This window comes from Arenibacter sp. P308M17 (assembly GCF_003426735.1).
In the GTDB taxonomy this organism is placed as follows: domain Bacteria; phylum Bacteroidota; class Bacteroidia; order Flavobacteriales; family Flavobacteriaceae; genus Arenibacter.
On sequence record NZ_QVON01000012.1, the window covers coordinates 1 to 56689 of the forward strand.

35 protein-coding genes and 1 tRNA gene are annotated in these 56689 nt (G+C 39.4%); 18 read left to right on the forward strand and 18 right to left on the reverse strand.

From position 1 onward, the window contains the following. The first annotated feature begins 128 nt into the window (after window positions 1-128). The 3 genes from rnr (at window position 129) to D0S24_RS20075 (ending at window position 3816) form a co-directional block, all read left to right on the forward strand. On the forward strand, window positions 129-2318 hold the full coding sequence (rnr, locus tag D0S24_RS20065) for a ribonuclease R (protein ID WP_117021656.1): 2190 nt from the start codon (window positions 129-131) through the stop codon (window positions 2316-2318). Window positions 2319-2456: 138 nt separating this feature from the next. Further along, window positions 2457-3140, forward strand: a complete 684-nt coding sequence (locus D0S24_RS20070) for a head GIN domain-containing protein (RefSeq protein WP_117021624.1) — start codon at window positions 2457-2459, stop codon at window positions 3138-3140. Between the two features lie 13 nt (window positions 3141-3153). After that, entirely contained in the window at window positions 3154-3816 is a 663-nt protein-coding gene (locus tag D0S24_RS20075; RefSeq protein WP_117021625.1) for a LysE family translocator, read from the forward strand. Between the two features lie 163 nt (window positions 3817-3979). Here the strand turns inward: D0S24_RS20075 and D0S24_RS20080 are convergent. The 6 genes from D0S24_RS20080 to D0S24_RS20105 all read right to left on the reverse strand — a co-directional run bounded on the left by D0S24_RS20080 (window position 3980) and on the right by D0S24_RS20105 (window position 24694). Then, window positions 3980-4053: transfer RNA gene (locus tag D0S24_RS20080), tRNA-Cys, on the reverse strand. 52 nt (window positions 4054-4105) lie between these two features. Continuing rightward, a complete protein-coding gene (gene folB / locus D0S24_RS20085; protein ID WP_117021626.1) occupies window positions 4106-4462 on the reverse strand; it encodes a dihydroneopterin aldolase in 357 nt (118 codons plus the stop codon). A gap of 181 nt (window positions 4463-4643) precedes the next feature. Beyond that, window positions 4644-5594 carry a type IX secretion system membrane protein PorP/SprF gene (locus D0S24_RS20090; protein ID WP_117021627.1) on the reverse strand — a complete coding sequence of 317 codons (951 nt, stop codon included), beginning with the start codon at window positions 5592-5594 and terminating at the stop codon, window positions 4644-4646. Window positions 5595-5614: 20 nt separating this feature from the next. After that, window positions 5615-19954, reverse strand: coding sequence for a T9SS type B sorting domain-containing protein (locus tag D0S24_RS20095; RefSeq protein ID WP_117021628.1), 14340 nt, complete (start codon window positions 19952-19954; stop codon window positions 5615-5617). Between the two features lie 378 nt (window positions 19955-20332). Then, window positions 20333-22420, reverse strand: a complete 2088-nt coding sequence (locus D0S24_RS20100; protein ID WP_117021629.1) for a type IX secretion system membrane protein PorP/SprF — start codon at window positions 22418-22420, stop codon at window positions 20333-20335. Window positions 22421-22426: 6 nt separating this feature from the next. Then, window positions 22427-24694 carry a gliding motility-associated C-terminal domain-containing protein gene (locus tag D0S24_RS20105; RefSeq protein ID WP_251795848.1) on the reverse strand — a complete coding sequence of 756 codons (2268 nt, stop codon included), beginning with the start codon at window positions 24692-24694 and terminating at the stop codon, window positions 22427-22429. A 250-nt stretch (window positions 24695-24944) separates the two neighbouring features. Here D0S24_RS20105 and D0S24_RS20110 point away from each other — a divergent pair, with 250 nt between their 5' ends. The 4 genes from D0S24_RS20110 to D0S24_RS20125 all read left to right on the forward strand — a co-directional run bounded on the left by D0S24_RS20110 (window position 24945) and on the right by D0S24_RS20125 (window position 27860). Beyond that, window positions 24945-26630, forward strand: a complete 1686-nt coding sequence (locus D0S24_RS20110) for a glutamine--tRNA ligase/YqeY domain fusion protein (RefSeq protein ID WP_117021631.1) — start codon at window positions 24945-24947, stop codon at window positions 26628-26630. 323 nt (window positions 26631-26953) lie between these two features. Next, window positions 26954-27283, forward strand: coding sequence for a YtxH domain-containing protein (locus tag D0S24_RS20115; RefSeq protein WP_117021632.1), 330 nt, complete (start codon window positions 26954-26956; stop codon window positions 27281-27283). A gap of 10 nt (window positions 27284-27293) precedes the next feature. Next, a complete protein-coding gene (locus D0S24_RS20120; RefSeq protein WP_117021633.1) occupies window positions 27294-27638 on the forward strand; it encodes a phage holin family protein in 345 nt (114 codons plus the stop codon). A gap of 6 nt (window positions 27639-27644) precedes the next feature. After that, window positions 27645-27860 carry a DUF6327 family protein gene (locus D0S24_RS20125; RefSeq protein WP_117021634.1) on the forward strand — a complete coding sequence of 72 codons (216 nt, stop codon included), beginning with the start codon at window positions 27645-27647 and terminating at the stop codon, window positions 27858-27860. An 89-nt stretch (window positions 27861-27949) separates the two neighbouring features. Here D0S24_RS20125 and D0S24_RS20130 read toward each other — a convergent pair whose 3' ends face one another. Then, on the reverse strand, window positions 27950-28879 hold the full coding sequence (locus D0S24_RS20130; RefSeq protein WP_117021635.1) for an SPFH domain-containing protein: 930 nt from the start codon (window positions 28877-28879) through the stop codon (window positions 27950-27952). A gap of 154 nt (window positions 28880-29033) precedes the next feature. After that, complete coding sequence (gene gltX, locus D0S24_RS20135; RefSeq protein ID WP_117021636.1) at window positions 29034-30545, reverse strand: glutamate--tRNA ligase; 1512 nt, start codon at window positions 30543-30545, stop codon at window positions 29034-29036. Window positions 30546-30814: 269 nt separating this feature from the next. Between gltX and D0S24_RS20140 the strand changes: the two genes are divergently transcribed. The 10 genes from D0S24_RS20140 (at window position 30815) to D0S24_RS20195 (ending at window position 45356) form a co-directional block, all read left to right on the forward strand. Beyond that, window positions 30815-34267: a hypothetical protein gene (locus D0S24_RS20140; RefSeq protein WP_117021657.1), complete on the forward strand. Its 3453-nt coding sequence runs from the start codon at window positions 30815-30817 to the stop codon at window positions 34265-34267. Continuing rightward, on the forward strand, window positions 34260-34679 hold the full coding sequence (gene ybeY / locus D0S24_RS20145; RefSeq protein ID WP_117021637.1) for an rRNA maturation RNase YbeY: 420 nt from the start codon (window positions 34260-34262) through the stop codon (window positions 34677-34679). Before D0S24_RS20140 ends, ybeY begins: the two co-directional genes overlap by 8 nt. Before the next feature lie 5 nt (window positions 34680-34684). Further along, on the forward strand, window positions 34685-36553 hold the full coding sequence (mnmG, locus tag D0S24_RS20150) for a tRNA uridine-5-carboxymethylaminomethyl(34) synthesis enzyme MnmG (protein ID WP_117021638.1): 1869 nt from the start codon (window positions 34685-34687) through the stop codon (window positions 36551-36553). Between the two features lie 592 nt (window positions 36554-37145). Beyond that, complete coding sequence (locus tag D0S24_RS20155) at window positions 37146-37976, forward strand: bifunctional 2-polyprenyl-6-hydroxyphenol methylase/3-demethylubiquinol 3-O-methyltransferase UbiG (RefSeq protein ID WP_117021639.1); 831 nt, start codon at window positions 37146-37148, stop codon at window positions 37974-37976. A 296-nt stretch (window positions 37977-38272) separates the two neighbouring features. Continuing rightward, window positions 38273-38779 (forward strand): OmpH family outer membrane protein, encoded by a 507-nt coding sequence (locus D0S24_RS20160; protein WP_117021640.1) that lies wholly within the window; start codon window positions 38273-38275, stop codon window positions 38777-38779. Between the two features lie 765 nt (window positions 38780-39544). Then, window positions 39545-41809, forward strand: a complete 2265-nt coding sequence (locus tag D0S24_RS20170) for an Ig-like domain-containing protein (protein ID WP_117021642.1) — start codon at window positions 39545-39547, stop codon at window positions 41807-41809. Between the two features lie 300 nt (window positions 41810-42109). Next, window positions 42110-42808, forward strand: a complete 699-nt coding sequence (locus D0S24_RS20175) for a DUF2064 domain-containing protein (RefSeq protein ID WP_117021643.1) — start codon at window positions 42110-42112, stop codon at window positions 42806-42808. 193 nt (window positions 42809-43001) lie between these two features. Next, window positions 43002-43337, forward strand: a complete 336-nt coding sequence (locus tag D0S24_RS20180) for an arsenosugar biosynthesis-associated peroxidase-like protein (RefSeq protein WP_117021658.1) — start codon at window positions 43002-43004, stop codon at window positions 43335-43337. A gap of 133 nt (window positions 43338-43470) precedes the next feature. Beyond that, window positions 43471-44526: an arsenosugar biosynthesis radical SAM (seleno)protein ArsS gene (arsS, locus tag D0S24_RS20185; protein WP_117021644.1), complete on the forward strand. Its 1056-nt coding sequence runs from the start codon at window positions 43471-43473 to the stop codon at window positions 44524-44526. A 215-nt stretch (window positions 44527-44741) separates the two neighbouring features. Further along, window positions 44742-45356 carry a TetR/AcrR family transcriptional regulator gene (locus D0S24_RS20195; RefSeq protein WP_117021646.1) on the forward strand — a complete coding sequence of 205 codons (615 nt, stop codon included), beginning with the start codon at window positions 44742-44744 and terminating at the stop codon, window positions 45354-45356. Between the two features lie 188 nt (window positions 45357-45544). Here the strand turns inward: D0S24_RS20195 and D0S24_RS20200 are convergent, their stop codons facing one another. From D0S24_RS20200 to D0S24_RS20210, 3 genes are read right to left on the reverse strand one after another with little or no spacing between them, the layout of a single operon-like run. After that, the gene (locus tag D0S24_RS20200; RefSeq protein WP_309545109.1) at window positions 45545-46666 is read right to left on the reverse strand and encodes a glycosyltransferase family 9 protein; all 1122 of its coding nucleotides are present in this window, start codon (window positions 46664-46666) and stop codon (window positions 45545-45547) included. 58 nt (window positions 46667-46724) lie between these two features. After that, entirely contained in the window at window positions 46725-47327 is a 603-nt protein-coding gene (locus tag D0S24_RS20205; protein WP_117021647.1) for a DUF4254 domain-containing protein, read from the reverse strand. 56 nt (window positions 47328-47383) lie between these two features. Beyond that, entirely contained in the window at window positions 47384-48322 is a 939-nt protein-coding gene (locus tag D0S24_RS20210; RefSeq protein WP_117021648.1) for a hypothetical protein, read from the reverse strand. A 38-nt stretch (window positions 48323-48360) separates the two neighbouring features. On the opposite strand from D0S24_RS20210, the gene D0S24_RS20215 reads away from it, so the two are divergent. Continuing rightward, window positions 48361-48582, forward strand: coding sequence for a DUF6341 family protein (locus tag D0S24_RS20215; RefSeq protein ID WP_117021649.1), 222 nt, complete (start codon window positions 48361-48363; stop codon window positions 48580-48582). A 637-nt stretch (window positions 48583-49219) separates the two neighbouring features. Here D0S24_RS20215 and purD read toward each other — a convergent pair. From purD to D0S24_RS20250, 7 genes are all read right to left on the reverse strand, one after another. Then, complete coding sequence (purD, locus tag D0S24_RS20220; RefSeq protein ID WP_117021650.1) at window positions 49220-50491, reverse strand: phosphoribosylamine--glycine ligase; 1272 nt, start codon at window positions 50489-50491, stop codon at window positions 49220-49222. A 120-nt stretch (window positions 50492-50611) separates the two neighbouring features. Continuing rightward, window positions 50612-51598 carry a UDP-glucuronic acid decarboxylase family protein gene (locus D0S24_RS20225; protein ID WP_117021651.1) on the reverse strand — a complete coding sequence of 329 codons (987 nt, stop codon included), beginning with the start codon at window positions 51596-51598 and terminating at the stop codon, window positions 50612-50614. 181 nt (window positions 51599-51779) lie between these two features. Then, complete coding sequence (locus D0S24_RS20230) at window positions 51780-53132, reverse strand: exopolysaccharide biosynthesis polyprenyl glycosylphosphotransferase (protein WP_117021652.1); 1353 nt, start codon at window positions 53130-53132, stop codon at window positions 51780-51782. Window positions 53133-53298: 166 nt separating this feature from the next. Further along, complete coding sequence (locus D0S24_RS20235; protein ID WP_117021653.1) at window positions 53299-54285, reverse strand: NAD(P)-dependent oxidoreductase; 987 nt, start codon at window positions 54283-54285, stop codon at window positions 53299-53301. A 9-nt stretch (window positions 54286-54294) separates the two neighbouring features. After that, window positions 54295-55113 carry a glycosyltransferase gene (locus D0S24_RS20240; RefSeq protein ID WP_117021654.1) on the reverse strand — a complete coding sequence of 273 codons (819 nt, stop codon included), beginning with the start codon at window positions 55111-55113 and terminating at the stop codon, window positions 54295-54297. Continuing rightward, on the reverse strand, window positions 55100-56398 hold the full coding sequence (locus D0S24_RS20245) for an O-antigen ligase (RefSeq protein ID WP_117021655.1): 1299 nt from the start codon (window positions 56396-56398) through the stop codon (window positions 55100-55102). The genes D0S24_RS20240 and D0S24_RS20245 overlap by 14 nt, the downstream gene beginning before the upstream one ends. Continuing rightward, a partial coding sequence (locus D0S24_RS20250; RefSeq protein WP_117021660.1) for a glycosyltransferase occupies window positions 56391-56689 on the reverse strand: 299 nt, incomplete at its 5' end. The genes D0S24_RS20245 and D0S24_RS20250, both read right to left, overlap by 8 nt.

Consider the following 56689-nt stretch of genomic DNA (forward strand, 5'->3'; position numbering starts at 1 on the left):
ATTATTTCTTTTTTCTAAAATTTAAAATAAATGTTGATAACCATAATTATTTAAGAAGAAGGAAACTTAAAATTGTAATCGAGGGACAATGGATTATAATTCGTAATTTTCCAAAAACTAAAGTGTTAATGTCAAAGAATAATAAGAGAAACAAAAATCAAAGAAAAAACGAAATAACCAGAGGTATTTTTACGGTTTTGGAAAAAGAGCCTGAAAAATCTTTTAATTATAAGCAAATTGCTGCTAAAATTGGAGTTGTAGAGGCAAATGATAGAAATACATTAATTAAAAGATTGGTAGAGCTAAAAGAAAAGAAACGTATCTTGGAAGAAGGAAGGGGTTCTTACAAAGCCATGGCTTCCTCCAAGACTTACCATACGGGAACCGTTGATATTACAGGAAGGGGAAATGCCTATATAATAGTTGAAGGTATTGATGACGATGTTTTTGTTCCTTTCAATAAATTAAAAAAGGCCTTTCATAGAGATGTTGTAGAGGTATATATTTTTCCTAGAAGAAAAGGAAAAAAATTGGAGGGGGAAATTACAAAAATCATTTCCAGGGATAAGACTTCTTTTGTGGGGATAGTAGATATGCAAAAGGATTTTGCTTTTGTACGCCCTACGGATTACAGAATGTATACGGATATTTTTGTGGCAAAGAATAAATATTCCACTGCAGAGGACGGCGATAAGGTAATTGTGGAAATAAATGAATGGCCGGATAATGCGGATTCCCCTTTTGGAACCATTACCCAAGTATTGGGGAAACCTGGGGAACATAATACCGAAATACATTCCATTTTGGCCCAATATGGCTTACCATATGAATTTCCAGTGGAAGTGGATATGTTTGCCAATACCTTGGATACCAGTATAAAAGAGGAAGAAATTGCCAAAAGAAGGGATCTTAGGGATACATTGACCTTTACTATAGATCCAAAGGATGCCAAGGATTTTGATGATGCCCTTTCCTTTAAGTTATTGGATAATGGCAATTATGAGATTGGAATCCATATTGCAGATGTGTCCCATTATCTGATACCTGACACCATTTTGGATGATGAGGCTTATGAAAGGGCTACTTCTGTTTATTTGGTGGACAGGGTGGTACCTATGTTGCCGGAGGTATTATCCAACAATGCTTGTTCCCTTCGTCCCAATGAAGAGAAATATACGTTTTCTGCTATTTTTGAAATAGATGGCAATGCTGTCATAAAGAATGAATGGTTTGGCCGTACCGTAATTAATTCCGATCAGAGATTTTCCTATGAGGAATCGCAGCATATTATAGAGACCGGAAAGGGATCAATTCCTATGGAAATATCCATAAGGGATGGTGCCTATACCGTGAATGATGAGGTTGTTGATGCTACCTTGACAATGGACCGGCTTGCGAAGATCATGAGGGATAAACGTATGCAACAGGGAGCTATCTCTTTCGATAAAATTGAGGTACGTTTTAATCTCAACGAAAAAATGGAGCCTGAAGGGGTTTATTTTAAAGAGTCCAAGGATGCCAATAAACTTATTGAGGAGTTTATGTTGTTGGCCAATAGAAGGGTTGCACAATTTATTGGAAAGCAGAAACCGGTTAAAACTTTTGTTTATAGGGTTCATGATGATCCGGATGAGGATAAATTAATGGCCCTTAATGGTATAATATCACGTTTTGGACATAAACTGGATTTTAAGGATAAAAAGTCTATTAGTAATTCCTTGAACCAGTTATTGGAAGATGTAAAAGGGAAAAAAGAACAGAACTTAGTGGATACCCTTGCAATTAGGAGTATGAGCAAGGCTATTTACACCGTAGACAATATTGGTCACTACGGTTTGGCCTTTGATTATTATACCCATTTTACCTCACCCATTAGAAGGTATCCGGATGTAATGGTACATAGGTTGTTACAGCATTATTTGGATGAGGGGGAAACTCCAAAGGCAGAGCCCTATGAAATAAAATGTAAACATTCTTCCGATATGGAAAGTTTGGCGGCAAATGCAGAGCGCGATTCCATAAAATATATGCAGATAAAGTTTATGGAGAATCACCAAGATCAAGAGTTTATAGGTGTAATTTCCGGAGTAACGGAATGGGGACTATATGTAGAGATTATAGAGAACAAGTGTGAAGGTATGGTTAGGATTAGGGATATAAAGGATGATTATTATACCTTTGATGAAAAAGAGTATGCCATAGTTGGTGAAAAAAGTAAGAAAACCTATCAATTGGGGGATGAAGTTGTTGTAATGGTTAAGAGTACAGATTTAATAAAGCGCCATTTGGATTTTTCCTTAATAGGAAAAAACGACTAAATTTTTGTTTTGGAACGGAATTTGTTTAACTGAATAAGTTAAAAATGTTGCCAATGCATAAATATGTGTTACGGAATTATTCCGGAAAATATGTTTATTGGTCAATAATATTTGGTCAATAAAGTATACTCTAAGATAATGGATCAAAAATTAATTGTAATATTTTTGTTACTGTTTAGTAACCAATTACTTAGATCGCAAAACGATAAGGTAACCCATAATTTACAGCCGTTCAAGGAAGTTAAGGTTTTTGATGGGCTGTCCGTGAACCTTATAAAGTCCGATCTTAACAAGGCTGTGGTTACTGGTTCCAATACAGAAAATGTTGCTATTGTAAATACTGATGGTGTTTTGAAGATTAGAATGGAAGTAACTAAATTATTCAGTGGTTATAGAACATTTGTGGATCTTCATTATACGGAAAAACTTTTTGTAATCGATACTAATGAGGATGCCAGGATCTCGTCCAAAGAAACATTAAGACAGGACATTTTGGAGTTGAAAGCTCAGGAAGGAGGGGAGTTGATTATTAGTGCCCAAGTAGATCAAATGCTTATAAAAAGTGTTACCGGGGGTATTATTTCCGCTTCCGGTACTTCAAATATTCAAGATGTACAAATAAATACAGGGGGTATATATAAGGGTAAGGATTTTAAAACTAAGTTTAGTACCATTAATGTAAATGCAGGTTCTAGGGCAGAGGTGTTTGCAACAGATTATGTAAAGGCGGTAGTGAAGGCCGGGGGAGAGGTTATGGTGTATGGCAATCCGTCCAAAATGGAAGAGAAAACGGTTTTTGGAGGGAAAATTACCAGAATGTAAGTAAGCAAATTTTATGATCGAGGATATTCAGGCAGCTATTCCATTGGGCTTATTATTGAGCTTTATGATCGGGCCTGTTTTTTTTGTTCTTCTCGAAACCAGTGCCATTAAAGGGTTTAGAGCGGCACTTTGTTTTGATCTTGGTGTAATTGTTGCCGATATTATTTTTATTTCCCTAGCTTATTTCAGTAGTTTCCAGTTGTTGGAAAATTTGAGAAGTCATCCCGGTCTTTATGTTTTTGGAGGAACCATTTTATTGGTTTATGGCCTCACCAATGTCTTTAAAAAGGAGTCTCTTGAAACGGAGAATCAAATAAGGATTAGCAAAGGGGATTATTTTAGTCTGTGCATCAAGGGGTTCTTGCTGAATTTTATAAATATTGGTGTTTTGGTCTTTTGGCTGGGCATTATTATTGTTGTGGGACCTAGTCTGGATAATGATCCCAGTAGAATAATAATTTTCTTCTCCACCATGTTGGGAGCTTATTTTATTACGGATATCCTTAAAATATTATTGGCCAAACAATTGCGTAAAAAGTTGACCAAGAGAAGAATCCTTTTGGTTAAAAAGGGTATTGGGATAGTACTCGTTATTTGTGGTTTGGTGCTTATAATAAAAGGTTTTCTGCCAAAAGATCAATTGAATATAGAAAAGGGAATAGAACTTATAAAGTAGGGAATTAGAAGTATTTAGAATCTGTAAATTAATAACTTAGGCAGTAAGCCGGGACATTTTTAGAAGGATAATTATGTTTAAGGCAAGACCTTATGTTCGCGACAGCGATGAGTTTGTTACCATACACGGCAAAAAAAAACCTTCATCCCTAGAATGAAGGTTTTGGAGGCATCGAGCGGATTCGAACCGCTGTACAAGCTTTTGCAGAGCTCTGCCTAGCCACTCGGCCACAATGCCATTTTGCAGTGCAAAGGTAATACTTTTTTTATGTATCTAAAAAGTAAAAGCTTTATCTTTTGGATTTAAGTATTATGGTCACTTCTTGTACATCCCCACCAATAGGGGGGTTCATTTTAGAGACCGCCACTTTTGCTTTTTTTGCTATGGGTATTTCGGCAAATATTCTATTTAGAATGCGTTGTGCCACATGTTCCAATAATTTGGAAGGAATGGCCATTTCTTCCTTAACAATATAATTTATATGCACATAATCAACCGTTTCCGAAAGTTTATCGGATTCCGAAGCCTTTTTTAAATCGGCATCCACTTCAATATTTACTTGGTAATCGCTTCCAATTATAGTTTCTTCCTTAAGACAACCATGATTGGCATATACTTTTATATTGCTTACCCTTATTTTTCCCAATACATTATTAATTTGTACAAAATTATATCAATCTAAACTTAACAAAGAAATTTTTAATAGTTTTTTATAAATATGGAATACTAAAAATATTTTTGATATGTAGTTAAGAAGTTATAAGGTTATGTGTTGGTTTTTCATTATTGGCTATTTGTCTCATTTCCAAATCATCAAATTGTTACATTTAATAGGTACATCTACAATTACTTATGCCCTGGAAAAGGTCTACTCCAATGGTTACCACATGGGTACCGGTACTATAGCCCAATATTTCGTTAAGAATAATTTGATAGGAATATCCGAAGTAAAAATTACTTTTTTTAAGTCCGGCTAATGGAGCAATGTATAATGGCCGTCCTATTTGATCATTTAAAAAACGGTAGGTTAGACCTGCATAATAGTAATCCTCAAAATCATACCATCTAAATTTTAAGTTTAAATCGGCTTCCGATCTGCCATCACTTTCAAATATTTTGTACAAAAGGGAGGGCTCTATTTCCATATTACTGCTTCTGGATTTTTTATATCTGTATCCAGTATAGGCATAAAAGTTTCTAAGTTTGTTGGGTTCATATATAGGATCAAAAATATATACGTCCTTGTTGATAACGTTGGAAGCGTTTACACTGAAATAAAAGGAATTTTTACGGTACAAAAGACCTACATCAAAGTTATGGTTGGATGTGGATCTATCATTGGTTACCCCTGGATCAAAACCGGCATCTATAAATTCTTCTACATCCAATCTGAATTGATTAAAATTATAGGAGATACCAAAGGATAAAAATTCGTCCTCGTAACGGTCCAAGGTTAAATGGTGGGCAAAGGAGATACGTGCACCCTGTTGTTTTGTATACCCGTTGGAGTCGTTGTACAGAAATAATCCTACTCCCGATTTTTCCCCTAACCTCATATCGGCCGCCAAGGATTGGGTTCTGGGTGCATCTTTAATTCCGACCCATTGGGCAAGTCCGTTCAACCTAATTTTTATATGGTCACCAATTCCCGCATATGTTGGGGAGAGAACAAAAGGATTGTCTGCCAAATATTGTGAAAGCTGGGGCGAATTAAGTTCTTGGGCAGGGGTGACCAAGGTACTTAAAAGCAACACAAAAGTTAAAAATTTAGTGCACATTGTATTTTAGGTTAAGTTCTTTATCTGTATAATGTAAAATGCCCAACAAACTCCCTATCATCTTCTTCTCCCTTGAGTTTTATAATATACCAGTAATCGCCGGTCGGAAGTTCGGTATTGTGGTAGAGTCCATCCCACCCTTGGTCATTGAGACCCATTCTGTAAACCTCCCTACCATAACGGTCAAATATTATGGTTAGTATTTTTGGGAAGCCTTCTTGATTTTTAGGTTTCCAGAAATCGTTTTGTCCATCACCGTCAGGGGTAAAGAAATTGGGAATTTCTATATCAATGAACTCCATAAAGATTTCGGCAATGGCCTCACATCCGTTCTGGTCCACAACCCTTACTTGGTGGGTTTTTGTTTCTGATATGTAATGGGTATTATCCGTACCATTGTCCTTGTCGTTAAAATAGAAGGTATACTCTTGTTGCCCGCCTGTGGCTACCGCTGTTATTTCGTTGATATTTCCGGGTACCAAACTAAGAACCAAGGGTTCAAAGTTATCTATTTCAAAATCTATGGTAAGTACACAACCATTGGCATGGGCTATAGCAATATAATGGCTTCCCGGAGCAATATTGGTAAAGTTGGGTTCCAAGACCATGTCATTTGGGTTGGTGGAGTCCAGAGCATACATTACATCCTGGGCAACCGTTGCATCGTCCAGCACCAGATCAATTGAATTGCTGGGGACGTTGCCCGTACATTCATAGATTGGGGTGGCCGTTGCATTTAGGTTTACGCCTGGGTCAATGGTTACCGCCATGTTGATCATACAATCCTGTGCATCCTTAACGAATACGGCATACGTTCCTGCAGCGAGATTGGTAAACATGGTTCTGTCCAAAACAAAGTCGCTATCCGTAGTGGAATTTATACTGGTTCTATAGGGAGCGGTTCCACCTGAAATGGTCAAGGAAATGGTCCCATCCGCACTATCCACGCATATTTCCGGTGTAGTGGTGGGTACTGCCGTCATAATTGCCGGTTCTATTATGGTATATCTCAATTGTTCAAAACATCCATTTATATCCTGAGCAATTACAGTATAGTTACCTGGTGCTAGATCTATAAAGGTATTTACGGTATCAAATTTGTCCAAGTCGGGTGAAATGGCATATTGATATCCACCCGAACCTCCGGTCAAGGATACAGTTATGCTACCATCATTGGCACCATTACAAGTAACGTCCGTAAAGGAATCATCCACTACCAATGGGGTTGGTTCCGTTATTACGTTTTCGTTGGATACCACTATACAATCATCACTGGTAACCCTTACCCAATAACTCCCAACCGTAAGGTTGCTGAATTGACGGTTGGCTTGGGGACCTGCAATACTGTTCGTCAAGGCGACATCGGTAAACAATTCATATCGGTAATTGCCCAGACCACCATCTGCCTGTGCAATCAATATAGCAGTATTGTCCCCATTACAGTTAATTACAGCTGCAGAAGTATCCATAGTTACTGTTAAAGGAGCTATGGCATCTTCTTTAATTTCGTTGGAAAGTATGGAAGTACATCCAAAGGAATCCCTTACGTAGTAACGGTAGGCACCCGCTGTAACAGTGAAGGTGTGTGTATTTCCACCGCTCATTGGGAAATAATTATTTCCGTCCAAACTATATTGGTAGGGTCCGGTACCCCCGGTTGCGGTCAGTTCCAATTGGGCGTCCAGGGTACAACTGAGGGCACGGGTACGGATCAGGCTACCTACCACATCATTGGGGTCGGAAATAGTAGCCTTTGGGGTTTCCAAGCCACAGTTCCCTTGATCGGTTATGGTGATACTATAGATCCCAGCAGACAAATTGCCAAAAGTATTGCCCAATTGGGGTGCCGAGGTTTCCATAATTACGGTGCCAGTGGGGTCGTACACGTTCAAACGGTATCTTATAGTACCCAATCCGCCCGAATTGATGGTTGCAAAAACCACCCCGTCATTATCCCCGTAACAACTAAGTTCCACATCTGGGGAAATACTGGCCTGGATGGGATCGGGCTCAATCAAGGTAATGGTATCCATAAACGAACATCCAAGGGCATCTACTACCGTTACGTTAAATGTTCCTGCCGATAGACCGTTGAACAAATAGGCGTATACCCCTGCTTGGGTAAACGTTTGTGTAGCCGAAGCAATGGTTATGGTATAAGGACCTTTTCCTCCTGATGGATCTACCAAAATACTGCCCTTGTCATTATTACAGCTAACATTGGATTCTTCGGATATGGCAGCCGTAATAGGCGTTTCCGGCGACAAAATGGTTACTCGGGTAGATTCATCGGCACAGTAGGGATGATCCGTTCCGGTGATAACAATATAGTAGCTGCCTCCGGACAGACCGGAGATTTCCAATGGGTTATCAGTTGCGGTATCGGTGTTGCCACTGAATCCAGGACCGGCCAAAGCTGTACCATCTGCCCTGTATACCTGATAACTATAGGCACCGGTATACTGGTTTATGGCCACCTCAAAACTACCGCCATCGATCGTATCATTTAGGCAGGTCTCATCGGTCAATTTAGTGGCTATCGCCTCTATCACCTTAGGTTCCTTAACCTCATGGGTAGTGCTAACACTACAGCCCGTACCCGTATTGGTTATGGTAATTACATAATTGCCAACGCCCAAACCGGTAAATGATCCTGTTGAATTGTTTGGTGCGGTATAGGCCGTATTGGGGCTAGTTATGGAAAATTCTAAATTGGCAACAGCAGTAGGTGCCCCTAATGTTGTGGTTACGCTTACCGTAATATCTTCATCATTCCCATTACAGCTAACCCCATTATTGGCAATAGTCACTACAGGAGCACTTATCCCTGCAAAAGGAAGAATTGTGGCTGTTGCAGTATCGGAACAGCCCATATCATCATATACGGTAATGGTGTAATCGCCTCCTGCCAGATCCAGTTCAGTATAATCCGGATTGGACCCGTCCTGAACCGTAACACCGGTATCGTCGTTTACAAACACATAGCGTACATAATTTCCTGAACCACCGTTTACCATACCGCTAAGGTTAATTGTAGCGTAATTGGTGGCATTGCCGGTAGTACAGTTAAATTCAGAAACCAAGGGCGTACCAACGGCCAAAGCGGCAATTGGTTGTGAAATAGTTTGGGTTGTTGTTGTAAAACACCCATTGTCTCCTGTTACCCTAATGGTATAACCAGCGCCCGTTGTATTGGCCAATCCTGTAAACACTGCAGAAGTATTGGTAAAGCTTGTCGGGTTTATGGTTACCGGAGTCCCATCCCTATCGATAATTTGGAAGGTATAGGGATCTATACCATTATCCAATACGCTAACGGATATGGTTCCATCATTCGCGCCAAAGCAAGTTACGTTGGTAACTGCCTCAATAGTCGGAGTTGGCGGTTGTATGGCAGCAGCCAAAGTGTGTTTAATGGTCTCTGAACAGTTGGTAGCATCATCGGTAATGGTAAAGGTATATTCGCCTACTTGTGTCAAGCCGGTAAATATTCCGTCCGTATTGGAAGGAAGTGCAGTAATTCCATCAGGGAAGATACCGGTATAGGTAAACGGACCCGTACCCCCTGTTTGGTTGATGGTAATCTGTCCTCCAGAATCCACTGTACAGTCAATTAATTTGACCACAGTTGCTAAAGGCAGTATTTCCTCATAAAGATTAATCGTATTGGCGGTAATAGCATTACAACCCCATTGGTCGCTTATGGTTACCTGGTATTGTCCGGCCCCCAAATTTCCAAATATATCGGTAGTTTGTATTGGCCTTAGGTTTACATAGGCACTACCATTCCAGCGTTGCAGTTGGTAGCTGTAATTGCTGCCTTGCCCGCCAGTTTCATTAATTACTTCAATTTCCCCTTCAAAATTGGAGCAGTTTTGGTTGTTGACCTGTAGGTCGGCCGTTATTGGTGCAGGAATATCTAAAGTGATATCCGTTAATTGCAAAGGACAACCACTACTATCAATAATCCATATTTCATATGTACCCGCAACCAAGTTTTCAAACTTAGGTGTAGAGACATAATTAGTAGCATCATTTTCATCAGGAATAGCTGTAGTGCTTACATAGTACTTATAGCCTCCCCAGCCACCAACAACATTAATGATTTCTATGATTCCATCATTGTCGGGCGCACAAGTAATTGGCGAAATGCTAGGTATTCCTGCACCTAATGGGTCTGTTGGTCCGGCAATACTGAACGCTTCCCTGTTCTCACAAGTGGGGATACCGTCTTGAGAGAAGGTAACGTAGTAGCTGCCTTCCACTAATCCTGTTGCGGTCAAGTCCGTTGAATCTCCTGTCTGTACGGAATTATCGTCCCCGTAGTTCGTTGGGGTTCCGTTATCGTCAAAAATTTCCCAAGAATACGTACCTGTGTAAGTAGCATCGGTTACCGTAAAGGTCGCGGTTCCCGTTGCCGTTCCGTAGCAGATTACATTGGTAGTGGCGGCAATACCCACATTAAACGTATTGGGGTTGTCCACTCTATGGGAAATGCTGACCACACATTGGGTATTTACATTTCTTACTTCAAAAATATGGATCCCTTCCCCTAGGTCCGGAAATACGTTGGAGGTGCCAAACGCATTGGGCAACAACCTAAATTCGTAATTTGCCAATCCGGCAGGAGTACTTGAATCCGTTAAGGAACCAAAGGCGTTAATGGTTATATCTTCTCCTGCATTGGTACAGGAGATCGCTTCAGTAATGTTAATTGTTGGGGTTAAGAGTTCATCAAAAGCATCAATATTTGCCGTTGCAGTACCCATACAGCCTTTGTCATCATAAACGGTAATGGTATAATTACCTCCAACCCTATTGGTTTCTATATATTCATTGCTAGTACCATCTTGAACAACGGTTGACGTAGTCGTGTTTTCAAAAACGTAGCGCACATAGTTTCCAGAACCGCCATTAATACTGGTTGGGTCAACGGTTATGCTGGCATGGTTGTCGGTATTCGTTCCTGTTGTACAAGCAAATTGTACCACATCAAGTAACGGATCTATAGTTACTGCAATAACATTAGGTTCTGCAATAACAATATTGGTCAAGGTTGTTGTACAATCATTGGTTCCCGTTCCAGTTACGCTATAGGTATTGGGAGGAAGGTTTTCAAAAGTATTGGTCGTTACATTGAATGTACCGGCCGATGGTGTAATGGAATAGCTTAAAGGATTTATTCCATTGTCTGTTTGGGATAGGGTAATGGACCCGTCATCCGCACCGTTACAGCTTACGTTCAAATGGGTTTCGGTGAATACGGGCACTATGGCGGCAGGAACATTTACGGTAAAGGTTCTGCTGCAGTTTGGATCGGTATTGTTGTCATATATGGTAATGGTATAGGTGTCCGCAACACTAACATTGACCACTAAGGGATCTGAAGGTACATTGGCCCTACCAACAATGGTAGTGGATGAGGAATCACTAATTTCATAATCATAACTGGTAGCAAAGCCTAAATTATCTCCCGATCCGGAAAGGACATCAATGGTTATTTGTGCATCCGGAGTTGCACTACAATCCAACAATTTGGTTAAACTTACATTTGCAGATAATACTGGATGTACGGTAACGGTATCTGTATCGGTACAACCATTACTGTCCATTATGGCTATATTATAAGTTCCTGGAAGCACATTGTTAAATTGGCCACCATTGTCTACATAGGTAGTACCACCATCATTGGAGTAAAGGATAGTTGCAGCCCCGCTGGTTGCAGTAACGTTAATAGCGTACGGAGCAGCGCAGTTGTCCACCGCAATGGAATCGATAATGGGGTTTGGGGTTAGCGTCATAGGAACATCACCCAAATTAATGGAGCAACCGTACTGATCCTGTATAGTTACATTATAATTCCCTGCCGGCGAATTTACTGGAATTTCAATGGGATTATCAGTGGTACCGGTAATGGCCGTAAATGGCGCGGGCCCTGTTACCGTATAGGTAAATGTCCCGCCCCCACCGCTAATATTATCAATTGAAATTATACCGGGAGCATTACAGGAAATATCCTGTATTTTATTGGGGGTGGCTGTAATGGGATCCAATTCTTCTATAATTAAATTTTCACTACCGCTTACACAAGTATCCGCGCCTACACCATCAACTTGAATTACTGTTATATAATACTCAGAAGCTGACAGGCCGGTAACTGTTATTGTTGGATTGTAAGCCACGTTAATTCCTGGAACACCTGATGTAGTACCATTACCACTAGACCTAGCTACTAAACCTGTATTTAAATCATATACTTCCCAACGCATATTAGGTTCAGCTATTGTCGGTGTAAGGGTGTATGTGATTTCCCCGTCACTTGCTCCATAACAAGAGGGTTCATAAGCTGCGTTAATTTCTATCGGATTCGGTTGTAATTCCGCAACGTTCTGGTTACTTTGTCTAATACATCCGTTGGCATCCTTTACATAGAACACATAGGTTCTGCCGGGTATTAATCCTCCAAAAACTTCCGGGTCGGCCAATCCTTTGGCGGGAGTTGTCCAAGGAATTGTTGGAGTAACGGCATTGAAATTGGCAGGATCATCCGTATATGTATATTGATATGGTGCAGTGCCTTCATTTCCTTGAACGGTTACTTCCAGCTCATTACAATTTTTTACTACTGTAGTTATGGATATGTCCAAATCATCCAATGGATAGTTTATTATATATCTTGGAAGGTCAGCTCTACAAAGCGTGTTATTGGAGCCATCAACAGTTCTAATGGATGGGAAAACCGCATCACCTGAAGTTAAGGTAAATGCTGGGGCATCAAAAGTGTCCGATGTTTGCCAAGTAGTACCACCGTCATGACTAAATTGTAAGCTGCCATTTAAGGTGGTAGGATAGTTTATAAACCTGAATCCGGTTGCAGGGTTACAATCCCCGCTTAATAAGGATTCAACGTCGGCGATAAGCTCGTCAGGATTGTTTATCGTTGCATTATGTGATACCGTACAACCCGTAGCATCGGTAACATTGATCGTATAATTCCCGGCCGCCAGGTTAAAGTAGGTTTTGGTATTGTTGATTACGTTAGGCGTAGTGGCATCGGAAGCACCGCCATTATCCAAATCGATTATTTGATAGGTGTAGGGAGCAATACCAGAGGTTACCCCAATAGCAATATTACCAGGTCCGTCATGACATTCGGGATCGGTAGGGGTAGCCGTAAATGTCAATGGTGTAGCAGGGTTTACCGTAACGGTTTCCTTATACTCACAATGTGGATCCGTTGCATTATTGTCCCACACATAAACATCGTAGGTTCCGGCATCGGCCGCTAGAACGGTATAGGTGTTGGAGGGGCCAAAATCGGCTGCTGTAACCGGTGTTCCGGCAAGTACAAAAGCATAGGCCAAGTTTCCATCACCTCCATTGGCAGTTACCGTAATGGAACCATCGTCACATGAACTAACGTGTACCACATTGGTAGTTGCGTTTATTACTGGATTCAACACCACTATTTCTTGGGTAGCCGGACAACCGTATCCATCCTTAACATCAATGGTATAGGAACCATTGACCAGACCGGTAAATATATGTCTTGTAGCTGTGGTATTCCCGTTTAACCAGGTTCCCCCATCTATTCTAAATTGGAAGTTTCCATTGCCTGGTATAGAGGTAATATCCACTTGTATGGTGCCATCATTGGCTCCGGAATAACAAGCAGTAGGTGTAACATCAAATGTGGGGACATCCGGCGCTGTTACGGTTACAGCGGGGGTGATGGCATTGGTACAGTTGTTGTTATCCAATACCCTTACAATATAGTTTTCCCCTGATGTATTGGCAGGAACATTATAAAATATATGGGAAGGCTGATATCCGCTAATAATTGTTCCTGTATTGGTTTCCAATTGATAGGTATAGCTCGGCGTACCCCCATTGGCCACTGTCGTAATAGTAGCTCCCGTATTATTACAGGTAAAAGGTGCTGTAATGGAAGCCGTAGCGGTTATGGCGATCGGTTCCGTTAAGGTTTGATTTAAGGTTAGGGTACAACCAGTAGGATCATCCACATCCCTAACTTCAACACTATAGGCTTGTGCCGTTAAGCCGGTTATGGTTTGGGAAGTTGTAAAAGGACCGGAGAAGGCTGCACTGTTAATACTATACTCAAATCCACCTGCCCCAAAGTTGGAGGCGTTGATAACAAAACTACCATCACTCCCACCAAAACAAGAGATATTTGCCGGATTGGTAATCGAAGTATTGAACGCCATTCCAGCTGCTATATTTACCACAATATCTGTGGTACAACTGCTGCCATAATTCACCGTAATCGTATGGTTGCCTGGAGCTACATCATTAAATATGTTTGCCAATACCCCAGTTTGGGGCGTACCGCCGTCCAAAGCATAAGAATAGGCCATATCATAAGGAGCAATGGTTATGTTGCCCGACCCATCGCAATTGTAATCTATGGTACTGCTTAAAGTTGGGGCTGTTGGCAAGGGATCTATAACAACATCTGCTAAAGTAATGAAACAGGTAGTTGTATTGGCATCCCTAACCCTTATGGAATATGTACCATCGGTTAAACCGGAAAATACGGTTCCTCCTGTAGTGGAAGCTGTCCAAGTACCTCCGTTGATACTGTACTGATAATTTCCTGACCCACCTGCGGTAGGTATAACACTGCCTACTGTAATGACTGCTTCCCCTCCTGGTAAACAGCTGTAATCCGTTGTTTGAACAGCTTCTGCAGTAATGACTGCAGGCTCATTTATCGTAACATTTAGGGTTTCGGTACATAAATCCGTATCCTGTACCGAAATGGCATACGTAGCTGCAGTTAGGTTTGGGAAACTTGACGAGGGCTGATAGGTTCCTCCATCAATACTATAAAGGTAAGGCCCATTGCCACCGGTAACCGCTAAGCTAATAGCCCCATTGTTTCCTCCAAAGCAGCTAACGTGGGTTACGGTTGGAGTGATGGCAATTGGATCGTTTTTGGTGATCGTGATAGGGAACATATCGGTACAATAATCCGCTATTCCAGCATTATCGCGTACATACACCTCATAATTCCCGGCTGTAGCAATAGCAGCTGGATTTGTTGTTGAAAAATCGCTGTCCGCCGGAGTATCGCCAGCGGCCACTATGGCATAGACATAATTGCCGTCGCCACCCAAGGCAGAAATGGTTAGGTCGGTATCCGGGCCACAGGCAGTAATGGCAGGGGCAGTAGCGGTAACACTCAATTCGGGGTAAATAGTGATGGTCTGGGCCGATACGGTACAGCCAAACTGGTCTTTTACATTTATAATATAGTCCCCCGCCCCAAGATTGTTAAAGGTATGGGTATTTGCCGTTGTGGGATTTGGTGCTTCAAAAGGGGCATTGTTGATGCTGAACAATAGTCCGCCATTTCCTCCGGTTACGTTCACCATTATTTCTCCGTCATTGTTACCGGTGTAACAGGCCGTTGGCGTTGCAGTAAAGGTCAAATCTTCTGGGGCAACTACGGTTAGGGCCGTGTCAATATCATCTTCACAGCCTCTTACATCCCTTGCAATTACAATATAATTTCCTTCCGTAAGACCGCTAAAGGTGGTGTTGGATCCGTTGTTGGTAAAATCATAAAGACCTATAACATTTCCTAATTTATCCTCCAATTGATATACATAGCCTGGGGTACCACCTGTGGCGCTTGCCGTAATGGTAGCTCCTCCATTGGAACAGGTATAGGCAGCGCTTATATTGGCGGCAGCAAGTACTGGGGTAGGTTGTGTAATGGCTCTGTTTATTGCTACGGTACAGGCCGTATCATCCACCTTTCGGATATCAATGGTATGTGTTCCTGCGCCAAATACTGCAGGAGTGGTTATAGGGGAAGAGGTGGAGGTGGTCCATGCTCCGCCATTTATGGAGTATTCAAATCCAGCAGCATTAAAATTGGAAACCTCAAAAGTTATTGTACCATTCGATGCTCCGTTACAACTAGCATTGGATGCAGATGTAATTTGCGCTTCAAAAACCTTATTGGGTTCCACAATTACCGTTGTTTCCACAAAGCGTTCACAAACTTCGGGTACCTGGTAGACTTCTATATCATCTATAGCTATGTCATTACCGCCATTACCGACCATATCTGTCCTGATAACAAATTCCAAGGAGGAGTTTGTTCCCGGATTTAAATCTACGGAGCGATTTATCCAATTGCTGTTTCCCGTATTTTTGGGGATGGATCCCGTTTTTATGGATTCTACCACATTTCCGGTACCTATTTCACGTATTTCGATGGTTATATCTGGGTCTAGGCCAGAAGTTCCAGATCTTAAAAGATTCAACATCCACAAAGAGACCCTAAGCGGTTGATTATGTATTACATCGTTAATGGTTTTTGAGTAGATGACCTGTCCAGGGGAAGGTGTTCCAATATTGATGACCAAATAGCGCCCATTACTGGCCCTTGTTCCGGTGGTATGGTCTATGGGGTTGGCCCAAGACCCAAAAGGTGCTACAATATTATTGGTTACCGAATATTCATAATCGTTAATGTTACGATTATTATCCCCAGGAGGGTTGACCGTTTGGTCCTCATATTGATACCCAACTGTATTGGGACTTGGGATAGTGCCCCCGGCACCAAAATCCTCGCTTAATAATAAACTTGGGGTCGGGGGTGTTTGGGAGGTATAATTGGTGCGTACGGTATAGGTCCCTGGACCCACATTGGGAAATGTATTGCTTGTTGGGTCTGGTGAATTAAGCACCCCATTCAACATATAGGTATAATTGTAGGTGGTAATATTGGGTGTTGCAGTAATGGTACCTTCGCCTTCACAATCATAGCTTACGTCTGGGGTAAGTACAACCGTCGGAGGTGTTGGAATATCTTCAACGGTAACGGTCATAGGGAAGGTACAGGAAGAAGCATCCCTTACCAAAACGGTATAATTACCCGCAGGTAAAATGGCTATTGAAGAGCTGCCATAGGTGGTACCACCATCAAAACTATAGGTGTAGGTTGGGGAACCTCCTGTAACGTTGGTAATACGCACTTCTGCTCCGTTGGGGTCACAAGTTGCATCACGGGAGACCCCGGCCGAAGCCGATAAGGGAAATGGTGCTGTAATGGTCTCTGTAGAAGTTACTTCACAACCAGAGCTATCCCGGACTACCACTTGATAATTCCCGGGTGAAAGGTTTACAAAATTCGGGGTATCCACAAAATTGATACCACCGTCTATACTATAGGAATAAGGAGATACCCCGCCTGTGGCCACTATCGTGATGGCCCCATCATTGTTTCCGCTACAGGATACGTCCGCAGGGGTTATCGTTGCATTAAGAACTCCGTTGTTACTGATGGTAACCTGGTTGGATTCGGCGCTACAGTTATTACCATCCACTACTATAAAGACATAATCCCCTTCTTCTCCTGGGCCAAAAGTAAAGGATGTTTCATTTTGGTAGGCAGAAGGTGGAATGCTGTTTATATCGGAATACAGAGGCGAACCATTCTTGCTCCAAATGGCATAATTATAGGCAGGGTTCGGAAAACCTCCTGTTGCGGTAAGGGTAATTACCCCATCCTGACACCCTATATCCGTAGTGGTGATGGCACTAAGCGTTAAATCTGGGACCTTGCCTACGGTTACATTTTGGGTATCCAAACAACCGTCATCCGTTTTGGTAATTATAATATAATTACCAGGGTTTAAGTTTTCGAATGTAAAATCATTGTCGGTCTGGGCAGTTTCGTTGTCCAAAAATGTACCTTGTCCGCCGCTGGAACCGTCATCGATTCGAATTTCGTATTCGTAATTGGCCTCTACGTTCAAGGCCTGTATATTTATAGATCCCAAATCGGTGCAGTTGGCCATGGTGGTAGAAATATCCACTTGGAAGTCCCTATCCCTTATCCCTATATCGGGGGTAGTAAATTCACATGATCCATCAATAGGTTCTCCTGTAACGTTATCCAACTGCATAATCCCAACCCTGTAAGCACCATTGGTGTTAATGGTAAAGCTGGGGCCGTTATTGGCACTGTAGGGAACAACTATGGTATTGTTTGCTATATCATATAACTGGTAGCCATATCCCAGGCCTAGATTGGTAATGGTGATATTTCCCGGAGTAGCACAAATAATATCATTGGAATTGTATTGTACGTCCAAAACGTTCTGGAATACATTGAAATAGAAGCGACTAAAACAACCATTTTGGTAATTGATCACCAATCGGAATTTTCCGGCCGAGTTGGCCGTAAAACTTGAGCCGTTAGATACCTCGTTCCAGGTACAGGTGGCATTTTTATTACCGCAGTCATCCCCGGCATCGGTACAGCTGCCTTCTACCAATTGCTCCCAGATCATGTTTTGGGCATCGGCAATGTTCAGTTGTATCAACTGGGTATCGTTTACGCCGCACAGAAAAATTTTGGGCAAAGGACTACCATCCACGGAACAGCTCACAATCTCGCCCTGTACATCATTGGTGGGATCTGCATCGTTGTTGCTGTTGTTAAAAAAATCGACTATGGGATTTGTTTGGGTGGTTCCAAATCGTTCCACCTCAAGTATTTCCTTAAACCCTTTACAGGGGTCTGCTACGATCTTATCTACAATATAGGTTCCAATATCCGTTACTCTAAGGGTACTGGGATCATTATCCGGGTTTCCATCGTTTAAGGTGGTGTCCCCAGCATCAATGATACCGTTTCCATTTTCATCCTTATACCAGATATAATCATCAAAACCGTTTCCTGCATTGAGGATTACACTGTCCCCGCAAAGTTGTACGTTTCTGGTAAAATTACAGTCGGCAAGGTCATCCAATAAAAAATTGGTGGCACCGGGAGTGGCAAATCCGCACCCGTCAAAATCATATACCGAGGGGTCGTCCGTAATTTGATTATTATTTAGTCTGCCCCGGTAGGTGGAATAGGCCAAATTCTGAATTTGGTCGGAACAGGCATCCACAAAATCGAAACAATTTTCCGCTACTTTCACCCGCATACGGATAGTGTATATAGGGTCGTCTTCTTCCACAAGATTGTCCGGTATCGTAAATAGTACAGTCCTAGTGGGGGCATCATAAGTATAGGTAACCCCGGGGGCCAAACTAAAATTACTCTCGTCCAGGGTAACATTAATTGGAAGTATGTCCCGTATGGTATAATTACGGGCATCATCGTTTCCTACATTTTGAAATGCCAATACATAATCCAGTGTTTGTCCTAAATTAACCCCTTGTCCGGTAATATCGTTTCCTCCGATATCCTCTACAGTTTTCTTTAGGTTAACGATGGGCTCAATAATTTCCACATCAAATGATGTAAAGAAAATATCGTATTTATCCTGTGAAGAAGAAGCCCTTAATGTAGCTCCGGTCTCATCATTTGGAATTACAGAATTGTTGGGATTATTAATGGTAAACATATCCACATCCCAACCCAGGGTATTTGTGCTATTGGGGTTTCTAGTGGTTACTATGGAATTTTCTTGGGTAATGTTGGCATTAAAAAAATTGGTGGTCGGGTTTAGGGTGTTGCCCAAGGCCGTGAAACCCGCATTGCTATTGGCCTTAAGGGACAATCCATCCCCACTTATTTTATTGTCACCTTCCAAGGTGGCCACTCCCAGTTTCGCCTTTACAGGGAAGGGTGCGGGGAGCGTTGTAAATCCGTCGACTGGTATATCCAAGGAAGCACCGGATTTAATTCCGGCGTATCCATCAAAGGTGGTAATATATTTTCCTGGTAGATTGGGGTCCTCGTATACCACTACCATGGTCCATCCTCCTGAAACTCCTCCGGAAATACTGCTGCCAGAGCTGGCCCTAATATTGGCCACAAAATAATCGCCGTTGGGATCGGCCATTGCCGTTACAATGGAAGTAACATCTTTATAACAGGCATATGGACTATAGTAATCAAAATCCGAATCCCCATCCCCATTAAATAGAATTTCATCAGCGGTAAGATCTTGATACGCACCGTTTGGAATCCTGAACTTAATCTGGCTAAAATCTTGCCTACTGGAAACCTTGTAAACTGCAGACCAATAAAGTCCGGCATAACGTACTTTGGCACAACTGATGTCCGGTACGCTTAAGGTAGCACTACTGCTGCTGAAAGTGGTATTGTCCGAATCCACATCGATATACTGCATATTCCAGCTATCATTATTAGTGGATGAGCTTCCAGTACTATTGTATGGATCATTAGGGCTGCTGTTAGAGGATTGGCGGTTTACAATATTATTGGCTATAAAGGTAATATCACCTCGCAGTTCATTTTCATAACGAACGTCAAAACCATTTTTTACTTGTGAATAACTACTGTAAACACCCAAAAGTAAAAAACAGGTAAGTAGTAATTTTTTAATTTTTTTTGATCCCATTAGGTTAATTGGTTTGGTATGGCATACATTATTAAGTAATTATGGGGCTTATAATGTCTACTTGGAAAGTTGGGGTTTTGGGATCTTAATCTGATATTGTTAAAAACATTCTTGATAAGTTTCCAAAAACCGAACATTCATAACAAATATTAATCTTAATAGTGAGGTGTGGAATTTATTGTTGTAGGGGTGTTATATTATGTTGTGAAACGCATTAATTGCAGAGTAAAATTTTTTAGATTTCTCTTTGCTGAGCGATAATGAATACGAAAGAATTTACTTACATATCAAAAATTGAAGAATTGTGTCCGGGTGCCGACAATTGAAGTTCTTTCGGATCACTTCAAAATCTTATGATAATACACCACCGACCTGCTATTAACTTATCTGGCCAGGGGTTACCTTCATAATCCACATTTTATCGGTGTAAGTATCGTTAATTTTGGAGTAGTAGGAAACCAATGCATTGTTCCAGGATTCGTGTCTTTTTAGATAAACATAGCGGTAGTTATTTTCAGGATTGATGAAATAACTGGCGCTTAGCCCCTGGGCGTTCAACATTTTTACAAATCTATTGGCATTGTTTGCATTGGCAAACACATTGGCAATTATATAATATCCTGTTCCCAGATTATTTATCTTATAGACTTTGGCCGTAGGATCATTGGAGGTTACATTGTCCTTGACCACAACATTTTTCTGAAGTTTGTCCAGAGCATATTTTGATGATTTTTCCTTGATTTTATTTACGTTTTCCACATAGGCCTTATCTGTGTCCGAATATCGGGTATTGTCCACGTTCATAATCCACATATCTTTGGTATAGGTGCCATTAATGTTCGATTTATGGGCGGCCAGAGCCTCTTGCCAAGTATCATACCGTTCTAAATAAACATATTTAAGTCCATTATTGGAATTTTCGAAATAATCTGCCTTAACTCCTGTATTGGCAAGTTCCTCTACGAACTTATTTAGATATTTTTCGCCTTTATAGACATTGGCCACAACATAGTATCCTTCTGCTACTCCGTCCAGATTTCTGAATTTTCTACTCTTAATATTATTTTGTTGGGCTACTCTTGTAAACTCATCAGGTTCATGTTTTTCAGTACTTGTTTTTGGGGTGATTTTGGTTTCAACATCCTTAGTGGCTATTGCATCCTTCGCTTTGGCAACAGGATTTATAACGTTCGGTCTATTTTCATTGGCGCTGGGTTTGGAATTAGCGGTCAGCCCCCCGTTTTCATTGTTTACTAGGTACATCTTCTTGGCTTTCTCCTCAATGTCCGGACGCTTGCCCTGCGTTTCTTCGCGGACCATTTTCATTACCATTTCAAACCTGCGCTCCAAATCTTTTTGTCGGTTGGTTTCCGTTGAATCCTGACGGAACATTAATTCGGCCAATATGGCATCGTTCTCGGCCAGTGCCTTCTTCAGTTTATCAATTTCCAGTTCTTGTGCAGTAAGGGTATTCTCCTGTTCTTCTTCATTTTCCGCCAGTTCCTCATAGCCTTCTTCCAGCATTACGCGATCTTCTGTTAGGTTTGGGGTTATGGAATAGGCGAAAGATATTTCATGCGTTAATCCAAAATTGTCAAAATTGTTGGAAAGGCCTTTTTCCATCGTATAACCTAAGGAAAGCCTGCGGTTAATATTAAAACCAATACCGGCGGAAGCGCCATAGAAACTATCATACCCCCCTTGTAGCCAACCTAATTTAGGCAGATCCAGGATAAGGCTACCACCTAAGACGACCTCTTCGTTACCAATTTTTCGAACTCTTGCCAAAGGCATTAAGCGTCCTGCTTCAAAGATACCGGCACCATTTTCTAACTGATAGGTATATTGGAGGTGTCCTGAAAAGGTTTTGTCTCCAAATTCGGTAATTGTTTCACTGGTCTTTAGGTTGTAGTCGAACAGGTTTTCTGCGAAAATCCCAAAATCGAACTTCCCAAAGGAAATATTGAACCCAGGTTGAAAGGACAAAAGATTGGAATCCTGTAGCCCATTTAATGCCGGATCATTGGGATCCAGAGCATTGGCCCTGCCTCTATCGAATCCACTGTTGTAATAGGCGAGATTGGCACCAAAGGTAAAATTGCTTTTTTCACTTAGTTTAATGCCATAGGCGTAGTTGGCCAGAACGCCGTAGTTGGATATTAATCCTTCCCTTTGGGTGTATAAGCTAAGTCCCAAACCGCTGCGGTCATTGACACGTCCACTATAACTTAGGAAATAGTCTTGGTTGTTATCATTAAAGGATACCGATTGGTTTCTGTGTAATAGGTTTATATAAGATTTGTCTTCCCTTACAGTAGAAAATGTGGGATTAATAAGAAATCTATTGAATTTTAGGAGGTTCTGAGAAGGAACATCGTAAGAAACAAACGGACTTTCCTCCTGTCCGGTAACCTGGGATAGGCATAGTAAAAAAAATAATATATATAAATAAGTTTTCTTAAACATGGTGTATTAACGTATTACTGTAATAGTACCTTTCTTCAAGGTTTCCTTGGCATTTTTTATGGTATAATAAAAGACCATATTCTGTTTCGGGAATTTCATGGAAGCTTCGGGCCAATTATTCTTGTATTGATTCTGGCTAAGTACTTCTTCCCCTTTGTCGTTATAGATGATAACTGAAATGCTGGGGTCTTTAGTATAAGTATTGGGAATAATCCATTGATCGTTGTAGCCGTCCCCATTGACAGTGATTACATTTGGGATACCAAAAGTGTCTTGATATGAGGCCGAGAATGTTTTGGTAACCTCACAGTTGTCAATAGTGGCAGTTACCATATAACTGCCTTCCTGTGTAATGGAAACAGTATCCGAGTCGCTTAGCATAACATTGTTCTGGTCATACCATTTATAACTTGTTCCCCCACTGGCAGAGATAATTTTGCTGCCCCCTTCAGGAAATACTACTTCGTTATTGTTTGTGCTAAGTGCTATCAAGGAATCATCCAAAGTAGAAATAACGATTTCATTGGACCACAGATCGCAACCGTTTTTCTGTACTAATAGTTGATAGGAGCCTGGGGCGGTAACCGATAGTGATTCGTTCGAAGTATTTAAATTTACCCCATCTTTAAACCATTCAAAGCTTTCCCCCGTTAGTGTTGTGGTCGTAGTAATTTCTATGGCCTCAGCCGAGTTGCAGATTACCGTAGCAGTGGATGATAGGGTTAAGGTCTCGTTGGTCAATAAGCGCACAGCCAAGGCATTGGAGGTAGCGTTAAAACTGTCCAATGTACCTTTAACCTTATATTCCCCATTTTCATCGGTATCCGTTAAACTGATATTACTTCCATTGGCAGCCGGGATATCAACCCCGTCCCTTGTCCATTGGTAGGTGAAATTATTTTTTAAATCTGCGGTTACATCGGTTTTGGAACCATCGGATAGAACGGCGTTTATTGTGCTTATTTCTAAAGCCACACTCGTATTAATACAATCGGTATATTCTGTAGTGTAGTTGGTAATTAGTTCAAAGGAATCCGGGTGTACCACTTTGGTCGTTTCCGTGTTCTTGGTAGCAGCGGTACAGGCACCACCACTTAAGGTGACTGCGGCATAATAGTCGCCCACTGCATTTGCCGTATAGGTGCTGTTTGTGGCCCCAGGTATAATTGTGTTATCCTTATACCATTGGTAGCTTACCAATGCTGCATCGGAAGAAGCAGTTAAATTGGCAGTAGCCCCCGGTAGTATAACCAGGTTTGCCGGATTGTCTCTGGAAACGATAAAATTTCCGGCATTGGTAATGCTTACGGTGTTGGAAGTTTCTGTACAAATGCCATCTCCCTGAATTTTAACCGAATAGTCGCCTGGGAAATTGGCGTTATTGGTATCTATGGAATAGGTGTAGGCACCTAAGGTACTTGGTTGAACAATTGTGGCTCCTTTGTACCAGGTGTAGGCAAGGTCAGGATAATTCATGTTGGCTTCAAGGGGAGCATAACTTTGGCCTGAACACCATGCGGTTTCGGCAGGTTGGTGAAGTGCCAGACCTACGCTGGTCCCTATTTGAACCTCAATGGAGAGCGATTGGGTATTGGCAGATCCGGAACAGGTGCTACCGTAATCCAATTCCACAACATAGTAACCACTTTCTGAAACTTCAATGGAGGATCCGTTTCCACTACTGGTAAAGGGGGAAGTATTTCTGTACCAATTATACCGGTAGGTTTCTGCATTGGGTACATTATAGACTTCCAGGGTAGTTGTTCCTCCATTGCAAAGCTGTATTTTTTGTGCCGATGGAGTTCCGGTGTCGCCAAATTCCCTGATGGCCAGCGTGGAATTGAAGTCAAAATAATACATTTCAAAGGCATCTGAAACAGGACTTGTTTTGGCCGGACTGGTACTTCTAACCCTAAACCTGTAACTATCTCCTCTGGTATCCGTGGGCAGTGCAAACGAAAATTCAAAGTCGAAGTCCGAGTTTTTATCGGCTACGCGGGCCAATTCCTTGGGGCTGTCAAAAGCACCGGAGGCATTGGATAGTTCTAAAATAAATTCATTATCGCTGTTTACTGTAGGCAGCCAAGTGAAATTTATGTAGTATTCGTTAAAGGTGGCGGAGGCACAGGCAGCGGTCCAAACAGAATTGCCTGCCTCATTGGGGTTGTCCGCAGGAGTGGGTTTGTTCAAGGTCTGGGCTGAAATGTAGCTTGTACCCAACAGCATCAACGTGAGAACGAAAATTAGTAGGTTATTTTTTTTGTTCGTGTTCATGGGATGTTGTAGTTAGGGTTTACTACCGGCTTTATTGTTGATAATTATGAGATAACTTTTTTCAAGATTTGGCAATACATTGAATCACAAAGTATTCAACTACAAATATGTTATTTAAACGGTAGACAGGAAATTTAAAGTTGTAAGGGCATTTAAATCTGTTGTGAAACCCACTTTATTGTATGGTATATACAATTTATCGTAAGCTTTACCTGCATTTTACCTACATTTGCCCATCAAAAAAGAGAATATGAACGAAGCATTAAAATCCCTAAATTTTATAGAGCATATTGTTGAGGAGGATTTAGGGAACGGCTTTCCAAAAGACAAGCTGAGATTTAGATTTCCCCCTGAACCAAATGGCTATTTGCACATTGGGCATGCGAGTTCGATCTGCCTTAATTTCGGTTTGGGGTTGAGGTATGGGGCTCCCGTTAATTTACGTTTTGATGATACCAACCCTGCCAAGGAGGAACAGGAATATGTAGATGCCATTAAGGAAGACGTAAAATGGCTTGGTTACGAATGGGACAAGGAATGTTTTGCTTCGGATTACTTTCAACATTTATATGATTGGGCAATTGAAATGATAAAAATGGGCAAGGCCTATGTAGATAGTCAATCTTCTGCGGATATTGCTCTTCAAAAGGGAACCCCCACAGAGGCCGGTACCCCAAGTCCTTTCAGAAACCGTTCCGTAGAGGAAAATCTGCAGTTGTTCCAGGCAATGAGGGAAGGGAAGTTCAAGGAAGGTGAACATGTTTTAAGGGCAAAAGTGGATATGTCCTCTTCCAATATGTTGATGCGCGATCCCATAATGTACCGTATTCTGTACAGGGCACATCACCGTACAAATACCGATTGGTGTATTTATCCAATGTACGATTGGACACATGGAGAGAGCGACTATATCGAGCAAGTTTCGCATTCTTTGTGTACCTTGGAATTTGCTATGCATAGAGAGTTATACGATTGGTTTTTGGACCAGGTGGTAGACGAAAATAGGGTACGCCCTAAACAAAGGGAGTTTGCCAGAAGAAATTTTAGCCATACCGTAGTGAGCAAGCGCAAGTTGCTTCAATTGGTGGAGCAAGGTTTTGTAAATGGTTGGGACGATCCTAGAATGCCTACAATATCAGGACTGAGGAGAAGGGGCTACACCCCTGAATCCATCAGGCATTTTGCGGAAACTATAGGTATCGCCAAAAGGGAAAACGTAGTGGATGTTTCCTTACTGGAATTTCATGTTAGAGAGCATTTGAACAAGATTGCACCAAGGGTGATGGGCGTTTTAAACCCATTAAGGGTTGTATTGACCAATTACCCTGAGGGCCAGGAAGAATGGCTGGAAGCGGAAAATAATCCCGAAGACGAGTCGGCCGGCTTTAGAAAACTTCCAATATCCAGGGTGCTGTATATTGAAAAAGAGGATTTTATGGAAGAGGCAAATAGAAAATTCTTTAGGCTAAAACTAGGTGGCGAGGTGCGTTTAAAGAATGGATATATTATAAAGGCCGAGTCCTGCACTAAAGATACCGATGGGAATATTATTGAAGTGCAATGCACTTATGACCCTAAGAGCAAAAGCGGAAGCGGTACTGAAGAAAGTTTGAGAAAGGTAAAAGGAACTTTGCATTGGGTTTCCGAAAGGCATGCCCATAAGGCCGAAGTAAGGTTATATGATCGCCTTTTTACAGATGAAACACCAGATGCACATAAGGACAGGGATTTCTTGGAGTTTATTAATCCTGATTCCTTACAGATTATCCCGGCCTTTGTTGAACCAAGTTTGGCAGAGGCTAAAATTGGAGACCGATTTCAATTTCAGCGAATGGGATATTTTAATATTGATCCGGATAGTAAACCGGAGAAATTGGTTTTTAATAGAACGGTGGGTCTAAAGGATACCTGGGCCAAAATTCAGGATAAAAATTAATATAGATTAAGTTTATACATTGGTATACAGCAATTGGTATTTTCTATTAAAATTGAAGACCATAGCTCAGCTCTGCTATGGTTTTTTTATTGCTTAAGGTAATCCTATAACAATTGGTATTTTTAGAGCCTATAGGGCTTTTAATGCGTTTTTGGTTATAAAATTAGTCTTTGGGGGAGTTTGGATTAAAAGTTTGATGGATAGCGTTAATCCTTAGGCTTTACTTTTCCTAACTTTGAATTTTACACCCTTTGGTAAATTTCTGAACTGGAAATAGGAAGGGCGTAGTTTAATCTAAGAGTAGTAACTATAAATTAATAATTATGACAAACGATAGTGGAAATACTTTATTGGCCTTGTTGACCGGAGCGGCGATCGGTGCCGGAATAGGAATTTTGTATGCTCCCGACAAAGGGACCAAGACCAGGAAGAAGATCAAGAGAAAGGCCATGGAAACAACAGATGATATTACCAATAGGATATCGCATGCAAAGGAAGAACTGACCAAAACGGCAGAGGCCAAGAAAGTCGACTTTGAACATAAATTGGAAGAAACAATCTCCAATATGAGCTATAAGGCGGATGATATTATTACTGCCTTGGAAAAGAAGTTGGCCGATCTAAAGAATAAGAATGCAGCATTGCAAAAATAACAACAGCTAAATGGCCTTGGAAGAAATAAAGGAAAATCTTGCTGAAGTTGATAGCGATATTCGATCCTATTTAGAAAATACCGGGGAGTATTATAAGCTCCAAGGGTTTAAGATTGGAATGCGAAGCATAACTTCCTTTGCCAAGATGTTGATGTTGGGAAGTATAGCCTTACTCGCCTTATTTATGTTGTCCTTTGCAGCGGCATATGGAATTGGATTATGGTTGGAAAACACTTTTTTAGGATTTTTGTTTGTAGGGCTGTTTTATATTTTAGTTGGAATTATATTTTATTTATATAGAAATTTGTTGGACAGGCTTATGTTAAGGAAGTTTTCTGAATATTATTTTGATTGATGGTTTATGGAAAAGCATGTTTTTACATCATTTGATGAAATAGATCAAAAGTTGGCAATTTTAAAATTACAGAGGGAAATTGATAGGGAGCAATTGCGACTGCATGTGAACAGGACCAAGGCTAACTTTTACCCCACTAATTTATTGGGGGGTGTAGGCGGTATAGCCCAAAAATTGATTATTTCCTTTGTGGCAAAGAAAATATTGAAAAGGTTTAGTTAATTTCCCCTAATTTTAGGCTATTTTAAAATCCTTTTACAATTTGTAGTAAACAAATTGTAAAAGGGTTTTGATTGAGAAGATTTGTTGGACTATTTGGAATCCTTCTTTTTATTTTGGGTCTTCATGGATTCCCCTATCATATTACTTGCGGTAAAGGAGGCCACCATGTTATTTAGCATATCGCTTCCTGCCTGAGGCGAATTGGGCAATAGTATTAAATTGGTGTTGGTTGCTTCCCCTATAGACTGTAGGGTGTCATAATGTTGTGTAACCACAATTAGGGCCGAGGCTTCCTGGGAGTTTATGCCCACTTTGTTCAATACCTCTACGGATTCCTCAAGGCCACGTGCAATTTCCCTACGTTGATCGGCAATACCTTGTCCCTGTAGTCGTTTGCTTTCAGCTTCCGCCTTTGCCTTTTCAACGATAAGGATACGGGCGGCATCCCCTTCAAACTGTGCGGCAATTTTTTCTCTTTCCGAGGCATTAATGCGGTTCATGGCTTCTTTTACCTGTGCATCCGGGTCAATGTCCGTTACCAAGGTTTTAATAATATCATAGCCGTAATCCAACATGGCATCTTGAAGTTCGGTTTTTACCGCAATGGCTATATCATCTTTTTTTACGAAAACATCGTCCAGCTTCATTTTAGGAACTTCGGCACGGACAACATCGAAAACGTAGGAGGTTATTTGATCATGGGGGTATTCCAATTGATAAAATGCTTCGTACACTTTGTCCTTTAGGACAACATATTGAACGGATATTTTAAGCTTTACAAAAACATCGTCCAGTGTCTTCGTCTCAACAATTACATCCAATTGTTGAATTTTAAGCCCTACACGGGCAACGATACGATCTACCAATGGAATTTTCATTTGCAGACCGGATGTTCTTACGCTATTGAATTTGCCAAAGCGCTCGATAATAACAGCAGTTTGCTGTTTTACCGTAAAAAAGGAGGAAAAAAGAATAATAAAACCGAAAAGTAATATCGGAATAAGTAAGAAAGAACCCATGATTTAGTGTTTAAAATTAGTTAATGAAAGTACAAAAGTCTGGGTAGATTTGTCGCAATTTTGGGAAATATGTTATAAAATCAATCTTTTACAACAAAAATACGAACTGCCTAATGGGTCTTTTAATATGGGGCATTCTCGCTTACTACCTAGTTTATAGGGCAGCAATGGCCGTTTTTATTCTGTTGATACAATCTTTCCTACCTATTAATGACATAATATCGAAAATATGTGGCCCTTTCATCTCTCCAACAATCACCAAGCGTAAAGGGGGCATGACTTTTCCAAAGGATAGCCCATTTTCCGAAATCCATTGTTTTACCTGCGTTTCCAGGTTTTCCGATGCAAAGTCTTCCGTACCTTCCAAGAATGCTGCTATTTTGCCCATAATACTGGGAGAGTCCTCCTTCCATTGCTTTTTAACTGCTTTTTCATCATAAGCGGTCGGAGCAATAAAGAAGTAATTTCCCAATTCCCAAAAATCGTTTACAAAAGTAGCCCGCTCCTTGATTAAGCGGACTACCTGTATTACGTAATGTGCATTATCTCTGTCCTTTGGCAAATCCACTCCCTTGGCTGTTAAGATCTGCAAAAAACTATTGGCAAGTTCGGTATTGTCCCGCGTCTGCATGTAGTGCTGATTGTACCATTTTGTTTTGTCCGGATCAAAACGTGCTCCTGATTTGTTTACCCTTTCCAGGCTGAAAGCGGCAACCAGTTCCTCCAAAGAAAATATTTCCTGTTCCGTACCCGGATTCCAGCCCAGCAGTGCCAAAAAATTGATAACGGCTTCCGGAAAATATCCTGCCTCCCTGTAGCCTATAGATTCCTTCCAGGTAAAGGGAAAAACCGGAAATCCCATTTTCTCTCCATCCCTTTTGCTTAATTTTCCTTTGCCCACTGGCTTCATTATTAGGGGCAAATGGGCGAATTTTGGCGATTCCCATCCAAAGGCATCGTAGAGTTGTTGGTGAAGGGCCAAAGAGGGCAACCATTCCTCCCCACGGATCACATGGGTAATATCCATTAAATGATCATCAACAATATTGGCCAAATGGTAGGTAGGCATACCATCGCTCTTAAACAAAACCTTGTCGTCCAAAGTATTGGTATCTATTTTAATTTCGCCCCGTATGATATCGGTCAGGTGTAATTCGGTGTTTTGAGGAGTTTTAAAACGTATAACAAATTCTTGCCCGGCCTGCAGTTTTGCATTTGTTTCTTCTGGGGTCAGGGATAAAGAGTTGGAAAGCTTTAACCTGTTGTGATGGTTGTATATAAAGGTTTTACCTTTTTCTTCATGGTCTTTTCTATGAAAATCCAAATTTTCACTGGTATCAAAGGCGTAGTAAGCATGACCCTTGTAAATAAGGGTATCCGCATATTTTTTGTATAGCTCCTTTCTATCGCTTTGTCTGTACGGGCCATAACCTCCATCTTTTCCTGGACCTTCATCATAAGGGATGTTACACCAATTTAGGGCGTCTATCATATATTGTTCTGCACCTTCTACATACCGATTTTGGTCCGTATCCTCAATTCTTAAAATAAAATCGCCCTGATGCTTTTTGGCGAACAAATAATTGAATAAGGCGGTTCTAACACCTCCTATATGTAGGGGTCCTGTTGGACTTGGAGCAAAGCGGACTCTTACTTTCTTGGTCATGAAGAATTATTTTTGCACAAAGATACATAAAGCGTTCTATTTTGTTATTGGGTTCGGAGTGCTTTGGGAAAAGTGTGGTGACCTGTAAAAAAGCCAACTAATTTCCACTCTTTTTTCTTTGTACTTCGTTAAATTTTCATCGTAGCCATTGCTATGCTATCAATTTTTTCCTAATCCAAACAAGAAATAGAAGAAATATTTTAATCATCTTTCTTTCGGATCAACGCACTAGAGTGCTTTTTCGTACCTTGGTTATAAAATGGGTTATTTTGGATAATTATAGTACTATTTTAGAAAAGTTGAATGCCTTTATTGCAAAGTTCTATACCAAGATGTTGCTTAAGGGTGTGATACTTTTTGTGACCTTGGGGTTGCTTTTCTTTTTAGTAATCTTGGGAATAGAATATTTTCTTTGGTTGAATTCTCTAGGGAGGTTGGTTCTATTGATTCTGTTTGTTGGAGTGGAACTGTTCTTTTTGTGGAAATATATTATTACCCCATTGTTCTTTTTGTTTAGATGGAGACGTGGTTTAACCAACAAGGAGGCTTCCTTGCTGATCGGCAAGCATTTTGCTGGGGTGGACGATAAGCTTTTTAATCTTTTGGAATTGGCCGAATGTTCTCATAAGTCCGAATTGTTGTTGGCCAGTATACAACAAAGATCTACCGACTTGAGTATGGTGCCTTTTGTCAATGCCATTGATTTTAAGGATAGTATACGGTATACCAAATTTTTATTGATTCCTTTTTTTATAGTTGGGTTAATTTGGCTTGCTGGTGATGTGGTGTCCTATTTTAGTTCCTATCAAAGGGTGGTGAATTACGATTTGGCATACGAGCCGCCGGCACCTTTTACCTTTAAGGTGTTTTCTACTACTTTGGACGTTCTTGAGGGTGAATCTCTGACTGTTTCCGTGACCACTGAAGGGCGGATAAAGCCCGAATCGATTTCTATAGTGGTCAATGGGAAAGAGCTTCTATTGCAGACCAAGGACGGTTTTTTCCAATACATGTTTAATCCTCCCATTGAGAGCTCGGCTTTTTATTTTGTTGCCAATGGGTTTAGGTCAAAGGAGTATTATTTAAATGTTCTATCTGCTCCTAGTATTCTTGATTTTAATATGGTGTTGGATTATCCTGATTATACTTTTAAGCAGGATGAGGTGATATTGAGTACCGGAAATGCAGTTTTTCCTGAAGGCACAAGGGTTTCATGGAAGATACGGACCAAATCAACCGATAATGTGGTTTTTCAGGTTGAAGATAGTATAACGGATTTTAGTAGTTCGGGCGATGTATTTACTTTTGACAAGCGGGTTTTTTCAGATCTTGATTATGAATTGTCCATTTCCAACGGCAACGCCAAGAATTATGAACGTTTGGGATATCGTTTTGAAGTGGTTAAAGATGCTTATCCAACTTTACAGGTAGATCAGGTCTTGGATTCCTTAAATCCGAATTTGTCCTATTTTGTGGGCGAAGCTACCGATGATTATCAATTGAGTACGGTTAGATTGATTTATTACCAAAAAGAGCAAGACAACAAAAAGGTTTTGGTCCTCTCCAATCCGAATGCGAATTATGATAAATTTTATTACACTTTTCCATCTGGTTTGGATTTGGAAGAGGGTAAGGAATATGTTTATTATTTTGAGGTAATGGATAATGATGCTATCCACAATGGTAAAGTTACCAAAAGCCAAATTTTTAGCACCTCTATTTTAAATGATAAACAACTGAAAAAGAGGGAGTTGGTTTATCAAAGATCGATTCTTGAGAATCTGGATAGGTCATTGGAGATGTCAAAAGAACAACAGGAGAGATTAAAGGAAATTAGCAGAAAAGAAAGGGAAAATAGTATACTTAGTTTTTCGGATCAAATTAAAGTTAAGGATTTTTTGAGGCAGCAGGAAGTGCAAGAGGATTTGATGAAAAAGTTTAGTGGTCAATTGAAGGATAATCTTAAGAAATTAGTAGAGGACAGTACATTAAAAAAATTACTTGGGGAACGGTTGGAGAGACAGGAATTAGATGCTAGGAAGAATGAGAAGTTGTTAGAAGAGTTAAATGAATTGGCCCAGAAATTGGACAAAGATGAATTGGCCAAACGCTTGGATGAACTAGGAAAGAAACAAAAGAATGCAGATCGTAACCTTGTACAGTTGTTGGAACTCACTAAAAGGTATTATGTACAGCAAAAGGCCAAGCAGTTAGGCGAGGATTTGGACATTTTGTCCAAAGAACAGGAGGTTTTGGCAGAGAAGGAATTGGAATCTAACCTTGAACTAAAGGAACAGGATAGCTTGAGATCTCAATTTGAGGAGATAAGTAAGGAGGTTGAGGAATTGTTGAAGGATATTTCTAGCCTAAGGAAGCCATTGGATTTAAAGCTTGATATTGGCAAGGTTGAGGACGTAAAGAAAGACCAAAAGGATGTTATGGAAGAATTGGATAGGCACACAGGTAGTGATAGATCTTCTTCTGATAGAGTTAGGTCTAAACAAAAGTCTGCTGCTAAGAAGATGAAGGAACTTTCCGTAGATTTGTTGTCTGCCGCGTCTGGTGGTGGTGGTGGTTCTACTGCAGAAGACGCTGAGATGTTAAGGCAGTTGTTGGACAATTTAATTACATTCTCTTTTAAGCAGGAGGCTTTGTATAAGAGTTTAGGGCAGACAGAATTGTCCGGTACTGTAAATAGTGCCGGTATTATAAAGCAGCAAGAGCTAAGGGATTTGTTCAAGCATGTAGATGATAGTTTGTTTGCCCTATCCTTAAGGCAAGCCGAACTTTCAGAATTCGTCAACGAACAAATTACTGAAGTGTATTATAATGTGGATAAGGCCTTGGAGAGTATGGCCGAGAGTGAAATTTACCAAGGGGCTTCCTATCAGAAGTATGTGTTGAACGCCTCCAATAGCCTTAGCGATTTTTTGGCCAATGTTTTGGAGAATTTACAACAAAGTATGAGTCCCAGTAAGGGCCAAGGTGAGGGAGAAAGTTTTCAATTGCCAGATATTATTTTAGGACAGGAGAAGTTGGGCGAGAAATTGGGGGAATTGGGAAAGAAAGGCTCTGAAGGAAATAGTTCCGGTGAGGGAGAGAATGGAAAGGGTCAGGGAGAAAGGTCAGGTGAGAATAGTGGTCAAGGTAGCGCGGGCAAGGGTAAAGAAGGTAAAAATGGAGAGAATGGTCTCGGAGGCAATACTAAGGGTGCTAAAGAGGGTAAAGGATCCAATACTGTGAAAGATGGAGGAAATGGAAGCGAGGGTGGCTCAGGGGGCAATCAATTAGGCCCTAGCGAGGAAGAACTCAATGAAATTTATCAAATTTATAAGGAACAGCAATGGTTACGGGAAAGGCTGGAAGACCAATTGAATAATTTGATAAATAACGATGATCGTAAGCTGGGAGAGAAATTGGCACAGCAGATGGAGGATTTCCAGAACGATTTATTGAGAAATGGAGTTACCCAACAGACCATAAATAAAATGAACAATATTAACCGGGAAATGTTAAAGTTGGATAATGCCGCTTTAAAACAGGGAAAGACCAAAGAAAGGGAGAGTAATAGCGTTATGGATTCGTTTAAGAACCCTATTCTTACTAGGCCCTCTATATTGGATAATTATCGTAATGATGTTGAGATTTTAAATAGACAAGCATTACCTTTGCATCAAAATTTTCAGATCAAGGTTAAGGATTATTTTAAAATGGATGATTGATTTTCACTACGAGACGTATTTTGAGTTAGGCGATGAAACCAAGTATGCCGATTGGATTAGTAGGATAGTTGTTTCAGAGGGTTTCGACTGCGATCAATTGGACTATATTTTTTGCGATGATGAGTATCTCCTAAAGATAAACCAGGACTATCTTGATCATGACACTTATACTGATATTATTACTTTTCCTTATGGGGACCTTAACGTAATTGCTGGGGATATCTTTATATCCGTAGAGCGGGTGAAGGAGAATGCCGTCAATTTCAGGGTTGATTTTGAACTCGAATTAAAAAGGGTTATGGCGCATGGGGTACTCCACCTTTTAGGGTATGGCGACAAGAGTGAAGAAGAGGTCTTGCAAATGAGGTTAAAGGAAGATGAAAAAATTAAATTGTTCCACGTGGAACATTGAAAATTATGTTTGATAAGGAATATGATGTTATAGTTGTTGGGGCTGGACATGCCGGAGCGGAAGCCGCCGCCGCCGCCGCCAATTTGGGTTCTAAGACCTTATTGGTTACGATGAACTTACAGACCATCGGGCAGATGTCCTGTAATCCTGCAATGGGCGGAATTGCCAAAGGACAGATTGTTCGGGAAATTGATGCTTTGGGAGGGTATAGTGGTATTGTAAGCGATAAGAGCGCCATACAATTTAAGATGCTTAATAAAAGCAAGGGCCCTGCTATGTGGAGTCCTAGGACCCAAAATGACAGAATGCGTTTTGCTGAGGAATGGCGTATGGCTTTGGAGAATACTCCAAATGTGGATTTTTATCAGGAAATGGTGTCCAGTCTTTTGGTAGAGAATGGTTGCGCTGTGGGTGTGAAGACCTCTCTAGGTTTAGAAATAAGATCTAAATCAGTTGTCCTTACTAACGGTACATTTTTAAATGGTTTGATCCACATCGGGGACAAGCAGTTTGGCGGTGGTAGAGCAGGGGAAAAGGCAGCTACTGGCATTACGGAGCAATTAGTAGATTTGGGTTTTGATAGTGGTAGAATGAAGACTGGTACGCCACCCAGGGTGGATGGTCGGTCCTTGGATTATTCTGTGATGATTCCACAACCTGGTGATGAGGCACCTGAGAAATTTTCTTATATGAACACTAAGGCGTTGACTCATCAAAGGGATTGTTATATGACCCATACTAGTCTTTTGGTGCACGATTTGCTCAGGGAAGGTTTTGATCGTTCGCCTATGTTCAATGGCAGGATTAAAAGTTTGGGCCCTAGGTATTGTCCTTCTATCGAAGATAAGATCAATAGGTTTGCGGATAAAGATAGCCATCAACTTTTTGTTGAGCCAGAGGGCTGGAATACTGTGGAGGTATATGTTAATGGATTTTCTACTTCCCTGCCAGAGGACGTTCAATACAAGGCTTTAAAATCCGTAAAAGGTTTTGAAAATGTGAAGTTTTTTAGACCGGGATATGCCATCGAGTACGATTATTTTCCTCCTACACAATTAAAACATACTTTAGAGACCAAATTAATAGAGAATCTTTATTTTGCCGGACAGATCAATGGGACAACAGGTTATGAGGAGGCGGCCTCACAGGGGCTCATGGCGGGAATAAATGCCCATTTAAAAATAAATGAAAAAGTCCCTTTTATATTAAATAGGGATGAGGCCTATATTGGGGTTTTGGTGGATGATCTCATTACAAAGGGCACGGAGGAGCCTTATAGAATGTTTACTTCTAGAGCGGAGTACAGGACGCTTTTAAGGCAGGATAATGCCGATTTAAGGCTTACGCCCAAGAGCTTTGAAATAGGACTGGCCAAGAAAGATAGATTGGAAAAGATGGAGGAGAAGGAACGAAAATCGAATGCTTTTGTGGATTTCTTCAGGGAAACCAGTTTCAGGCCCGAAGATATCAACCCTATACTGGAGAGCGTTGATTCCTCTAAAGTTAGGCAACCGGACAAAATGTTTAAAGTGTTTTCCAGACCTAGGGTAACCATGCATCATATGTTGCAATTGGAGGAGGTTTCTGCCTTTGTTGCGCAGAATAATTTGGATAGGGAAATTTTGGAGCAGGCAGAAATTCAAGTCAAATATTCCGGGTATATTGCTAAAGAAAAGAATAATGCCGATAAGCTTCAGCGACTGGAGAATATTAAAATTCCTAAAGATTTTGATTATACTAAGCTTAAATCCCTTTCCTATGAGGCACGTGAAAAGTTGAAGTCAATACAGCCTGTAACTATTTCCCAAGCTTCTAGAATCAGCGGGGTTTCTCCTAGCGATATTAGCGTTTTACTGGTCTATATGGGGCGTTAAATTCATATGTTCCACGTGGAACATTAGTAGTATAGTGTTTTTATTTTAAAAGTATTTAAAGGCTCCTAAGTTTATAAAAGCTGTCTGCATGTTTATATCTGCAGACAGCTTTTTTGTTGGGTGGATTTTGAATAGATCTTAATCGATAAATGTAATAGTGAATTTTATACCCAAAAAATCCTCTAGGTATGATTATTGCGATTATTCAGGTTTTCCGATTCTCAATTTTACTATAAAAATAATAGCCCGGGGTTGTAAATTTTTAGGGGTTGTACTTGTAAATGGAATCGTTTTCTATACATAAAAATGGATTCAAGGGTTATATTAATATGATTCCAGTTAAAGAGGAATTAATATAAATGGAATTGTTTTCTAATCTTAGGGCAGTTAATGCATCTAAGTATATTTTAAATTCAGGTGCATTAATTTTGAGTATAATGATTGTTATAGGTTGCTAGTACTTAGCCTATTTTAATGGCAAGGGTAGGGTAGTTGTTAAAACTAAAATCTTCCTGTTGATTCACTTTCATAGACTTGTGTTTTAAAGTATCTTCGTAGTTTCTGAAAATTATTATTATCCGTTTATCAAAGCATGAAAGTTTATTTGGAAACCAAGGATTATACGCTCACAGGAGAGGCGTTTAAATTATTGCACGATCCTGTTTTAGATATGTTGGTCACGGAACCACAACCTGTGAATCTTGGGAAGTATTATGAAAGTGAGGATTATATTTCCCATACGGATGCACGGAAGTCCTTGGTGGATAAAATGTATCATGCCGTAAAACGCTACAATCTAAAAGGCAAGTTGTCCCTAATCGATTCTTATGCCACAGCGGATAAATTACTTTTGGATGTTGGTGCCGGTACTGGAGATTTTTTAGCTATAACTAAAAATTGTGGTTGGGAAGTTACGGGTGTAGAACCTAACGAACTGGCCAGACAGAAGGCAAAGGTAAAGGATGTAACTCTTTTGAATGATTTAAAGGCTATTCCAAGAGGTCAGAAGTTTGGGGTAATTACCCTATGGCATGTGCTGGAGCATTTACCGGATCTTGAATCCCAGATAGCCAAATTGGTCGGACTCCTAACCGATAATGGAACTTTGGTTGTGGCGGTTCCCAATTTTAAATCCTATGATGCCAATTACTATAAGGAATATTGGGCCGCTTTTGATGTACCCAGGCATCTATGGCATTTTTCGCAAAAGAGTGTTCAGGGCATCTTTGAAAAATATGGAATGAAAGTGGTGAAGACCAAGCCTATGATTTTTGACGCCTTTTATGTCGCCCTGTTGTCGGAGAAACATAAGAACGGAAAACAAAATTTTATCAACGCTTTTTGGATTGGGCTAATGTCCAATATTCGGGCTTTGTGGTCCAAGGAGTATTCTTCCTTAATTTATATAATAAAAAGGAGTTAATCCTTGTTTTAAGATTTTCTAAGAGGGTTTCATTATCAGGTTGAGGTTGCACATTAAACATTTTCTAAAAGCTTCATTATGGCACTTTAAATACGATATTAATTATAGATTATATCAATTTTGATATGTTTTATAATCAGTTTTATCTATTTTATATATTCTTCTTTTTACTATTGTTCATATTGGGATTTTGAGAGGCTCAAAATTTATAATAGCCGGCTATTGGAATAATAATAATTTTTCTATTATTCTAAAAAAGCTTTTCTATTTTTGCCCAAATTTAAACTAGAGAGAAAATGAAAAAATTAGTTTTGGGGTTGGTATTTACAGGATTAATATCTTGCCAACAAGAAAAAATAGCTTTTGTGGATAATGTGAAGTTAATGGAGACGTATCAGGAGAAAGTGGACATTGAGGCTAAGTTTAAAACAAGAACAGAAGCTTTTGGAAAAAAAAGGGACAGTATATCCCAAGCTTTTCAAATGGAGGCCCAGGCTTTTCAAGCCAAGGCGCAAAGTATGGCTCAGGCAAAAGCTCAAGAAGAGTATGGGCAGTTACAGCAACGTAGTCAGTCTATAGGACAACAACTGCAACAGGAAGAGCAGCAATTGCAGATGCAGGGGCAAACAGAAATGGATAGCCTGGTATCTAGGGTAAAAAAGCAGATCAAGGCCTATGGGGAATCAAATGGGTATTCCTTTATTTTGACCGGTGGGGACGGGGGTAGTGTTTTATATGGCAAAGAGACACATAATGTAACCGATGCCATCGTTAAAATTTTAAACGATAACTATAAGAAATAGATCAATAAGTTCCTTATTTTTATAGATGTATTTAAAACCTTCGGAACAACCTTCGAAGGTTTTTTGTTTTCAGTAATAGGGGATGTTTTCCTTATACACCATTTTCCCAATCCTTATTACCATTCTAGTTATTACAGGGCTACTGTTTGTGTTTGATCAGCAAGGTTTTTATTTAGGGGATACGCTTTTTGTAAATAGACTTCTTCATAGTTTTATAATTATAAAAATTTAAACCTTCCGAATTAGGATATTATATTTTGAATTACTGAACAATCGCAAAAAGAATATACAATTGCATATTGAATTTAGCGCAAACACAAGCCGGAATTATTAAGCAATCGCTTCTTGGGCAAAATAGGCATGGTATCTAAATCCACTCGCATTTCCTCTAGTTATATGTGGAAGGCCTATATATATTATCACTTGAATTTAGTAATATGTATTGTAGAAATAAATAGATTGTATGTTGTTGGAAAAGTATCTCGGGTAGGTCTTTTGAGAAAAATCTTATTTATTTGAAGTATTTATCGTACAACTTCTTAGTAGACATAAAATATATGTTAAATTTTATCTCATTAACGAAAATTTCGAGAGGTTCATCGTACTTTTACCGCCATTCCCCCTTAACATTTTATTAAGAGCAATCTTTAAGTCCGTTTTATGCTTAGATTTAGCTTTCAGGTACTTACTGAAGCGCATATTTGTTTTAGTTAGATTTTTTAACAAATTATTTTTTAATATTAACCCCACAAACATTAATGAATTATGAAAACAAAAATTACTTTATTTTTTTTAATTTACTCCGTTTTTTTTTATCAGGCCTACGCCCAATGTACAGGGGCTGATTTTGAAGAAAGAAATGGAATTGCCATTTTGGAAATGGAATCCAAATTAGCAGGTAGTTGGAGAAAGGAATCAGTTGCGGATGCCTCTGCAAATTCGGCATTGGTCTATAGGGGAAGCGATTCATTTGGAGGACCAGGCAGCTCTGTAATAACCTATAGTGTGAGAATTAATTCTCCAGGAACTTACAGGTTTATTTGGAGGAATAAAATCGGGGTCATCGCTAGTTCCAATCCCTCTACAGAACATAACGATTCTTGGTTGAAAATCAATGCTTCCGATTTTTATGGATTAAAAGGCTCGCATAGGGTATATCCTGGGGGTTCTGGTAAATCTCCAGTCGCCAATGGAGCCACATCTGGAGGATATTTTAAAATTTTCACTAATGTCATCAATTGGAGTTGGTCTACACAGACCAGTGATCACGATGATCATTTTATATATGCTACCTTTAATCAAGCAGGTGTTTATTCAATTCAAGTTTCCGGAAGATCTTCCGGACATTCCATTGATAGAATGGTTCTGTACAAGGAGGGTAGCTATTCTGCATCCAGTGCCCAAAATTTATCCAATGCCCAGACAAATTGTAGTGGTGGTTCTACCCCTCCAACAACTCCTACCCCTCCAACCCCACCGGCAAACAATACTCCACCAACTGTGAGTTTCTCCAACATCACTAATGGACAGAATTTTTCAGTAGGGAGTAGTTTATCCGTTGGGCTATCTGCAAGTGATTCTGATGGTAGTATATCGAAACATGAACTTTTTGTTAACAATTCTTTGGTTGATACAGATGGGGCATCTTATTCACCATATCAACTGACTCAACTCAGCGCTGGCAGTTACTCCTTGAAGGCTACGGTGACAGACAATAATGGGACAAGTTCTTCGGCTACGGTTAATTTTACAGTTGGAGGCAGTACTACACCACCCCAAGTTCCAACTCCGCCAACTGGCAATAATCCCCCGACAGCTAATTTTACTAACTTCAGTAATGGACAGAATTTTTCAATTGGCGGTAGTTTAGCCATAGGGCTAACGGCAAATGATACGGATGGCAGTATTTCCAAACATGAAATTTTTGTAAACAATGTATTGGTGGACACAGACGGATCATCTTATACTCCTCATTCACTTGCCTTGACCAGTTCGGGAAGCTATTCAATAAAGGCTACTGTTACAGATAACAGTGGTGCAAGTACTTCGATAACTGCAAACATTACTGTTGGGAGTGGTTCTCCTACTCCTCCGACCCCTCCAACCGGAGGTGGTAGTAATCCAATAGTTAACTTTTCCAACCTTAGCAATGGTCAACAAGTAGCAATTGGAAGTACTGTTTCTGTCGGGGTAAACGCTAGCGATGCCAATGGCAGTATTGTGAAATATCAAATTTATGTAGATGGTATATTGGTAGATACGGATGGGGCCAATTATACTCCACATCCAATCGTTGGTATTTCAGCAGGTAATCATGAGATAAAAGTAATTGTAACCGATAATTCAGGGGCTACGGCTACCAGTACAATAGTTATAGTAGCGGGTTCGGGCTCTCCTACAACTCCCACACCTTCTGCTATAAGCTTTAATCTAATCAATGCGTCCACTGATGCAAGTATTGGTCCACTTTCCAACGGTACCTCCTTAGGTTCAAATGACGCCCAGGGAGTTAATGTAAGGGCCAATGCACCAACAAATACTCAAAGTGTTGTTTTTACCCTTTCGGGCGCTTTGTCGAGAAGTTGGACAGAATCTACCGCACCTTATGCTTTATTTGGTGATACAAATGGGGATTACGCTTCTGTTAACCTGCCCAACGGATCCTATAGTTTGAAAGCCGTTGCATATTCGGGCAGTAATGGTAGCGGAAGTATTATTGCCAATACAACAATTAATTTTTCGATAGCTGCTATCTCTGCACTTGCAGCGAAAACCATTGCCTATCCTAACCCGGTTAAAAGTGATGGCAGAATTAGTCTTAAATTACCTACAGGCACTACGGGTTATTATACCTATTTTGTGACCAATGCTCTTGGTATCCAATTGGAACAGGGAGAATTTACAACCTCGCAATCACAAACCGATGTTGAATTGCAACTTTCCAATTTGGGGAGACAAATACCAGGAGTTTATTATCTGACACTTGTATCTTCAGTTTCAAAACAGACTATACCAATCGTAAGGGAGTAAAATTTAGTCTTAGTCCATTAATAAAATCAGTTTCAATTTTGAAACTGATTTTTTTTTGACAGAATTTTAATAATGGAAACAGAATAATTTTAGATTGTGCGTTATGTAGGCTGTATGAAATATTGTAAGGACACATCCATTAAGACTGCTCATTAAGGAATTAATATTGATAACAGATAAAATAGATTAATTTTGAATAAACGGAAAAATCAATTGGATATTGGCCGTAATGAAATTATAAATACATCGACGAACTAAGAGCGTAGGTTTTTTTGATAGGATAATGCCACTTTAGTAGTAATGCTGGAACATTGTAAAATACATACTACTGCAATTCTAATATTTGCCAATTCCTCCAAGGAAGAATTGAAGTATAAGCCTATGCCCAAGGGTAGGGTTTTGTTCCATGGCTTAACCGAACATGCCTTGAAGATAGCAGGGAAAACAGGTCTTCCTTATTTTCTAATATCGGAAAAAGAGCAAATTGGAAGTGGCTTTGGAGAAAGGTTTGTAAATGCTTTTAGCTCTATTTTTAAGATGGGCTTTGATAAGGTGATCGCTATTGGCAATGACACACCGCAACTGCGGGCCTCCGATATCGTAAGGGCTTCCGGGCTAATATGTGCAGGGAATGCTGTTCTGGGTCCTTCCATGGATGGTGGATTTTATCTGATCGGACTTCATAAATGCCAGTTGGATACTATGGCCCTTAAGGAATTGCCCTGGAAATCAAATACCCTTACCAATACTATTAGGGCCCTATTTGAAGCTTCCAATGTACATGTATGGCAGCTTCGGGCTTTGTTGGATCTGGATACCCATGCGGATCTAAAGAGGATTCTAAAAGGCTTGAAAAATAGTGCCGGTAAGATATTTCGATTAATCCTTACATTAATAACACCGGTCATAGAAATTATAGTTCAGGCATATATTTCATTAAGTCTTAAATTCAAAAGCACTTATTTTAATAAAGGCTCCCCATTCTCTTTCATCAACTAGCAGTGGTTATGGAAATCAATTTCCACAACCATCTTCGCCCATATCAAGGAAAACCGTAGTAATCGGACAGTAACACAGTATAACGTCACACCGTCCCCATCTATTTTTCGGTTTACGGTTATGGGAATAATACAAATTAGCAATAGCGGAAACCATGAAAAATAGGTTTCCCATAATAACTAAACAAAATATAATGGCAGATTCTTATTATGACCCCGCTGATTTACGCAAGTTTGGAAATATAACCGAATGGAGCGAAGAATTGGGAAACAAGTTTTTCGATTACTATGGAAAGGTATTTGAGGAAGGAGCTCTTAGTGCCAGGGAAAAATCTTTGATCGCTTTGGCCGTGGCCCATGTGGTAAAATGTCCCTATTGCATTGATGCCTATACCAAAGACGGTCTACAAAAGGGAATAACCAAGGAAGAGATGATGGAGGCCGTACATGCAGGGGCGGCAATTGAAAGCGGGGCCACCCTGGTACATGGAGTTCAAATGATGAACAAGTACAATAAGCTATCCATGTAAAATAAGTGGCTTTGCCAAGGCTCCAATGAGCTAAGTCCCAGTGAATATTTTACAGGCTATTGTGCTTAAAGTCGGCCGTTTCTGTAATAATTATTTGGGACTTTGAACTTCTAATAATCGAAGACCAATTAAAATGGCATCAAAATCTTTAAAAGCAAGGCAAAACTCCCTTGTCTTGGATAATAAACAATTGAAAATCCTTGAAGGGGGTGTTTTCGAAAATGGGGAATTGCCCTATTTTAAGGATAAAATTGCCCAAATAGGGCAGTTTCCCTTGCGTCCAAAAAAATTGGAAATCCTACAGATCAACGTTGGGTATATGTGCAATCAGGTTTGCGAACATTGCCATGTAGATGCAGGTCCCGATAGAAAGGAAATAATGACCAGGGAGACTATGGAACAATGTCTGGAGGTAATCCGCAATACAGCGGCCCATACCTTGGACCTAACAGGAGGTGCCCCGGAGATGAACCCCAATTTTAGGTGGTTTGTGGAAGAGGCCGCCAAAGCGGGAGTAAACGATTTTATAGTACGTTCCAACCTCACTATTATTAGGGCCAATAAGAAATATTATGATCTCCCGGAATTTTTTAAGAAATACAATATTCATGTTATTTCGTCCATGCCGCATTACACCCGTGGAAAAACGGACAAACAACGGGGAGAAGGAGTGTTCGATAAGTCGATCAAAGCTCTCCGGGAATTGAACGCCGTTGGATATGGTATGCCGGATAGTCCGCTGAGATTGGATCTGGTCTATAATCCGTCCGGTGCTTTTTTACCTGGGGACCAGTCAGCACTGGAGCGCGACTTTAAAAAAGCCCTGATGGAGGATTTTGAAATTCGGTTCCATAATCTCTTCGCTATAACAAATCTGCCCATAGCACGCTTTCTGGATTATTTGATGGCTTCCGGGAATTATGAGGATTATATGTATTCCTTGGTGGAGGCGTACAATCCTTCTGCAGTGGAGAACGTGATGTGTACCAATACTATTTCGGTGAGCTGGGATGGATGGTTGTACGATTGCGACTTTAATCAAATGTTGGGCCTTAAGGTGGCCAGCAAAATTAAACATATTAAAGACTACAATGAAGAGATGCTGACAGAGAGGAACATTATAGTTTCACAGCATTGTTATGGTTGTACGGCAGGAGCGGGGAGTAGTTGTCAGGGGGCCGTTACTTAATCCTTATTTTTGTTTTTATATACAAGGACAGTACTTCGTAATTCGTAACGGAAAGGACCAAGCGGTTTGTTGAAGTTGAAACAAGGGCCCAACTTTGGTCTTTCAGTGCATTTTATCGATTTAAACTTATTTTTGGCATCTATTTTTAAATAAATGGCCATAATTGGAGTTAGGGTAACAGACTTAAAAGTCTGTTTTACCGAAAACCAAATCTTATGGAAAAACAATTGAAGCGCATGGCTACCATGCAGCGCATACAAACCACCGGCTTGGAGCTTTTTTACCAAAGGGGCTATTTTAATACTAGTCTAGATGATATTTTAAAGGAGCTCTCCCTTTCCAAAGGGGCCTTTTATTACCATTTTCAATCCAAGGAGGAGTATTTTATAAGTATTGTACAAAATCTGCTTTTCAGAAAGGTCTATAGTAGTTTAATAGAGCCTATAGAAGGACAGGAAGACCCCTTAAACAAAATTGTAGTCTGTTTTGATGATGCTTTGGAAACAGCAGAGCATAACTTTCTGGATTACGGATTTGTTTTAAGTAATTTTATAACGGAATTTAATGGCAAGAATCCGGACATAATGAATTACCTTCAGGATATTTTGAAGGTGTGGGAAGTTAATTTGGTAACGGCCCTTCAAAAGGGAAAAACGGATGGATATGTAAATAGGCATATAGATAGTGAAGCCGTGGCTACCTACCTTATTTCGTCCTATATAGGTATACGGACATTAATGGTCGAAGGCAATAGTAAAATGTTGCGCTATAAATATATCCAACAGCTTCGTCAATACTTTAAATTAATAGAGCACAAAGAGCCGGCATAGTTTATTGCATTGCCCGCTACGCAAAGTCTCCGGAAATGGCGCTCTCCAACCAAGTAAGTCTACAGTTGGTAGTGGCATCTATTTTTTGTCAACTGCTTACAGCCAACTTATCGTCCAGTCCCTGCCAAGGAATCCCATTCCGTTCCAAAACTCCTGCCTTTGCCGGCAGGCAGGTATGTAATTTCATTTTATGGTCCAGTATTTAAGATTTCCTCAATTTTAGCAAGAACATCTTCCGGTGCAATGCTTCGCATCGCATTTTCATATCCAGGGGGATATTTGTTTCCATAGACCGAGGTTGGGATCAAAGGAAATTTATCCCTATCTGCCAGCAGTGCATTTTGGGGATCCTGTTTAAATGGATAGAAGCCCGCATAGGGATGGGTAACACCCCATAAAGTTAGGGTGGGGATTCCAAATAATGATGCCAAATGTGCATTGCCACTATCCATGGCCAACATCAGATGTAACTGGGAAATTAAAGCCAATTCCTCCTTGAAGGCCAATTTTCCCACCAGATTAATACTGTTTGGGAAGCAGCCTGCCCATTGGTCCAATAGTTTCCTCTCCTTTTCCCCTCCACCAAAAAGCAATATTTTGTAACCATTGGCTTCGTTAAGGGTTTGGACTACCTTCTCCATCAAATCCAAAGGATACATTTTGCCATCAAAGGCTGCAAAAGGAGCAATGCCAATCCATTTTTGTCCATTGCCCTTCAGCAATTCCCTGGTGGAAGGGAGTATGGCCCTTTTAGGGAGTAGGCATGCCTTTTCCAAATCTATTGGCATCCCCAGTTTTTCAAAAACATCCGCATAGCGTTGGGGGGTAGTTGTTAGGGGTGCAAAGACCTTATGGGTCAGGGAGGTCAATGCCTTTTTCCCTGCCCTGCCCTTATCCACCTGTACAAACGGAATGGATCCCAGTCTAAAATACTGCTTAAGGATGTTGCTGCGCAACACATTGTGCAGATCGGCAACCATATCCATATTCAGGCTTTTTAGTTCCTTATAGAGCTTCCAAAGTCCAAATAAGCCTTTGTGCCCGCCCTTTACGTCCGCCTCATAAACGCTTACATTTTTGAGTTCAGAAAAAAGGGGGCTAAAAAACGCTCTGGTAAGTACGGTCACTTTAATGTCGGGATATTGCTCCAACAAGGCCGATATTACGGGAACGGTCATGGCCACGTCGCCCATGGCGGATAATCGAATTACCAGAATATGTTTTCCGTCCCCAGATGAAGAGGGAATTTTTTCAATGCCACTTCTAGAGGTCTCGGTAGCCGTAACAGCCGTTTTAGGAAAACTTTTCACACCTTTAAATTTCGTATTTTTCGTTGATTCCTCAAAGGAGGTATCGCGATTTTGGAGGTCATGGGATTTTGCGGAGAACAGGGTTTAGTTCATTATCATTGTACATTTTCATTTGTTTGTACACCTTCATGTATTTTTTTCCAGATTCGATATCCTCCAATAATTGATCTATGGCAACGCATAGGTCTATCTTTTGTTCCAATAGGACATTAAGTTTATTTTGGCATTTTTGTTTATGTTCCTGGGAGGCGTCCGCTCTAGTTACTTCTTCCTCCATATGATATATTTTAAGGGCCAAAATGGAAAGTCGGTCTATGGCCCATGCGGGACTTTCCGTATTTATGGTTGCATCCTTATTTTTTTCTATGGCTTGGTATTTATCCAGAAAATAGCTGTCAATAAATTCCACCAAATCTGTCCTATCCTGATTACTGGCATCAATCTGTCTTTTTAATCGTAACGCGGCCACAGGCTCAATATTAGGGTCCCGTATAATGTCCTCATAATGCCATTGTACCGTATCTATCCAATTTTTGCGATATAGGAGATGGGATATGTCTTCTTTTGGATAGGGATTTTTAAACTTCTGGGATACGTCATCTTTTAGATGATATTTTTTGATGCTTTCTTCAAATATTTTATAGGCAAAATCACTGAACATAACGACAATATTTTGGGGTAAAGATACCGTTTATTTAAAAAACGGATATAGCTATTTTACTTCATTAGCGTATTGGTCAGAAATACGATAAAGGGAACTATAACGGATACCATTAGTACAATTTCCCGCAAACTGGCCTTTTTAATGGATTGGATATAAGTGGTTATAAAAACTACTGCTGGGAAAAAAGTAATTAGAATAGGATGGGTTTCAGGAGTGGATTTTAAGACCTTCACCAACAATCCTATAAAAAAGAGCAGGACTATGAGACGCATTGTTACTATTTTCCCTACCCCTAAGCTGCCCAATTTCAAAAAAGCCAAAAAACCGCAAAGTAAAACGATGGATACGTAAAGAAATAAAAGGGTACTATTGCTCCAATCATAGAAATAGACCGCATTGAACCGAAAATCGAAATAATAATGATTCCACAAAAAATCCATATTGTTGCCCAAAGCCAGTACCGCTAACATAATTAGGGCCATAGCAATTATTGCAGCGAATGGGACCAACCAGTTTTTAATGTTTTTTGGTTCGTAAAAATAAATGGCAACAATTACGACCAATAGATACAATATGGCCCAGTCATAGAACAAACTGGCGATCATTATCCAAAAGGTAGCATCGAAAATTTTTAATTTAATGTCCTTGAGACTACGGAAACTTAGGATCCTGCGTATGGAGAGCAATAAAAAAAAACTACAGAAAATGGCATTGGCATCTATCAGCACTTCCGGGAAAAGTACGATCAATAGGATATAAAATAGGATGGCCAATGAATTGCCTCCTGTAATCTTATTTCTTAAAGCAATAAAATTGACCACAAAAATGCTGAAGGACAAGATTCCCAGAATTGCTGTTTGTCCCAATAATTGTTTTGGTGAATACGATTTTTGAAACACAAAAAAATGAACGAACCAATAGAAAATAAAGAGAAATACCAGCAGTATTATATAATTTATTGGTTTTGTTCTTCCAAAAATGCTTGAAATCATCCTAGGTTTTATATTTTTGCAAGGTAAATATAATTAAGATGGATTCATTTTTTTACGGTATAGAGGATTTATTTGTAAATGTACTTTTTGCACCATTGGACGCCTTACGTGCCATGGAGAATTGGTGGGCGGCAAACACCTTAAATTGGATTTTTATGCTTATTGGCAGTGCCGCCTTTGTATATTGGATGTTGGAGTTGAAAAAGTATAATGATAAGGGCGAGGAAAATAAGGACGCTACCGCACATTCTTACCTATAATCGTATTTTTGGTTTCCGATTCGAATAAGGCTTATTTGGACCAAGTCCGATTCTTGGATTTCTTTTAAAAATCAAAATAATCCAAAATATAAAAGGGATAGTGTTTGCTATCCCTTTTATATTCTGTTCTAATGTTTATGCCTTATAATATGGGTTTGAGATAAGCTTTCTGCCTTTAAATAGATCAACTTGTTAATTTTATAAGCATTGTCATTTCGACAGAGCTAGGGGCGAGCGACTAGAAATCTTCGGTTTCTCCCCATTCTTCGTTCGGAACGACAACAGTTCCCATCACTAGAATTCAACTAACGGATTAATAGTAGTTGTAGTCTTCCCTAAACGATTTATCTATACTGTGTAGATAAGTGCCTTGAAACGGAGCTATTTTAGCCCGCCAAAAAGGGGGTGGATCCAGCTTGTTTTTCCCCTATTTGCATATACGGCTTAACTATGGACTATCTATGGAGTATCTATGGAGTATCTATGGAGTATCTATGGAGTATCTATGGAGTATCTATGGAGTATCTATGGAGAAATTAGTTTGATGAAAATTTTGAAGATCAAAATATTCTAAAATATAAAAGGGATGACAAGCGCTATCCCTTTTTTCTCTTACAAAATACATCGTTTGTACTTTCTAAAGATCAAATCCCAGATCTTTGCGATAGTACATGTTATCGAATTGTAGTTTTTTCATGTTTTTATAGGATTTTTTAAGTGCTTCCTTGTAGTTGGAACCATAAGCGGTAACTGCCAAGACCCTACCCCCATTGGTCAAGACCCTGCCGTCCTTTAATTCGGTTCCGGCGTGGAACACCACGGCATCTTCAATATGCTCAAAACCTGTTATTTCCATACCTTTCCCATAAGCTTCGGGATACCCTCCGGATACGGCCATTACGGTGGTAGCGGCACGCTCATCTATTTCTAGGTCGATGGCATCCAAACTTTGGTTTGCGACGGCTTCAAAAATTTCTACCAGATCATTCTTTATCCTAGGAATTACCACTTCAGTTTCAGGATCGCCCAATCGCACGTTGTATTCGATTACTTTTGGTTCGTCACCTACTTTTATCAAACCAATAAACACAAATCCCTTATAAGGCAGGTTGTCCAATTTAAAGCCCTCTACGGTAGGTTTTACTATTCGCTCAAGTACTTTATCCATAAACACCTTATCTGCGAAAGGAACGGGGGATATGGCCCCCATACCCCCTGTATTCAATCCGGTATCACCTTCTCCAATCCTTTTATAATCTTTTGCAGTTGGTAGGACCTTAAAACCTTTACCATCGGTAAGCACAAAACAGCTCAGTTCAATTCCGTCCAAAAATTCCTCTATAACCACGGTGGCACTGGCAGCCCCAAATTTGGAGTCGACCAACATGGTTTTCAGTTCATCCTTGGCCTCTTGTAAGTTGTTCAATATTAAAACTCCTTTCCCTGCCGCAAGTCCGTCCGCTTTTAGTACATAAGGGGGGGTAAGGGTTTCCAAAAAGGCGTAGCCCTTTTCCAAGGTTTCGACGGTAAAACTTTCATAGGCAGCGGTGGGGATGTTGTGCCGCATCATAAACTCCTTGGCAAACTGTTTGCTTCCTTCCAAGGTGGCCGCTGCTTTTTGTGGTCCAATGACGGGAATATGCTTTAAGTCCCTATGGTTTAGGAAGAAATCGTGTATCCCGTGCACCAATGGGTCTTCAGGTCCTACAATGACCATTTGGATATTTTCGGAAAGCACACATTTCTTAATGGCTTCAAAATCGTTGACCCCAAGGGGGACATTTTTGGCAATGGTGGCGGTTCCTGCATTTCCGGGAGCCACATAAAGATTTTTAAGTTTTGGACTTTGTTTTAATTTCCAGGCTAAGGTATGTTCGCGCCCTCCGGCACCAAGGATAAGGATGTTCATTCTTAAAAATTTTTCCCAAAAATACGGCTTGAAATGGATATAAGGTATATTTCGTTTAAAATATATGCCGGTACCAAAATTAAAGAGTCATAAAAAACCCACCGTACTGGTGGGTCTATTTTATTTTTTATTTCGATCCGAAAAGTCACGATGTTCCGTTTTTCTAAGTTCTTCGGCGGTAAGTGTCTTAAAGAAATCCCAAGTTTTCTTCATTCCTTCCTTTCTACTTATTTTAGGTTCCCAGCCCAAAATTTCCTTTGCTTTGGAAATATCTGGTTGACGCTGCATTGGGTCATCTTGAGGCAAAGGTTTATATATTATTTTTTGGTCTGTTCCGGTTAAATTGATAATTTCTTCTGCAAATTCCTTGATGGTTATTTCATGTGGATTGCCAATATTTACAGGTAGGGAATAATCGCTCATCAATAATCTATAAATTCCTTCTATTTCGTCATCAACAAAACAGAAAGAACGGGTCTGGGAACCATCCCCAAATACCGTTAAATCCTCACCACGCAATGCTTGCCCCATAAAGGCAGGAATTACCCTACCATCGTTTAACCTCATTCTTGGCCCGTAGGTGTTAAATATCCTAACGATACGGGTTTCAACACCATGAAATCTATGGTAGGCCATTGTTATGGATTCTTGAAACCGTTTGGCTTCGTCATAAACCCCACGAGGCCCTATGGTATTTACATTGCCATAATATTCTTCTGTTTGGGGATGTACCAAGGGGTCACCGTATATTTCAGAAGTGGAAGCAATAAGGATCCTTGCTTGTTTTTCCTTGGCCAATCCCAATAAATTATGGGTTCCCAAGGCTCCTACTTTCAGGGTTTGAATGGGAATTTTTAAATAATCTATCGGACTTGCCGGGGAGGCAAAATGCAATATATAATCCAAGTCTCCCGGAATATGGACGAATTTCGTAACATCATGGTGCTGGAATTCAAATTGCTCCAAAGGGAAGAGGTGTTCAATATTCTTGAGATCTCCGGTGATCAGGTTATCCATGGCAATAACATAGAAACCTTCTTTAATCATCCTGTCGCAAAGGTGTGATCCCAAAAAGCCGGCAGCGCCAGTAATAAGTACTTTTTTCATCTAGTGATTATTTATTAGTAAGATTGATGCGGACAAATTTAGTGTTATGGAATAACGTTAAAAATAAATATGGTTTAATAACCAAAATAATGGGGCAAAGTGTGCTAAACCGGCAAAAATTTACGGTTAAGGTCAACTATCATTTGCTTTCCAAGATATAATATAGCGTAATGTTTTATTCTCAATAGGCTTTTTTCTCTCCTGAAACGGCATTCAGGATGGTCTGTACAATAATTTTTAAATCCATGAACAACGACCAGTTTTCGATATAGAAAATATCAAATTTGGTACGGTTGAAAATATCGATATCCGTTTCTATTTCTCCCCTATAACCTCTAACCTGGGCCAAACCTGTTATGCCCGGTTTAACAAAATGGCGCAGCATGTATTTATCTACCTTATTGGCAAACTCATTGGTGTGTTTCACCATATGGGGTCTTGGACCAACGACGGACATGTTTCCAAAGAGGACATTATAAAATTGTGGAAGTTCATCTATACTTGTTCTGCGGATAAACTTGCCCACCTTGGTGGTGCGCATGTCATTTTTTACGGCCATCAGGCTATCCGCTTGTTCATTGGGAGCCATGGATCTAAACTTGTAGCAATAGAATTCCTTGTTATCTATGCCATTCCTTTTTTGTCTGAAATATACGGGTCCCTTGGTTTCCAGCCTAATGATCAAGGCAATAATAGGGGCCAGCCAAGACAATATTCCAATAATAACGGTCAGTGAAAAAACAATGTCGAAAAGCCTTTTTAAGGCGGCGTTCAGTGGATTGTGCAAGGGAATATCCCTTAAGGACAATATGGGAATATAATCATAGTACTCAAAGGTGAGTTTCTTGGAAAAGATATTTTTGTTGTCTGGAATAAATTTTAGGGTTTTTAAATTATTGTCCGCAAAATTGATAAACTCTGCAATTTGATTGTTCTTTAGTTCCGAAACGGAGCAATATATTTCATCTATATTGTTTTCTACGATATACACAAAACAGGCGTAGATATCAAAAGAAGCATCCGCAGGGCAGAACTGTTTCATAAAATGGTACCCAAACTCCCTTCTTTCATTGAATACGGTAATCAACTGATCTGTTTTTTTGTTTTTGCCAATCACCACCACATTTCTCATATTCCCCTTTACCCGTTCCCTATATTTCATCAAAAGAATATAGTTCAAGAACTTGATGGTAAAAATGGCGAGTCCCACAAAAACAAAATATTCCCCCAACGCCAACCTACTTATATTGGGCTGCTTAAAAAAGCCGATAAAAGCGTATAATATTAAAAAGAAGAATACAAATTGGTTGAACAAAAGTTTAAGAAGGTAGGATACTTTGGTATATCTATACACTACGTAAAAACTGTTTTTGAACGAAAGAATGATCCAGGCCAGGGTGAGATAAGAGTGAAAAAGTATTGGGTATTCAAAATTAATGGGCAAAAAGTAGGCAAAAAGGTTGATTACCAATAAATCCACTCCATAGGATATGGGGGTAATTAGATTGGAAAAACGGTGTTTTTTAAAAAGCATTTATTTTGGACCGTACGTTTTATATTATAATCTGAGAACAAAGATAATTTTAAAACATCTAAATTGGCATCAAAGGATAAACTAAAACCTTAATAATCCTCCAAACACTCTATGAACTGACGAAAAGGCAATAGTAAAATTCAATTTTCAGAAGTAAAAAATTTCTCTAAAAATCTTCTGGGGAAACTGTTTTCCAATGTTTTAATGAACTTTTAAAGTCATATTTAAATATAAAACCATTTTCAATCAAATAATTAGGTTTAATGTTAGTGGGAAATCCTGCTTTTTTCACTCTAACAGGATGAATATCGGTTTTTTTGCCTATTGTTTTAAACAGTGCATTAATAAAAAAAGCAACAATTGATAAGGTTCTGACAGATAATTTCAGAGTAGGTTTACTATAATTGAATTCATTTTTAACGATGTTGGCCATTTCATTTAGTGGGACTAAAGGATTTTCAGCGTAATTATAGATTATCAAACTGTCCGACTTGTTCATGGTAAAAATTATACTTTCAATTAAACCATATATATAACCATAAGCTTTAATAACTTTTCCACCATTCGGCAAAATAAAAGTTCCTTTTTTCAAGGCTTTGATCATTCTATATACATTCCCTGGATCTTTGGGACCATATATAACACTTGGTCTTACAATTATAAGTCTTCTCTCTCTTTTCTCCCCCAGCCATTGTTGATGTGTTTTCTCGGCTAAAGCCTTAGAAATACCATAGGCTGTTTCAGGGTATAAATTAGATTCCTCCGTTCTTACATTTATTGATTTTCCGTATGGTGCTATGCTGCTTGTAAAAAAAATATTCTGTATGCCTGTTTCACGGGCAAATTCAGTTACGTTTTTTGCTCCTGGAATATTGGTGTCAAAATACTCCTTATAATCATGTCCTGGTTCTCTATGAATAGCTGCAAAATTAAAAATCCAAGAGCCCTTTACATCAACCTTACCAATCTCTAATTGAATAGGGTTTCTTACATCTAATTTAAAATAGTGCACAGATGGTTCGTTGTCATATCCTTGAATTTGATTTAGGTCACATATAATATATTTTGAGAACGCATTAGCTTTTAAAAAAAATGCCAACATATTTTTGCCAATATAACCAGCCCCACCGAATATAATTGCTGTTTTTTTCATTCATTGAAATTAAAATTGTGCAAGAGTCTTTTTATTTATATCTCGTCTACTTTTATCAAAAATCCACCCCCATTTGTTAAAATATTTTATCATTGAAGTAATATGATAATATAGCAATCTAAAGCTCTTGTATGATCCTTTGCCGTGCTTATGATAAATAACTGTTTTCGGAAAATACAATGTCTTAAAATGCTCATGTATGCGCCTAGTTAAATCAATATCTTCTGGATACATAAAAAATCTTTCGTCAAATCCTTTTACGATATCGAAAACCTTACAATTTATAAACATAAAGCACCCCATGACATATGGAACCTCTATAATTTTATTGAAATTTGAAAACCTAAGTTCATATCTATAATCAAAATATTCTTGTATTTTCTTGATTGGAATAAACCTTCGTATTATCAAATTAATCGGTGTTGGGAGTAACTTAGCGGAATATTGAGTGGATCCATCCATATTAAGAATTTTTGGAGCCAATAAACCAACATCCTCATTGTTATTCATATAATGGTACATTGTCTCCAATACTTGTTTATCAAATTGAATATCGGCATTTAAAACTACATGATATCTCGATATATTTTTTACCTTTCTTATCGCAACATTGTGTCCTGACCCAAATCCGACATTTTTTCCAGTGAAAATATATTCTATATTCTCAAAACTATTAAAAGCCTTTTTTAATATGTCGGTTGGGGAATTATCAACTAAAAATAACCTATTAATTAAATTTAGCTTTTGAAATTCTCTAACAACATTGTTCACTTCTTCTATGTCTGTATTGTATAGAACAATAGAAGCGGTTATATCATATTCTTTCATGGTCTTTCATTTTAAAACCGAACAATAAATTAATTTTATGATTATTCTTTTTGGTTATAATCTCTTTAAAAAAAATCGAATTAAAGAGGGCATAAAAAATGGCTCCATGCATTCTTGAAAAGAGGTTCTCAAAAAGCATGATTGTAAAAATCAATATTAAAAAGGCCAAATAAATTTTATTCTCATAATTAATAGCTATTATGAATTGGTAAGATCCAGCTAATCCAAAAATAATTAAACCTAATAAACCACCAGATAACAAAATCTGAAAATATGTGCTGTGGGTATTATATTCTGTTTCCTGATAAACCCTTGTGTGAAATTGATAATAACAAGCATCTAACTTATCTTGGACGTCACCAACTCCTACACCAAGAATTGGATACTCTCCATAAATGTCAAGGACACATTTATATATGCCGATTCTAATATTACTAGATGTATGGGCATTACCGACCGGAGGGCGAAACTTTTGAGCACTAAATTCATCCACAAATCGAGCTTTAAGAAATGATATTTGTGTTATTGCTAATATAATTAGACTTATTGACAAAACACTTACGAAAAATTTACCTCTTATTGATTTGATTTTTGTAAGCATTAAAAAAAATGAAGCAATAACAAATCCAATTATTGGTCCCCGAGCGGAAAATAATAAAATAGTAAAAAGAAAGTATCCAATTATTAGTAGTAATAGTATTTGTGTTTTTTTATCTTTAGTATTTATAAGTTGGTTTAAAAGCCATAATACTATAAATAAAACCCACATTGAGAAATAAGTAGGATGAATATCAACGTATTGTAAATTAAACAATACAGTTCTAAATGGATTCTCCCAAAATGTAATATCATCCTCCCAGAAGGTTAAAAAAGTACCTGAATTAAATAGTTCGAAATATATATAGAAAGTTAATAGCAAACAAGATGCACCAAAAACCACTATAATTAAATTCACCTTTTTATGTGATATTGAAGGATGAAAAAAGAATATTACGGCAGGAATAACCATGATACTAAGGGAACGCTGGATGGAATTTAAACCGTCATTTATATTGTGAGAATAGAGTAAGGTTATAATTAGGATTATCGGAAAAATTGAACATAAAATAAAATACTTTAGTGAAGATCCCGTTTGGCCTTCTTTTTTTATATAATAACTACTTATACCTATAACGGCCACTGTAATTATTAGGATTGATGCAACGTTAAATTTTAATAAAGGGAATAAAGCTAAAAGTAATAATGATATCAACCTATAATCTAAATTAAGAAAGGACTTAATCATTTTTTAAGATATAGTTAACAAGGTTAGTCCATCCAATTATGAATGGTTCACTAATTTCTATTTTTGGATTGTCGATTTTAGGCAATTCGTTGTCTATCAATTGTTTTAATAAAATTGATAATTCGATATGAGAATTTGGATTAAAAAAATAACCTTTATTATAATCTCCTAATGTTTCCTTAGCGTATGATAAGTTAGATAGAAATATTGGCTTATTAAAACTCTTAAATTCAGTAATAGGCAAGCCCCAACTCTCCAGTTTTGAGGGAAATACAAGTCCATCCATCTCCT

Bases quoted from the DNA above. Each gene is read 5' to 3' on its own strand.
- rnr (WP_117021656.1), top strand. From the start codon at position 129: ATGTCAAAGAATAATAAGAGAAACAAAAATCAAAGAAAAAACGAAATA.
- D0S24_RS20070 (WP_117021624.1), top strand. From the start codon at position 2,457: ATGGATCAAAAATTAATTGTAATATTTTTGTTACTGTTTAGTAACCAA.
- D0S24_RS20075 (WP_117021625.1), top strand. From the start codon at position 3,154: ATGATCGAGGATATTCAGGCAGCTATTCCATTGGGCTTATTATTGAGC.
- D0S24_RS20090 (WP_117021627.1), bottom strand. From the start codon at position 5,594: ATGTGCACTAAATTTTTAACTTTTGTGTTGCTTTTAAGTACCTTGGTC.
- D0S24_RS20095 (WP_117021628.1), bottom strand. From the start codon at position 19,954: ATGGGATCAAAAAAAATTAAAAAATTACTACTTACCTGTTTTTTACTT.
- D0S24_RS20100 (WP_117021629.1), bottom strand. From the start codon at position 22,420: ATGTTTAAGAAAACTTATTTATATATATTATTTTTTTTACTATGCCTA.
- D0S24_RS20105 (WP_251795848.1), bottom strand. From the start codon at position 24,694: ATGAACACGAACAAAAAAAATAACCTACTAATTTTCGTTCTCACGTTG.
- D0S24_RS20110 (WP_117021631.1), top strand. From the start codon at position 24,945: ATGAACGAAGCATTAAAATCCCTAAATTTTATAGAGCATATTGTTGAG.
- D0S24_RS20115 (WP_117021632.1), top strand. From the start codon at position 26,954: ATGACAAACGATAGTGGAAATACTTTATTGGCCTTGTTGACCGGAGCG.
- D0S24_RS20120 (WP_117021633.1), top strand. From the start codon at position 27,294: ATGGCCTTGGAAGAAATAAAGGAAAATCTTGCTGAAGTTGATAGCGAT.
- D0S24_RS20125 (WP_117021634.1), top strand. From the start codon at position 27,645: ATGGAAAAGCATGTTTTTACATCATTTGATGAAATAGATCAAAAGTTG.
- D0S24_RS20130 (WP_117021635.1), bottom strand. From the start codon at position 28,879: ATGGGTTCTTTCTTACTTATTCCGATATTACTTTTCGGTTTTATTATT.
- gltX (WP_117021636.1), bottom strand. From the start codon at position 30,545: ATGACCAAGAAAGTAAGAGTCCGCTTTGCTCCAAGTCCAACAGGACCC.
- ybeY (WP_117021637.1), top strand. From the start codon at position 34,260: ATGATTGATTTTCACTACGAGACGTATTTTGAGTTAGGCGATGAAACC.
- mnmG (WP_117021638.1), top strand. From the start codon at position 34,685: ATGTTTGATAAGGAATATGATGTTATAGTTGTTGGGGCTGGACATGCC.
- D0S24_RS20155 (WP_117021639.1), top strand. From the start codon at position 37,146: ATGAAAGTTTATTTGGAAACCAAGGATTATACGCTCACAGGAGAGGCG.
- D0S24_RS20160 (WP_117021640.1), top strand. From the start codon at position 38,273: ATGAAAAAATTAGTTTTGGGGTTGGTATTTACAGGATTAATATCTTGC.
- D0S24_RS20170 (WP_117021642.1), top strand. From the start codon at position 39,545: ATGAAAACAAAAATTACTTTATTTTTTTTAATTTACTCCGTTTTTTTT.
- D0S24_RS20175 (WP_117021643.1), top strand. From the start codon at position 42,110: ATGCTGGAACATTGTAAAATACATACTACTGCAATTCTAATATTTGCC.
- D0S24_RS20180 (WP_117021658.1), top strand. From the start codon at position 43,002: ATGGCAGATTCTTATTATGACCCCGCTGATTTACGCAAGTTTGGAAAT.
- arsS (WP_117021644.1), top strand. From the start codon at position 43,471: ATGGCATCAAAATCTTTAAAAGCAAGGCAAAACTCCCTTGTCTTGGAT.
- D0S24_RS20195 (WP_117021646.1), top strand. From the start codon at position 44,742: ATGGAAAAACAATTGAAGCGCATGGCTACCATGCAGCGCATACAAACC.
- D0S24_RS20205 (WP_117021647.1), bottom strand. From the start codon at position 47,327: ATGTTCAGTGATTTTGCCTATAAAATATTTGAAGAAAGCATCAAAAAA.
- D0S24_RS20210 (WP_117021648.1), bottom strand. From the start codon at position 48,322: ATGATTTCAAGCATTTTTGGAAGAACAAAACCAATAAATTATATAATA.
- D0S24_RS20215 (WP_117021649.1), top strand. From the start codon at position 48,361: ATGGATTCATTTTTTTACGGTATAGAGGATTTATTTGTAAATGTACTT.
- purD (WP_117021650.1), bottom strand. From the start codon at position 50,491: ATGAACATCCTTATCCTTGGTGCCGGAGGGCGCGAACATACCTTAGCC.
- D0S24_RS20225 (WP_117021651.1), bottom strand. From the start codon at position 51,598: ATGAAAAAAGTACTTATTACTGGCGCTGCCGGCTTTTTGGGATCACAC.
- D0S24_RS20230 (WP_117021652.1), bottom strand. From the start codon at position 53,132: ATGCTTTTTAAAAAACACCGTTTTTCCAATCTAATTACCCCCATATCC.
- D0S24_RS20235 (WP_117021653.1), bottom strand. From the start codon at position 54,285: ATGAAAAAAACAGCAATTATATTCGGTGGGGCTGGTTATATTGGCAAA.
- D0S24_RS20240 (WP_117021654.1), bottom strand. From the start codon at position 55,113: ATGAAAGAATATGATATAACCGCTTCTATTGTTCTATACAATACAGAC.
- D0S24_RS20245 (WP_117021655.1), bottom strand. From the start codon at position 56,398: ATGATTAAGTCCTTTCTTAATTTAGATTATAGGTTGATATCATTATTA.